We start from the raw sequence: 57,671 nt of genomic DNA, 5'->3' as shown, positions 1-57,671 counted from the left end.
GTTCATCTGGATGGCGACACGCTCCGGCAGGCGCTCGATCGGCAGCTTTGTCTTCGCGAACGTGTCCAGGATGTCGCGCAGCGAACAGGCGACCAGGAAGTATTCCTGGACGAGCCGCAGCTCCTTGCCTGCGTGATTGTCGTCCGCCGGATAAAGCACCTTGGACACCGTCTCGGATGCGATCTTCTCTTCGACCGCGCGCACGTAGTCGCCGCTGTTGAAGATACGCATGTCGAAGGTGTCCGACGCGCGGGCCGCATAGAGCCGCAGCGCGTTGACGGTATGGCCGCCGTAGCCGGGCACGAGCATGTCGTGCGGCACGCCCGCGATCATCTTCCAGTCGAGCCACATCGGATTGTATTGGCCGCCCACGTCGCGCTCGTGCTCGATGCGGCCATACAGCGGAACGTAACGGGTTTCGTCCGCACGTTCGATCAGCCACGGCGATGATTCGCTGTGCCAGAGATCCGGGCGTTCCGTCTGTTCGAGATTGTCGATCTGTTGCCGGAACAGGCCGTATTCGTACTTGATGCCGCGGCCGTATCCCGCGAAACCGAGTGATGCCAGCGACTCGACGAAGCACGCGGCAAGCCGTCCAAGGCCGCCGTTGCCGAGCGCCGCGTCAGATTCCGCCGCCAGCACGGTACCCATTTCGATATCGAGACTTTCCAGCGCGGCGCGCGCTGCCTGCTCGAGGCCAAGCGCGATCAGGTTGCTCGCGAGCGACTGACCCATCAGGAATTCCATCGACAGGTAATACACGCGTTTGCTGCGGCTTGCGTCGTAGCGGGTTTCCGTGTCGAGCCAGCGATCGACCAGCCGCCTGCGTACCGCGAGCGCGAGCGCGTGAAACAGCTCGCCCGGCGACGCCTGCGCCGGCGTCTTGCTGATGCCGTAGCGAAGTTCGGCCAGCATGTCGTCACGCAATGCGTCCGCTTCGGACCGGCCGACGGGCCGCTGGTTGTCGCGCATGGTTGCTCTCCCGCCGCGATCGGCGCCGATGTCGTCTGACGGCCCGCACGAACGCGCATCGCGGCGCGGTTTCGCGGCATTCGGGCCCGTTCGTGAAGGTGTCCCGCCGACTCCGAAAAAGCGAAAGGAGCGGACTGGAATTTCCAATGAATTACTACATAATTCCCGTACAAGATTAGGCAATCGGTCGTACGTAAGTCAAACCGGAATTCACGCCGATTTAACCGTAACCGGATTCGATCGCATGCATGGCGGCAAATTGGCCCGCCACTGGAAGACGCGACATGACGAGTGCCTCGTTTCAGGAACTGGCTGCCGGAAAACCGTACCCGCTCGGCGCGAACTGGGACGGGCTCGGAACGAATTTCGCCGTGTTTTCGATGCATGCGAGCGCCATCGACCTGTGCCTGTTCGATCCGGCGGGGCGCAAGGAAGTGGCGCGATTGCGGCTGCCGGAATGCACGCATCACGTGTGGCACGGCTACCTTCCGGAAGCGCATCCGGGGCTGCTGTACGGCTTTCGCGCGCACGGGCCGTACGATCCGCGCAACGGCCATTGCTTCAATCCGCACAAGCTGCTGCTGGATCCGTACGCGAAGCGCCTGCACGGCGCCGTTCGCTGGACCGACGCGCTGTACGCGTACCGGATCGGTTCGCTGCGCGGCGAGCCGGCACTCGACCGGCGCGACAGCGCGCCCGCGATGCCGAAGGCGGTCGTGACCGACGACGCGTTCAACTGGGGTGACGACAGGCGTCCCGACGTGCCGTGGCACCGGACGGTGATCTACGAGACCCACGTCCGAGGCTTCAGCCAGCTGCGGGACGACATCCATCCGTCGGCGCGCGGCACGTTCGCCGCGCTCGCGGCGCCGCGAACGATCGACCATCTGCACAGGCTCGGCGTCACGACGATCGAGTTGCTGCCCGTCCAGGCGTTCGTGCAAGACCGCGCGCTCGTCGAACGCGGGCTCGTCAACTATTGGGGCTACAGCCCGCTCGCGTACTTCGCGCCGGAACCGCGCTATCTCGGCAGCGGCGGCCCGGACGAAATCCGGCGCGCGGTCAGGCGGCTGCATCGGGCCGGCATCGAGGTCGTGCTCGACGTCGTCTACAACCATACGGGCGAGGCCGACGGTCTGGGGCCTTCGCTGTCGTTTCGCGGCCTGGACAACGCGAGCTACTACGTGATGACCGAGGGCGGCGAGCGCCGCCATGTCGACGACACCGGATGCGGCAATACGCTGAACCTCGCGCATCCGAGAGTCGCGCAGCTCGTGCTCGATTCGCTGCGCTATTGGGCCGAGTCGTTTCACGTCGACGGCTTTCGTTTCGATCTCGGCACCACGCTGGGACGCGAGGCACGCCGCTTCGACCGCGGCGCGGGCTTTTTCGACGCGTTGCAGCAGGACCCGGTGCTCAACCGCCTGAAGCTGATTACCGAGCCGTGGGACCTGGGGCCGGACGGTTATCAGCTCGGCAATCATCCCGCGATCTTCGCCGAGTGGAACGACCGCTATCGCGACAGCGTGCGGCGATTCTGGCGCGGCGATGCGGGCGAACGGCCGGAGTTCGCACGCCGCCTGTGCGGCTCGGCCGACATCTTCGACCGCGACGGGCGGCGTCCGTGGGCTTCGATCCAGTTCGTCGCAGCGCACGACGGATTCACGCTGCACGACCTGACGAGCTACGCACACAAGCACAACGACGTGAACGGCGAAGGCAACCGCGACGGCGCCGACGCCAATTGCAGCGCCAACTGGGGCGCGGAGGGGCCGACCGACGATCCGTACGTCGACGGCCAGCGCGAGCGCGTGCGGCGCGCGATGCTCGCGACGCTGTATCTGTCGAACGGAACCCCGATGCTGCTGTCCGGAGACGAATGGGGCAACAGCCAGTTCGGCAACAACAACGCGTATTGCCAGGACAACGCACTGTCGTGGCTCGACTGGTCCGCGTGCGAGACGCGGCGCGGCGCGACCATGCTGCACTTCTGCGCGCGCCTCGCGCGGCTCAGGCGAGGCTACCGCGTCTTTCAGCATCCTTATTTCCCGCATGGACGCAACGAATGGCTGCCGGGCGTGCTGGACGTCGACTGGTTCGACGCGCACGGCCGGCCGATGTCGACGTCGGCCTGGGAGGACGGACGAGGCGGCACGCTCGCCGTGCGGCGCGCCGCACCCGCGTGGCCCGATCGCCGGCACGGCGCGGGCGCGGGGCCGGTCGTGGACGTCGCATTGCTGCTGATCAACGGCGGCCGGGACGACACGGTGTTCACGCTGCCGCCGCCGGTGCTCGATTGGCGCGTGATGCTCGACTCCGCGCACCCTGACCTGCCGGAGCGCGACGTGGCCGGCGAGGCCGGCATCGCGGTTAGCGCGCACGGCATGGTCGTGCTGCTCAGCTCGGCCATCCCGGCCGCCGCGCGTTGAACGCGGTGTGGTCGCGGCGTTCACCAGCTGTGCGACCAGGAGATCGAGATGCTGCCGGCCCGGAAGGTTCCGGTGCCGGGCGCGCGCGAGCGCCACGGAAACCGGTTTCCCGAGTAGTTGTTGTACTGGATCGAGATCGTGTCGGAATGCCAGTCGAAATAGCCGAACCCGTACACGAAATCGGGATCCCACGGTTGCTGCTGCGACGGGCGAAGATAGTGGTATGCGGTGAATGTCGCGTACAGCCCGTTCGGCAGCGTATATCGGCAGCCGAGCCCGACGTTCGTCTTGTTCGCTCGCGTTGCGCTCTGCACATCGGTATAGCGCGGCACCAGCGTGAACGACGCCGAGCACATCAGGTCGTCGCCCATGCCGGTCAGGAAGACCGGCTTCAGCCAGTCCGGCAGCGGGAACTTGTAGGCGAGCGTAATGCCCCCTTGCTCGAGGCGGCTGTGCGCGACGCCATTGCCGGCCGCGAAGCGGTTGCCCGTGTAGTTGCCGTAGACCAGGCTGAGCGTGTAAGGATGCCAGTCGTCGTAGCCGAACGAATAGGTGAAGTCCGGATCCCAGCTTTGCTGAAAACCCGGCCGCAGATAGCGATAGGCGGTGAACGTCGCGAACCAGTACGACATCGGGTTGTAGCGAATGCCGAGCTGCATCGTCGACGCGTTCGCCCGGTCGCCTTGCGCACCGGCGCCGACGCGGCTTTTCTGGCTTGGCTGCAGCGCCTGCGTGATCCCCGCGTTGATCGACAGTCCCGACAGCCAGCTGTTCGGACCGTCGGCCCGGTTCGGCGACACGAGTTCGTGCCACGGCGTCGAGAACGAATTCGACAGGCCGTCGAGCACTTCGTCCCGCGTCGTTTGCGCGGACGCGCCGTCGATCGACAGTCCCGCATAGATCAGCGCGCCGAGCCATGCGCGGGCAGGGCAGCCGAACGGCGGTGCGATGGATCTTGCTGCGGCGAAAAGGCAGGCGACACGGCAGCGAATCCGCCTCTGAAATGAAAGACGCGCGACGAACGAGAGGTAGCTCAACAATGCGTGTCACCGTTTGCATGGCGGCTGGCAACGCAACGCCATCCGTGTAACCGAGGCGGGTTGAGTCTAGTCGAGCCGCCGGTAATCGGCCGCACAATTCGACGACGATTTCCGATCCGGACAGCAATTTGGCGTTTCGCTGTCTTGCGAAGGCCGATTGCTTCACCTTAAATTGACGCAGAATGAATTAAGCATTTTTGAATCGGCGTGGAGCGAATTCGTCAAATGTCGAAATCCAGGATTTTCCGCATGTGAGAGGCCGGACGGCACACCGCTTCAATCGCGGTATCCGGTGCCTCAACACGATAAGCAGGGCTGTCGAATGCGCGTTGTCGATGACGGCGCGCGGCGTACCTGACGAACGAACGGCGGCTTGCCCGACGGGGTGGCAATCCGGAATTTCAGCGGAGCGAACGATGCTTGCCGAATTCGACCGCATCACGTGCTTGCCCGATCGGCGTCACGCGGAGTATGCACGCGCGTACGCGCCGACGAGCCACACGTTCGCGATCGTGCTGGCCGGCGGGCGCGGCACGCGGCTGAAGCAGCTCACCGAGAGACGGGCGAAGCCGGCGATGTTTTTTGGCGGCCGGTTCCGTATCATCGATTTCACGTTGTCCAATTGCGTCAATTCCGGCATCCGCCGGATCGGCGTCGTCACGCAATACAACACGCATTCGCTGCTGCGGCACGTGCAGGGAAGCCTCGGCTTCCTGCGCGCCGATCGGGATTCCAGGGTTGACGTGATGCCGGCGCCCGGGCACCTGCACGAGGAGCCGATCTATCGCGGCACGGCCGATGCCATCTACCGGAATCTGCAGCGCATTCGAGAAGCCGGTCCGGCGTACGTGCTGGTGCTGGCAGGCGACCACGTATACCGGATGGATTACGCCGTGATGCTGCGCGACCACGTCGACGGGCGCGCGTCGTGCACGATCGGCTGCGTGCGGGTGCCGCGCCGCGACGCGGGCGGATACGGCGTGATGGCGATCGACGATCGCCGCAACGTGACCGCGTTCGCGGAAAAACCTGCGCAACCGGCGGCCGTGCCGGACGATGCCGCGTCGTCGCTCGTCAGCATGGGCATCTATGTGTTCGACGCCGACTATCTCTACCGCCTGCTGACGGACGATGCCGCCAATCAGGCGTCGAGCCACGACTTCGGGCACGACGTGATACCGCGCGTCGTCGCGGAAGGGCGCGCGCGCGCCCATCCATTCTCGATGTCCTGCATCGACGACGCGCCGGGCACGGAGAACTACTGGCGCGACGTCGGCACGGTCGACGCGTTCTGGGCCGCGAATCTGGAGCTGGCGTCGGGCAAGAGCGGATTCGACGTCGACAGCGCGCGCTGGCCGATCTGGACGCGCCGCCTGTCATTGCCACCCGCACAATTTCTCCGCGGACGGGGCGGCGAGCGCGGTGACATCGTCGACACGATCGTGTCGGACGGATCGATCGTGTCGGCGTCGAGCGTCACGCGTTCGCTGCTGTTTCCCGGCGTACGGGTCGGCGTGTCGTGCCGGCTCGACGAGGCCGTGCTGCTGCCGGACACGCGGGTCGGACGCGGCTGCCGGCTGACGAAGGTCGTCGTCGACCGCGGCTGCATGCTGCCGGACGGCCTCGTGATCGGCGAGGATCCGGCACTCGATGCGCAGCGGTTCGAACGCACGCCGGACGGCGTAGTGGTGGTCACGCGCGCGATGCTGGGACGCCTTCCATCGTGATGGCGGCAGGCATCGATCGGAAAGCCGGCGTGCGGACAATTCAAAGACAGGAAACCGTATCGATGAGCGCCACGAATGCCACGAATGCGAAAGCGGATTGATCATCGTCGCGATTGCGGCGCGGATTCGATGCGCGCGACACCTTTCCGATTAACCATCGACAAACGGCACGCCGAACTGGCGAGCGCACCAAGAGCTTCGTCTTCATTTCGATCATGGCCATGCCACCCGTTCTCATCGTCGACGATTCCGCCAGTTACAGGCTGTTGCTGCGCAGTACGCTCGGCAAGCTCGGCTTCGAGATCGTCGAGGCCGCGGACGGCCGGCTCGCGCTGCAGCTGCTGCGCGAGCGACGCGATATCGCGATGGTGGTGTGCGACTGGGACATGCCCGAACTCGACGGCCCCGGCCTCTGTCGTGCGATCCGCGAAGAGGCGCTCGGCAGATATATCTACATGATCCTGCTGACCGCGCGCGACGGCTCGGATGCGCTGATCGACGGCATGGAGGCAGGCGCCGACGATTTCCTCACGAAGCCGGTCGACATCAGCGAGCTGCGCGTCCGGCTGCGCGCGGGCTTGCGCGTGATCGACCTCGAAGCGGCGCTCGAGGAGCGCAACCGGCATCTCGACACCGCGTACAGCCAGATGCGCGCCGATCTGCAGGCTGCCGCCGCAGTGCAGACGTCGATGCTGCCGTCGCCGCGGCTGCGCATCGACGGCGTCGCATGCGAATGGCTGTTCGCGCCGTCCGCGTATCTGTCCGGGGACATGCTGAACGTCAAGGCGGTCGACGATGCGCACGTGATGTTCTATGCGATTGACGTGGCGGGGCACGGCGTGCAGGCCGCGATGCAGTCGGTCATCGTGAATCGTCTGCTGGCGCGCGAGGGGGAAGCGCGCGGCGCCAGCGCGCAACTGTCGCCGGCGTCGGTCGTCGACATGATGAACCGGCTGTTTCTCGAGGAAGCGGTGGACGCGTCCTACTTCACGATGGTGTACGGCGTCCTCGATACGCGCACGGGCGCGGGCCGATTGACGCAAGCCGGTCACACACATCCGTTGCTCGTCACCGCGAACGGCGAGGCTTTCCGGCTCGGCGACGGCGGATTTCCGGTCGGACTGCTCGCAGGGTGCGAGTACGAGACCGTGCCGTTCACGCTGCGCGCTCGCGATCGCCTGTTCCTGTACTCGGACGGCGTCACCGAATGCGCGCGGCCGGACGGCGAACTGTTCGGCGACGAGCGGCTGCGGACCTTCCTGTCCGCGCGCGCGCAACGGCCGTTGCGGGAGACGCTGGACGCATTGAAATCCGAGTTGCTGGCGTGGCGCGGCACGGCACCGGGCACGTTCGACGACGACGTGTCGGTCCTCGCGCTGGAACGCCGGCCCGACTGACCGATTCATTTCTGCCGTCGAAAGACTGGAGACTGGAGGAATTCATGTTGACCGAAACGAGCGATTCCGGCGATATCAAGGTCGTCAAGGTGCTGCCGCAGCGCTTCGATGCGTCGGTGGCGCCGCAGATCCGCGACGAGCTCGTGTCGCTCGCGCGGCTGGGCGTCGCGAAGGTCGTGCTCGATCTGCAGTGCGTGAAGTTCGTCGACAGCAGCGGGCTCGGCGCGATGGTGTCCGGATTCAAGGCGCTGGGCGGCAAGGGCGACATCGTGCTGTGCGGCGTTGCGGACGGCGTGCGGAGCATGCTTCAACTGACGCGCATGGATCGCGTGTTCGCCGTCGTGCCCGACACCGAGGCGGCGTGCGCACGGCTGCAGGCCTGATCCGCCGGCCGGTGCGATGCACCGCGCGCCGCGGGGACGTCCGATGAAAGGCCGGCCTGACCGGCCGGTGCCGCATGTGCGTGCGCGCTTTGCAGCACGCATCGACGCGCTCGCCGACATCGGCGACTGGGTGCGCGCGGCGTGCGAGTGCTGCGGCGAATCGCGCGCGTGGCTCGATGCGTTCGAGCTCGCGGCGATCGAGGCGTCGTCGAACGTCATCCGGCACGGCTGTGCCGCGATGCCGGACGCCCCGCCGCCCGCCGCGAGGCCGCTGCTCGCGCTGACGCTGCACCGCGGGCGGCGCGCACTGTCGCTCGATATCTTCGATGCGGGCGCCGCGGCGCCGCCGGGCGTCTTCGACGCGCCGCGGAGCCTGCCGTCGTTCGATCCGGACGACGCCGACACATGGCCGGAAAGGGGGATGGGCCTCGGCATCATGCACGCGTCGGTCGATGCCGTCGAATATCGCAGGCGGCTCGGCGTCAATCGCCTGCGGCTCGTCAAGCGCCGAGGCTAGACGATGACGCGAGTCGCGACGCTGGCCGCCACGACCTGTCTGCTCGCATGGCAATGCGCGGCGCTCGCATTGCCGCTGCCGGTTGCGCGCGACGGCGACGGCGCAGTGTCGCTCGCCGGGCAGTGGCGAATCCTCGATGCGGACGGCGCGCCGGCGGATGCGTGGCGCGCGGATGTCGACGATCGCGGCTGGAGGGCGTTGCGCGTTCCGGCGAACTGGTACGCGGCGGGCCTCGATCACCAGGGCGCGCTGTGGTATCGCACGACGTTCATGGTGGCGCCTCGCGGCGGCGACCGGATGGCGTCGCTCGAGTTCGACGGCGTCGATTACGAGGCAGACGTGTGGCTCAACGATCGCTATCTCGGCCATCACGAGGGCTATTTCGCGCCGTTCGCGTTCGACGTCACGGATGCGCTACGCGACGGCGAAAACCACCTGGCGGTGCTCGTGCGCAGCCCGTTCGAACCGCCGGGCGGCGCGTGGTCGCTGCACAAGCGGCTCGTCAAGGGCGTGCTGAACGATCACGACACGCGGCCGGGCGGCGCGTGGTCCGCGCGCGGACAGGACGCGAACTCGGGCGGCATCTGGGCGCCGGTTCGTCTGCGGGAGAGTCGAGCGGCCGCGATCGACGCGCTGAAGGTCGACGCGCGGCCCGGCGACGGCACGCATGCGACGCTCGACGTCGAGGTTCGGGCGCGCGCGCTGCGCGACACCGCCGCGACGCTGCGCGTGCGAGTCGTGCCCGCCAATTTCGACGGACGGGGCTACGTGTTCGAACGGCCGGTCGCGCTGGCGGCCGGCGCGAATCGCGTGTCGATTCGCGGCGAACTGGACGACGTCGCGCTGTGGTGGCCGGCGGAATACGGCTTCCCGGCGCTCTACCGGGTGGTCGTCACGCTCGCCGACGAGCACGGCACGATGGACGTCGCGCAACGCCGCACGGGCGTGCGCGCGATCCGGTTCGACGCCGCGCAGTCGTGCTGGACGATCAACGGCAGGCGCATGTTTCTGCGCGGCACGAACTATATCGGCAGCCCGTGGCTGTCGCAGATGGACGTGGCGGCCTATGCACGCGATCTCGACCTGATGCGTGGCGCGCACGTCAATGCGGTCCGCGTGCATGCGCACGTCGCGGGGCAGCCGCTCTACGACGTAGCCGACGAAAAGGGCATGCTGATCTGGCAGGACTTTCCGCTGCAGTGGGGCTATGACGACTCGGCACCGTTCGCCGCGAATGCGGCGGATCAGGCCCGCGACATGGTGGCGATGCTCGGGCATCATCCGTCGATCGTCGCGTGGTCGGGCCAGAACGAACCGCCGTGGGATGCCGACTGGATGAAATATCGCTATCCCGACTGGGATCCCGGCCAGAACCGCCTGCTGTCCGCGATGGTCGGCGCCGCGTTGCGCGAGGACACGACCCGCCATGCGGACGACGCGTCGCTGACCGGCCAGCACTTCTGGCTCGGATGGTATTGGGGCAAGTGGACCGACGCGATTCCGACCATGAACGAGCCGAACATCACCGAGTTCGGTGCACAGGCGCTGCCCGATCTCGCCACGCTGCGGCATATCGTGAGCCCCGGCAATCTGTGGCCGGCGAGCGAGGCGGAGACCGACTCCGCGTGGTCGGAATGGGCGTACCACGATTTTCAGCGGCGCGAGACGTTCGACATAGCGGGCGTGAAGCGCGGCCGTGATATCGGCGCGTTCGTCGCGAACTCGCAGCGCTATCAGGCGAGGCTGGTGCAACGGATCGCGGAGACGCTGCGGCGTCAGCGTTATCAGCCGGTCGCGTCGATCTTCCAGTTCATGTTCGTCGAGGGATGGCCGTCGATCAACTGGGGCGTCGTCGACTACCTCCGTCACCCGAAGCGCGGTTATGCCGCGTTGGCGAGCGCGTACCAGCCGGTGCTGCCGTCGATCGCATGGACGCGCGATACGTATGCGCCTGGCGAAACGTTCGACGGCACGCTGTGGGCGATCAACGATACGTGGACGTCGTATCCGGACACCGTCGTCGAATGGCAGGTCGCGACGGGCGGCACGACGGTCGCCTCGGGCCGCATGGTATTCGACATGGCGGCCGACAGCGGCCGTCCGGTGACGCCGGTGCGCGTGCCGCGGCTCGCCGCCGGCGCGTACGCGCTCGAGGCGACGATTCGCGATGCGCAAGGGCGCGTGCTCGGCACCAATCGCTTCGATTTCGACGTGCGGACGCTGCCATGAGATCCGCTCATCGCTACCGGCGCGCAATGCTGGCGCTTGGCTCGACGACACTGTTCGCGTGCGCGGCCGGCGCGCGCGGCGAAGCGCCGCGATCGCCCGCTCCGTCCGACGGCTTCGCGGTCAATCAGGCCGGTTACGTGCCCGCGTTCGCGCATGTCGCGGCCGTGATCGGGCTCGCGCCCGACGCGCCGGTCCGTCTTGAAGACGCCGACGGGCGCGTGCTGCGCGCGTGGCCGCCTGCGCCGGGGCGGCGCGACCCGGACAGCGGGCTGCGTGTGACGCTGCTCGAACTGCCGCCGCTGCCCGCCGGCCGCTACCGCCTGGCCGTGCAACGGATGCCGGCGGCCGTGTTCGCGGTGGAGCCCGACGTGCTCGGCCGCGTGCAGCGTGCGTTGCTGCGCGCGTTCTATCTGCAGCGCTGCGGCGTCGCGCTCGACGATCCCGAGACGGGGCTCGCGCATCCGGCCGACCATCTGGCGGACGGCGTGCTCGCGCACGACGACACGGCCGGTTCGCAAGCGGGGCATCGCGTCGACGCGACGGGCGGCTGGCACGATGCCGGCGATTTCGGCAAGTACGTGGCCACGACGGCCGTGACGGCCGCGCGTCTGGTCTCGTTGTATCTGGACGCGCCGCAGCGCTTCACGGACGGGCAGACCGGCATTCCCGAAAGCGGCAACGGCGTGCCCGACATCCTGGACGAGGCGCGTGTCGGGCTCGACTGGATGCTCGCGATGCAGCGCGCGGACGGCGCACTGTACCGCAAGCTCTCCGGCGCCGACTGGCCGGGCCCGATGTCGCCCGAACGCGACACGCAAACGCGCTACGTGTACGGCGTGTCGAGCGCCGATACCGCGAAGGCCGCCGCGGCATTCGCGCTGGCGTCGCGCGCGTGGGCGCATGTCGACGCCGCCGTTGCCGCGCGCTACCTGGCCGCGGCGACGCGCGCGTGGGCGTGGCTGCGGACGGTGCATGCGCGGCAGTTCGTCGATGCCCGTCCCGGCGACGACAGCGGGTCCGGTCCGTACATGTGGTCGGCGGTCGATCGGGAGCCGAGCCTGCTGACCGACGTCGACGACCGTATCTGGGCGGCCGCCGAGCTGTGGCTCGCGACGGGCGAGCGCCCGTATCTCGACTACGTCGAGCGCCACCCCGAGTGGACCGGCCGTCTCGCGATCTTCGAATGGAAGAATCCGGCATCGCTCGGCCTGCTGCATCTGCTCGACGCGCGTGGCGACCGCGCGATTCCCGTGGCGCTTCGTGCGCGCCTGTCGCGCGCGCTCCGGCAGGCGGCCGACGAAGCGTACCGCAGCACGCGCGAGAGCGGCTTCCGGCTCGCCAATCGCCGCTTGGTCTGGGGCTCCAACAAGATGGATGCGGAGCAGGGCATCCTGCTCGCGGAGGCGGCGCGTCACGGCGGCGATCGGCGATACCTGCGCGCGGCGGTCGAGCAGCTCGACTTCCTGCTCGGCGTCAATCCGTTCGGCATGGCCTTCGTGAGCGGCATCGGCGGCCGATCGGTGCAGCATCCCGCGCACCTGTTCGGGCGAGCGGCCGGCCAGACGATACCCGGCCTGTTCGTCGGCGGCCCGAACGATGCTGCGCAGGATCAGGTCGCGCCGCGCGGCCGGCGCCTTCTGAGTTATCTCGACGACGACCGCGCCTATTCGGTCAATGAATTCGCGATCGACTACAACGCGTCGCTGCTGGGGCTGATCGGCGCCCTGCAGCGCAACGGTGTGGGCGTCGCCACGGAGTAGCGAACATGGCCTTTTATTTCGATGCGTTCGAGCATCGCACGCCGCCCGAGCCACTGCCGCATTCCACGGCGATCGAATCCGTCTGGCAGTTCTTCGCGGTGCTTGCGCTCGTGTTCGGCGCGAACTATCTGGTGTGGCGCTGGACGGCATCGCTGAACCACGACGCGTTGTGGTTCGCGGTGCCGCTCGTGATTGCCGAGACGCTGTCCTACGTCGGACTCGCGCTGTTCGTGTTCAACCTCTGGCGGGTCGACGACTATCCGCGGCGCCCGCCGCCGCAATGGCTGTCCGAATGCATCGAAACGCCGTCCGACGACACGCGCCGACCGCCGAAGGTCGATCTCTTCATCGCGACGTACAACGAGGATGTCGAACTGGTGCGGCGGTCGATCCGCGCGGCGTGCGCCGTCACGTATCCGCATCCGGTCGACTATCGCGTGCACGTGCTCGACGACGGCCGGCGCGCCGAGATGCGCGCCGTGACGGAAGAGGAAGGCGCGCACTACATTTCGCGCGACAACAACGTCGGCTTCAAGGCCGGCAACCTGCGCAACGCGATGGAGCGGACCGACGGCGACTTCATCGTGATCTGCGATGCGGACACGCGCGTGTTCCCGACGATCCTCGACCATACGCTCGGCTACTTCCGCGATCCGAAGGTCGCATGGGTGCAGACGCCGCAGTGGTTTTTCGACCTGCCCGAGGGTGAGACGCTCGATGCATGGGCGGGGCGCCGTCTCGGCGCGGCGGCGCGTGTGCTCGCCCGCGGCGTGCAGCGGCTCGTCGGTCCGATCCGGATCGGCGCCGATCCGTTCGTCAGCGATCCGCAGATGTTCTACGACGTGATCCAGCGCCGCCGCAACCGCGCCAACGCGGCCTTCTGCTGCGGCGCCGCGTCGATTCACCGGCGCGAAGCGGTGATGGAGGCCGCGCTGCGCGCTTATGGCCTCGCGGTCGATCGCGAAGCGACGCAACTCGCCAGCGAAGTCGCGGATCCGGCGCTGCGCGCCGATCTCGACGCTGAACTGCGCCGCCAGGCGGCGACGCATTCGGAGATGACGCCCTACAAGTTCCATGTGTCGGAGGACATCTACACGTCGATCGTCCTGCACTCGGACCGGCCGCGCGGCTGGAAGTCCGTGCTGCATCCGCGCGTCGAATCGAAGATGCTGTCGCCGCAGGATCTGCTGACGTGGACGATCCAGCGCTACAAGTACGCGGGCGGCACCCTCGACATCGCACTGCACGACAACCCGCTGCTGCGCCCGGGGCTGACGGGCGCACAGAAGCTGATGTACCTGAGCACGTTCTGGTCGTATTTCGGCAGCGTGTGGAACCTGATGTTCCTGATCGCGCCGATCGTCTACCTGCTGACGAACATCTCGCCGGTCCGGACCTTCACCGGCCCGTTCTACTGGCATTTCCTGCCGTTCATCATCTGCACCGAACTCGCGTTCATGTTCGGCGCATGGGGGATTCCGGGGTGGGCCGCCAAGTCGTCGTATCTCGCGTTCTTTCCGGTGAGCCTGCGTGCGTTGCGCGCGGTGCTGAGCGGCGAAACGATCAAGTTTCCGGTGACGCCCAAGGATCGTCAGGAAGGCAATTTCGTGCGTCTCGTGATCCCGCAGATCGCGGTCGCGGCCCTCACGGCGTTCGCGCTCGCATGGGCGGCGCTTCGCTGGGCGTCGGGTGCGAACGTGGATCCAGCTGCGATCGTCGTCAATCTGCTCTGGGGCGGCAACAACATCCTCGCGATGATGCCCGTCGTTTTCGCCGCGTTCTGGCGGCCGCCCGAAGAAGCGCCTGACGAAACGCATGGCGCGCACGCACGGCACCAGGCCGGCGGGCAAGCCGCGCACGCCGCGCACGAATCGTCCCGAACCTGAGGAGACAGCCGATGAGCTTCAAGGAGAACCTCGTCCGCGCACGCAGCCATATCGTGCTGATCGTCGCGATCCTCGTGTCGTTCGCGGGGGTGGTGGCGATCGAGCGCAACAGCCCCGCGGTCACGCCGGCGGCGGCCGCGGCGTCGCCGATGCCGGTCGAACGGAGCGCCGATTCACCGGCGCTGCCGGGGCCGCGCCCGCTGACCGACGACGAGCGCGCGTGGGCACGCATCGCGTGGAAGTACTTCGTCGCCAATACGCAGGCGTCCACGGGGCTCGTCAATTCTGTCGACGGCTTTCCGTCGTCGACGATGTGGGATACGGCGTCGTACCTGCTCGCGATGATCTCGGCCGAACGGCTCGGGCTGATCGGCACCGACGAATTCGACCGGCGGATGTCGGCAGCCCTCGATGCGCTCGCGCGCATGCCGCTGTTCAACGGCCAGTTGCCGAACAAGTCGTACGACACGCGCTCGCTCGACATGGTCGACTACACGAACCGGAAAACGGAAGGCGGGATCGGCTGGTCGGCGATCGACATCGGCCGTCTCGAAGTGCCGTTCAACATCCTGGTCTGGCGGTATCCGCGCTTCACGGCGGCGGTGGACAAGGTCACGCGGCGCTGGGCGATGCCGGCGCTCGCGCGCAACGGCGAGCTAATCGGCGCGGCGCGCACGGCCGACAAGGTGGTGTTGCAGCAGGAGGGGCGCCTCGGATACGAGCAGTACGCGGCGCGCACGCTGCTGCTGTCGGGCGTCGATTGCGCGCAGGCGGCGACGTGGTCGACCCACCTCGGATTCGTCGACATCTACGACGTTCCGGTGCCGACCGATACGCGCACCCCCGCCAGATATGGCGCACAGAACTACGTGCTGAGCGAGCCCTACATGCTGCAGGGGCTGGAGTTCGGCCTCGACGGCGCGGCACACGAATTCGCGTGGCGGCTGCTGAAGGTGCAACGCGCGCGCTATGTCGCGACCGGGCAGATCACGGCCGTCACCGAGGATCATCTCGATCGCGCGCCTTACTTCGCGTACAACACGGTCTACTCCGGCGGCAAGGCGTGGGCGACGGTCACCGATACCGGCGCCGACGCGTCGGCGTCGCGGTCGGTGTCGACCAAGGCGGCGTTCGCGTGGCATGCACTGTTCCGCGACGACTATACGGGCAAGCTGGTCGCGTTCGTGCGCGCGGCCAACCAGCCGGACAAGGGCTGGTACGCCGGCATCTACGAAAAGACCGGGCAGTCGAACGCTGCCCTCAATGCGAACACGAACGGCGTGATACTCGAAAGTCTCGCGTACATCGAACGTGGTCCGCTGCTTCGCTTCTGAACAGGTACGAGGAGAGGGTATGGGGAAGCTGTTGTGCCGCATCGGGTCGATCATCGTGCTGCTCGCGTGCGCAGCCTGCGCACGCCCCGACGGCGAGGCAGGGCAGCGGGCTGGCGCGATTGCGGCCGCGTCGTATGCGCCGCGAAGCGGCCCGCTCGATGCGCGCGAAATGCAGATGGCGCGTCAGGCGTGGGTGTATTTCCGGAACAACTACCAGCCGGCGACCGGCTTCGTGAACGCGGGCGACGGCTATCCGTCGACGACGATGTGGGACACCGCGTCGTATCTCGGCGCGCTCGTCGCCGCGCGCGATCTCGGGCTGATCGACAAGCGCGAGTTCGACGACCGTCTCGGCACGTTGCTGCGCACGCTCAATTCGCTGGACCTCTTTCGCGGCGAACTGCCGAACAAGGCGTACAACACGCAGACCGCGCAGATGGTCAATTACGCGAACCAGACGGGTGAAATCGGCTATTCCGCGGTGGATCTCGGCCGGCTGCTCATCTGGCTGAAGATCGTCGCGGAGCGTTATCCGGAGCATGCGAATGCGATTGATCACGTCGTCGCGCGATGGAACTTCACGCATGTCGTCGATGCGTGCGGCACGCTGTACGGCGCGATGCTGGGGCCGGACAAGCAGGTCCAGTACGTGCAGGAAGGCCGCCTCGGCTACGAGGAGTACGCGGCAAGCGGCTTTCAGCTATGGGGATTCTCGACCTGCCTTGCATCGCGCCCGGAACCCTATTCGCTGATGCCGATCTACTGCGTCGACGTTCCGTTCGATTCGCGCGACCCGCGCGACCTGGCGCAGCACAACTACGTGGTCAGCGAATCGTATGTCCTCTACGGTCTCGAACTCGGGTGGGCGCGCGCGGCCGACCGCGCGGCCGGCACGCAGGCCGGCCTGTCCCGCGACACGTGGGTCGCGAATTTCGCGCAGCGCATCTACCAGGCGCAGGAGAATCGCTTTCTCGCGACCGGTATCCTGACGGCGAGGAGCGAGCATCAGCTCGACAGCGATCCGTACTTCGTCTACGACACGATCTATTCGGACGGCTACGCGTGGAACACGATCACCGACAAGGGGACGTACGTGCCGCAATTCGCGGCGGTCTCGACGAAGGCGGCCGTCGGCATGTGGGCGCTGTGGAACTCGCCCTATACCGACCGGCTCGCCGACGCCGTGTGGGGGCAATACCAGCCGGACAAGGGCTACTACGAAGGCCTGCTCGAAAACGGCAAGGGGCCGATCAAGACGTTCACCGCGAACAACAACGGCATCATGCTGGAGGCGCTGATGTTCAAGGCGAGCGGGCGCCTGCTGCGTTTCAATGGCGACGCGCCGCAGCCGGGCGGCCGGCAGCCGAGCCTGTGGGAACGCACGCTGACCGACCGGTTCGATCTGGATAACGCCATCAAGAGTCGCCCGCGGGTCGTGACCCGCGGGCAAGCCGGCTGCGGCGCCGAGACGGCGCCGTTCGGTGTTTCCGCCTGTTCGCAATCCTGCCAATGCTCAACATGCCAAGACGACGCTCCGTTCGTATTGCCGGCCTTCTCGCAATGTCGCTGACGCTCGTGTGCAGCGGCTGCGGCATCGTCGTGAGAACCGCGGCCGACGGCTACGGGAAACTGAGTGCCGGCGCGCTGACCAACCCGGGACGCATCGGTCCGCTGTCGGACGCCGAGCAGGCCTGGGCGCGCGCGGCCTGGCGCTACGTGACGAACAACACCAGCGCATCGACGGGGCTCGTCAATTCGGTGGACCGCTACCCGGCGACCACGTTGTGGCAAATCGGCGATTATCTCGCCGCGCTCGTCGCCGCGCGCGAACTCAAGCTGATCGACCGCAACGAGTTCGATCGCCGTCTTTCCGACGTGCTGCGCTTCCTCGGCCAGATGCCGCTGTTGCCGGACGGGCTGCCGAACCGCATCTACAACACGCAGTCGGGCGCCATGTCGAACTATGCGAATCAGCCCGGCGCGGTCGGCACGTCGGCGGTCGACGTCGGGCGCCTGCTGGTCTGGCTGCACGCGATCGGCGCCCGCTACCCGGAGTACGGCGAATACGTCGACCGGGCCGTGCTGCGCTGGAACGTGTGCGCGCTGGTCGGCGCCGACGGCTCGCTCCACGCGACGCGCATGGACGGGCAACGCACCGTCCGCGCGATGGAGATCCGGCCCGGCTACGGCGAATATGCGAGCACCGGCTTTCGCCTGTGGGGCATTCGCGCGGTCGACGCCTATGCGGTGCCGCTCGCGCAGGCGTATGCGGACGGCGTGCAGATCTACTTCGATGCGCGCGACCCGCGGCAGACCGGTTCGGCCAACGCGCTCGTCAGCGCGCCGTGGCTGCTGTCCGGCATCGAGTTCGGCTGGCGCTTCGCGAACGGCGACGGCGCGGCGCGTCCGGCCGGGCAGCCGGACATCGAGGCACAGGCCGACGCGGTGTACCGCGCACAGGAAGCGCGCTGGCGCAAGGACGGCATTCTGACGGCCCGCACCGACCACCAGATCGACCGGCCGCCGTACTTCGTGTACGACGCGATCTTCGGCAACGGCTATGCATGGAACACGATCGGCGATGACGGCCGCGCGTATCCGGAGCTCGCGCTCGTCGCGACGCGGGCCGCGTTCGGCATGTGGGTGCTGTGGGACACGGCCTACACGACGCGCCTGATGCGGGCCGTCGACACGCTCCACGACGCGGAGCGCGGCTGGTTCGAGGGGCGTTACGAGGCGACCGGTGCGTACGACCGCACGCTGACGCTGTCGACCAACGCAGCGGTGCTGGAGGCGCTCCTTTACAAGTCCAGCGGCCGGCTCGTGCCGGCGACGCGGCGCACGGGCTATTTCTCGGCGCGGATGCAGGACGTGTTCGCGGGCGCGCCGGCCTGTCTGCCCGTCGCCAACGCCGTCCAGGCCGGTCCGCAATGAGCGCGGCCGCCCGTTTCGCGCGTGCGTGGGCCGCGCTCGCGCTGCTCGCGTCGGCGCTGCTGATCTTCCCGGCGGCGCGCGCGCAATCGACCGCCGAATACGCGCCGCTCGCGCCCGGCTGGGCGGCCTATCAGGACGGGCGCTTCGCCGAGGCCGCGCAGCGATGGGGACGGACGTCGGCCGATGACGAAACGCGCCCGGATACGCTGCCGCAGGCAGCGTTCGCGGCCGTGCTGACCGCGTTCGCGCGCGAGCGCGCCGGCGACGCGCGGGCGGCCGATTCGTGGGCCCGCGCGATGCGTCTGTACGCGCGCGCCGGCGACAGCTGGCCGCGTTACCGCGACGCGCTCGCCACCGAGGTGGCGCGCATTCGATCGGCCGGCGACGCGATGGCGGCGCCAGGCGCGCCGGCGGCCGTGCCGCCGTTTCTGCGCATGATCGCCGCGCTCGACGATCGAGATCGGCTGCTGTCTTACGACGGCCCGCGCGCTGCGGCCGCCGGGCCCGCGCCGGCGCGCGAATCCGTCGGCATCGGCATGGGCTATCTTGGCGCGGCAAACGCGGGCGAACGGACCGGGCCCGCAGGGTCGGTCTATTCGAATCTCGCGGCGGCCGTCGCCGGACCCGAGGTCGCTGTGCGCGTGCCGGGACTGCCGGCCGCGGCGCCGTCGGTTGCCGCCGGCAGTCCGTCCATAACGTTGCGCGGCGACGGCGAAGCGGCGTTCTATCGCGCGGCGCTGCATGCCGACAGGGAGGATGACGCGCTCGCGGCATCGACCTGCGAGGCCGGGCCGGCGTCGTTGCCCGCCGGCGAATGGCAGGCGGCCGCGGCCGATGCGTGGTCGTATGTCGTCGCGAACCGGCAGGCCGGGACGGGCCTCGTCAACGGGAAGCACGGCTACCCGTACATCACGACGTCGGACATCGCGGGAACGCTCGCCGCACTGATCGCGGCGAATCAGCTCGGGCTCGCTTCCGCGTTGCAGACCGAAGCATGGTTGCGGCAGGTGCTCGCGACGTTGCGCGACCTGCCGCGCTACGGCGGCGAGTTGCCCGCGCGCCAGTACGACGCGCGCACCGGCAGCCTCGTCGATCTGGACAACAACGCGTCGCTGACGGGCAGCGGCTACAACCTGTACGAGATCGCGCGCGTGCTGGTGTGGCTGCAGATCGCCGCCGCGTGCTATCCGGATTTGCGTGCCGACGCGCTCGCGGCGCGCGACGACTGGAAATTCGCGCGCGCGACGTCGCTCGGCCGGCTCCACAGCGTGCTGGCACTCGGCGGCATCGAACAGATCTATGTCGACGAGCCGCTCGGCTACAAGGAATACGCGGCGGCCGCGCTGACACTGGCGGGCTTGCCGATTCCGGGCGCGTTCTCGTATGCGGAGGCGCGCGAGCGGACGCTCGAGAACGGCCCCGTCTGGTACGACGCGCAACCGGCGTCGTTGCCGACGAGCGACCCGTTCATCCTCGGCACGATCGAGCTGGGCGGTATCGATGGCTGTTTCCGCACGATTGCCCGTATGATGTACGAAGCGCAGGGGAGGCACGCCGCGCGGCTCGGCAGGCCCGTCGCGCTCGGCGCCGAGGTGATCGACCGTCCGCCGTGGTTTTCGTTTTCGACGGTCTATGCCGGCGACACCGCATGGAAGGCCGCGAGCTACGACATGCAAGCCGACGCGACGTTGCGCGTGTTCAGCGCGAAGGCCGCGTTCGGCTGGGCCGCGATTTTTCCGGACCGCTATGCGAAGGCGCTGCTGGCGGGCGCGATGCGTTTCGCGCGGGCCGGCGGCGTCAGCGTCGGGGCGTACGAGAGCAACGGGATGGTCGACGCGACGAGCCTGGACACCAATGCACAGGTTCTCGAGGCCGCATGGTATGTCGCGCGCGGCAGACGCAGCTTTCTCCCGCCGGTGCAGGCCGGCCCGGCGGACTGTCCGGCGCCGTCCCGGGAAGGCCCGAAGTGATGCGGGGTGTATTCAGGAGGATGCCGTGACGAACTACGAAGAAATTTTCCAGGAAAGCTATCGCCGGCTGACGGGGGACGACAACGGCGAACGCTTTTTCGACCGCTTCTACGCCATCTTCCTGGGCGCGTCGGACAGCATTCGCGCGAAGTTTGCGCACACCGAAATGGCGCGTCAGAAGCAGATGATGCGCAAGTCGTTCTTCCACATGCTGAATCTCTACCATACGAAGGTGACGTCCGATTACCTCGAACGCATCGCAACGGAGCATGGCCCGGCACGGCTCGCGATTCCCGAGCACATGTTCAATGCATGGCGGGCGGCGATTCTCGATACGGTGCGGGAACTGGACGCCCGCCACTACGACGCGAAGGTCGAGATCGCATGGGCGATGACGATTGCGCCGGGCCTCGAATTCATGCGCCAGATGTCGGCGCACGATGGGGCCGCCGACACCTCACTTGAGCCACCGGCGGCCGGGGCCGTAGCGGGCGAGCAGCCATAGCGCCGCGATCGCGGCCGCGTGGATCGCGGTGCCTTCGATCCACCGCGGCGGGCGCAGGCCGAACGGCACGATCTGGCTGGCGATCAGCACGAGAACGACGTGCACGACGAAGCAGTACAGCGACGCCTTGCCGACCGGAACCAGGACGGGCCCGACGACCGGGCCGATACGCGGCCATTGGCTGCGCAGCAGCGCGTGCAGTGCCACCAGCAGACAGAAATCGTCGATCAGGCGCAACGGGCCGAGCTCGTTCTTCTGCGCGTAGCCGAGGTACAGCGATTCGATCGCACCGTGCGGCAGCAGATGCAGCTTGGCCCATGCGGGCGTAAACGGATCGAGATGCGCCTGCGCGATGACGAGCATCACGATGGCGCCCGTTGCGCAGAACGCATACAGCAGGAACCGTCTGGCGCCGTGCGCGAGCAGCAGTTGCGTCTCGCTGGAAAACCAGCCGGCGAACATGCCCGCGACGAACGGGAACTGCCACGCCGCCAGCGGAAATGCGTTCTCGAATTGCATGTCCGACCAGCGGAACGGCACGAGCAGGTGCCAGACGTACAGTGCGAAGCTGGCCGCGAGCGCCAGCAATGCGGACGGCAGCCGGCGGAACGCGGCCAGCAGCGGCGGCACGAGGAAGATCATCAGCATCGCGTACAGGCCGAGCACCTGCGCCTGATGCGGGCCGCCGCGCAACAGCAGAACGGCGTTGAACCAGTCCTCCACGCGCGCGTCCGCGGCCGGGTAGAGCGGATAGACGGTTGCGGTCGCCTCGTCGACGAAACGCGTGAGCGGGGCGGTGTTCACGAAGCCGAGAGGCTGCAGCGCGATCGGAACGAGGATCAGCACGACGTTGACGAGATAGAGCTTCGTGCCTCTCGATACCGATTTCCACGCGGTGGTGGTCCAGCCTAGCTGTGCGATGCGCGAGCGGCCGATCTTGCCGAGCACGAACCCCGACAGGATCACGAACCATTCGGCGGCCGTCACGAAGCCGAGCCGTTCCCACGCGAGCAGGCTCAGCGCGGAGAAGTATTCGATGTGCACGATCGTCATGAAGACGATCGCGATGCCTCTGAGGCAGTCGATCACGTCATCCCGTTCGGTCTGGGCGTAGGCGAGCGACGTCGTGCGTGTGTACAGCGCGTTCAGCGAACTCATCAGGCGGCTCCCAGGACGTCCGTGCGCAACTCGTCCACCAGGCCGGCGAACAGCTGCATCGATTCGCGGGCCCTCGCCAGGGCCGCCTGCTGGTGGCCTTCGCGGGCGGCGCGCTCGAGCGCGCCCGTCGCGTCCGAGAGCGGTCCGCTCGCGAACGTGCCGGCGTCTCCCTTCAGCTTGTGCGCGATGCGGGCCAGCCGCTCCAGATCCGGAACGGCGAGCGCGCCGTCGAGTTCCGCGTGTTTCTGCTGGGCTTCGTCGACCAGCAGTTGCGCCAGTTCGCGAAACAGGTGCTCGTCGCCGCCGAGGCGGGCGAGCGCCCGGCCGCGATCGAACAGCGGCGAGCGCTCGGGCGCGCCCGGCGCGGCCGGGCCGCGTTCGGGCGGCATGGCCCCCGCCGCCGGCGACGCGGCCGGCTTTGCGGTCGATCGGGCGGCGCGGCCGTCCTGCGGCGGCCGTGTCACGACCCGCTCGATTTCCCGTATCAGCGCGTCCGTTTCGATCGGTTTCGACACGTAGCCGTCCATGCCCGCCGCGAGGCACTTCTCGCGGTCGCCCTGCATCGCGTGCGCCGTCATCGCGACAACCGGCAAATGGGGTTTCGCGGAACGGCGCTCGCGGTCGCGAAGTTCGCTGGTCGCTTCGAGCCCGTCCATGACCGGCATCTGAATATCCATCAGCACGACGTCGAACGCGTGCCGGTCGATCCATTCAAGCGCTTCGCGGCCGTTCGACGCGAGGCACACGTCATGGCCGAGCTTCTCGAGCAGCCGGAGCGCGAGCCGCTGGTTGACCGGATTGTCTTCGGCGAGCAGCACCGCATATCGGCGCGGCGGCGCCGGCTTCTCCATCGTGTCGCTGCTCGCGACGGCAATGGCGCTGGCGGCGGGCGACGGCGCCGACGCGAAGAACGATTCGCCGAGCACCTTCACCAGCAGGTTGAAGATCTCCGACTGGTCGACCGGCTTGGTCACGAAGCCCGCGATGCCGGCCTGGCGAAGCGTCGCAGCGTCCAGGCGGCTGGACAGCGAGCTGACGACAATGACCGCCGTGTCGCGCAATGCCGGATCGGCGGCGATCTCGAGCGCGAGCGAATAGTCGTCGCAGTCGGGAAGCTGACCGTCGACGAGCGCGACCGTGTAGGGCTCGCGCAGCTTTGCCTGCCGATACAGCGCCTCCATCGCGCCTGGCGTGTCGCCGACGCAGGTCGGCCGCGTGCCGAAATTGCTCAGCATGTCGTGCATCAGGCGCAAATTCGTCTGGTTGTCGTCGACCACGAGAATGCGTGCGCCGTTCAGCGCGTGCGGCAATGTGGGGTGCGGCAGCGCCGGGCCGCGCCCCGGCGCGAACGGCAGCGTGAACGTGAATTCGCTGCCGCTGCCCGGTTTGCTTCGCACCTCCAGACGCCCGCCCATCATCGCGACGAGCCGGGCCGAAATGGTCAGGCCGAGCCCCGTGCCGCCGTAGCGGCGCGTGGTCGAGCTGTCGGCCTGCGAAAAGGCGTCGAAGATCCGGCCGAGATGGGCCGCCGCGATGCCGATGCCCGTATCGGAGACGGCGAAGCGCAACGACACGCGCGACGACGCGAGCGCGACGACGTGGATCGATACCGTGACCTCGCCCGACGCAGTGAACTTGAGCGCGTTGCCGACGAGATTCGTGAGCACCTGGCGCACGCGCCCGGCGTCGCCGACGAGGGAATCCGGCACATCGAGCCCGATGTCGCTCAGGATCTCGACGCGGGCCTTGTCGGCCTTGAACGTCGTCGTGCGCAGCATCTCGGTGATCATCGCGCGCAGGCTGAAGTCCACCGGATCGAGCAGCATCTTGCCGGCCTCGATCTTCGAGAAATCCAGGATGTCGTTGATGATCGTCAGCAGCGATTGCGCGGACGACAGCACCATCGTCAGATATTCGTGCTGCTCCTCGGTCAGGCGCGTATCGAGACAAAGCCGCGCCATGCCGATGATGCCGTTCATCGGCGTGCGGATTTCGTGGCTCATGTTCGCGAGGAACGACGATTTCGCCGCGTTGGCCGCGTCGGCCTGTTCTTTCGCGCTGCGCAGGTCGTGTTCGAGCGTGTATTGCGCGGTGATGTCGCGGTGGGTTCCCGTCACGCGCACCGCGCCGTCATTCGTGTCGTGCTCGACGAGCGCGCTTGCCTGGACGTGGCGGATCTCGCCATTGGGGCGGACGATCCGGAACGAGCCGATGGCGGCGGGGCGGTGGCGGACGATGTCCGCCAGCGCGTCCGACGTCGTCGCACGGTCGTCGGGGTGCAGCAGCGCGAGCCATGCGTCGTAGGTCAGCGTGTCGCCGTCGAGCGCGTCCGGACAGCCGTAGATCTCGGCCATGCGTGCATTCCAGCGGACCGTGCCGCGCGCGACGTCCCACGTCCAGATGCCCAGCTCGGCGGCCTGGGCCGCGAGCAGCACCTGGTCGCGCGCCACCGCGAGCTCCCGCTCCGTGGCCTTGCGTTCCGTGATGTCGACCGCGATGGCGAGATAGCCGATCGATTCGCCGGCTTCGTCGCGCATCGCGGTCACGACGATCGACACCGGCACGCGCGATCCGTCCTTGCGGACGTAGGTCCATTCGTGCGCCTCGGCGCCGTCGCGTTCGGGCTTGAGCGTGAAGACGCGAAACCCCGTTACGGGCTGATCGTATTCGGCACTCAACACCGATTCGCGAGCCGCGATCTCGCCAGCGTCGTGCAGCGCGAGCGACGTCAGGTGGCCGACGGCTTCGTCGGCGCGATACCCGAGCAGGCGCTCGGCGCCGTGGTTGAACAGGTTGATCGTGCCGTCGCGATCGGTCGCGATGATCGATACCTCGGACGCGGAGCGCAGCACGCTCTCGAACAGCATGTTGAGCCGGCGCAGCTCGGACGTGCGCCGCTCGACCTGATCCTCGAGGCTGACGTTGAGCTCGACGATGCGCGCTTCGGCCGCCTTTTGATTGGACACGTCGCGCACCGTGTTCGACGCGCCGATGACGTGGCCGTCCCGCGCGAATATCGGCGAGACGGTGATCGACACGTCGAGCGACGCGCCGTCCTTGCACCGGCGCCGCGTGACGATCGCCGGCACGCGCTGCCCGCGGGCGACCGACGCGAGGATTTCGCGCTGCTCGTCGAGCAGCGCATCGGGCACGATCAGGTCGGCAATCGGCTTGCCGATTGCTTCGCCGGCGTCGTAGCCGAACAGCGTCGCGGCGCCGCGATTCCAGCTGGTGACGATGCCGTCCAGCGTCTGCCCGACGATGCCGTCCGCCGATCCTTCGACGATCGCCGCGAGCTTCGCGCGGGCGGCGTCCATCTGCCGCCGGCGCTGCGCGCCGTAGGTCACCATATACGCGATGGCCGCCAGCAGCGCGCTGATGACGGCGCCCACCAGCATCACGATGCCCGGTGACGGCTGATGCAGCTTGAGGACGAACTGCGGCGACGCGGTGTACGCGAACCGCCACGTGCGTCCGTGGACGTCTCGGTCGATCGACAGCGAGAGCGGCGGGTCGGCGGTCAGCGGCCCGGCCCGCAGCGTGTAGAACGTGATCTCGCGCCCGGGCGTCGTGACGTCGTCGAGCCGCATGTGCAGATCCCTGTCGCGACCATCGAGGCCCGCGAGCACGCGCGACATGACGAGCGGCGCGTAGGTCCAGCCGAACGCCGCCGCCTCGCGCTCGGCGACGGTCGGCGGCAGCGCGGCGGTGCGATAGACGGGCAGCAGGAACAGGAACGACTGACGGCCGACGGGCGCCATCTGCGTGAGCTCGATCGGGCTCGTCAGCGTGGCCTTGCCGCTGCGCATCGCGGCGATCGCCGCCTGGCGCCGGTCATCGTCCGACGCGATGTCGCGCCCGATGGCGACTTGGTTGTCGCTTTCCGGCTCGACGTACAGGACGACGTCCCGTTCGCCGTCGTGCGGCATGAACTGGTGAATCGCGAAACCGACGCCGACGTCGCCCTTCGCGCGCGCAACGAACGCCGGCTCGTCCGCCTGCGGCACGCGGCGGATGAAGCCGAAGCCGATCGCGCCGGGAAATTCCGTCGGGAGATCGCGCGTCAGCATGTAGCGCTTGAATGCGTCGCGCGAGATGCCGTTCTCGCCGGCGGCGATCACCGCGCCGCGCGCGCCGCGCAGGCCGTATTCGTATTGCCCGATGCGCTCGACGATGTCGTCGGTCGCCACGCTCGCGGCGGCTTGCAGCGCGGCCTGCGCGTCCCGTCCGTTGAACTCGCGAACGACGTAGCCGGTGGCGGTGCTACCGATCAGACCGATCGCGAGAACGAACGCGGCCAGGGTTCTGGCGCGGGACGGGCTCGGCGTGTGGTCCAATTTCCCCCCTTGTCGACGGCGATCGATTGAACAAACAATCGGACACGAGTCCGGTGGCGCTTCGATTGCCGGCCCGAACAGGCGGGGCGCGTCCGGCAATGTCCGGATCGGGAACGGTTCGCTGCAACTACCCGCAGGCAACCATATTAAGTGGCATTGCGCAAATACGGGGCGCCGGAATATATGCGAAATCGGCCATGAGGGGCATGCCGCCGATCGTGGCCATTCCGTTTTTTTATCAACTCCCGGCTTCATTTCATTCCCTGCAGAAGCCGGTAATGGCCACCGAAAGCCACATGGGCGATTGCCGGCAATGGAGACTTTGATTCGGGAACGCGGGCCCTATACACTGATTGCGCGACGACGCGCCGTCCGGCAGGACGCGGCGCCCGTCGCTTGCGGGGGATCGCCAGAAGGCGCCTGACACTGGCGACGGCATGCCGGCACACGCGTGCTGCCGGCTCCAACTGGAGCGGATCGGATGTCCGATACATGGTGGCGGGGCGGCGTCATATACCAGATCTACCCGCGCAGCTTCGCGGACAGCAACGGCGACGGCATCGGCGATCTGCCCGGCATGATTGGTCGGCTCGACTACATTCGCTCGCTGGGCGTCGACGCGATCTGGATATCGCCGTTCTTCAGGTCGCCGATGAAGGACTTCGGCTACGACGTGTCCGACTATCGCGACGTCGATCCGCAGTTCGGCACGCTCGCCGATTTCGACCGGCTCGTCGCCGACGCGCACGCACTCGGTCTGAAAGTCATGATCGACCAGGTGCTCAGCCACACGTCGGATCAGCACGCGTGGTTTGTCGAGAGCCGTTCGGATCGCGACAATCCGCGTGCGGACTGGTATGTCTGGGCGAACGCGCGCGCGGACGGCACGCCGCCGACGAACTGGCTGTCCGTGTTCGGCGGGTCGGCATGGCAGTGGGATACCCGGCGGCGGCAGTATTACCTGCACAATTTCCTCGCGAGCCAGCCGGATCTCAACTTCCATCATCCCGACGTTCAGCGCCAGTTGCTTGAAGAAGTGCGGTTCTGGCTCGACCGAGGCGTGGATGGCCTGAGATTCGACGCGTGCAACTTCCATTTCCACGACCGGCGATTGCGCAACAACCCGCCCGCCGTCGCCACGTCGGCATTCCTGGCGTCGGTCGACAACCCGTACGCGATGCAGCGCCACCGCTACGACAAGACACAGCGGCAAAACCTCGATTTCCTGAAACGGCTCAGGCATGAACTGGATGCCCATCGCTCGGTCGGTCTCGGCGAGATCGGCGACGACGACGCGCTAGCCACGATGGCGCAATACACCGCTGACGGAGACAAGTTGCACATGGCGTACAGCTTCGATCTGCTGACGCCCGAGTTCTCGGCGGCCCATGTGCGCCGCACGGTCGAGCGCATGGAGTCGAAGCTGGCCGAACATGGCGGAAAAGGCTGGGTATGCTGGTCGGCGGGCAACCACGATGTGCAGCGCGTTGTTTCCCGCTGGGGCAACGGCGCCGCAGGGCCCGGCTTCGCGAAGCTGGTCCTCGCGCTGGTCGCGACGCTGCGCGGCAGCGTCTGCATCTACCAAGGGGAAGAACTCGGCCTGACGCAGGCGGAGATTCCATACGAGCAGCTGCGCGATCCGGCCGGCATCGAGTTCTGGCCGCGCGACAAGGGGCGCGACGGCTGTCGCACACCGTTGCCGTGGCGGGCGGACGAGCCGTTCTGCGGCTTCTCTTCGGGCGAGACCTGGCTGCCGATTCCGGCCGAACACGTGTCGAAGGCGGTCGACTTGCAGGATCGCGACTCCGCATCGACGCTCGGCTTTTTCCGGTATTTCCTCGCATGGCGCCAGCGTCAGCGGCCGCTGCTCGACGGCAGCATCCGCTTCCTCGAAGCGCCGGAGCCGATCCTGGCATTCGAGCGTGCGTCGGACGCCGACCGTCGCCTGCTCGTGTTCAATCTCGGTGCCGACCCGCAGCGCTGGGCGTTGCCTGACGACTTGATCGCCCATCCGTCCGATGGCCACGGTCTCGTCGGGGCGACGCTGACGGGACGCCATCTGATGCTGGCGCCGTACACCGCGTGGATCGGCCACGTTGCCCATGCGTGACACGCGAGCTGACCGGCCGGGCGACGTGGCGCGCGTAGACGACGTGCCGGGCGCCCTCTGCGGCGACGTCAGGTGGCCGGAACGGGACGGGCATCCGGCCATGCCCGACCGGCAGATGATGGCCGAGCTGCTCGCGGGCCACCTCGCCGATCCGTTCTCGATTCTGGGGATGCATGAAAGTACCGGCGGGCTGGTTGTCCGTGCGCTGCTTCCCGGCGCTGTCGCGGTCGCCGTCGTCGAGCGCGCCAGCGGGCGCGTGGCAGCAGCGCTCGATCATGTCGAAGGAGGGCTGTTCGCGGGTGTCGTCGCCGGCTGCGTGTCGCGATTCGCGTATCGGCTCCACGTCGAGTGGCCTTGCGACACGCAGGTCATCGACGACGCGTACCGGTTGCCGGTGGCGCTCGGCGAACTCGACGCGTGGCTGCTGGCGGAAGGCACGCATCTGCGGCCGTATGAGACACTCGGCGCGCATCCCGCGGTGCTCGACGGCGTCGAAGGCGTCAGATTTTCGGTGTGGGCGCCGAATGCCCGTCGCGTATCGGTGATCGGCAGCTTCAATCGCTGGGACGGGCGGCGGCACATGATGCGCCTGCTTCCGGCGTGTGGCGTGTGGGCGCTATTCGTGCCGCACGCAACGAAAGGCGATCTCTACAAGTTCGAGATCAAGACGCGCGACGGCGATCTGCTGTTCAAGGCGGATCCTTACGCATTCCGCGCGGAGATGCGGCCCGGCACGGCGTCGGTCGTGCAGGGCCTGCCGCCCGTGAGCCGTCCCGAACGCATTCGGGCCCATGCGAACGCGCCGACCGCGCCGATGAGCATCTACGAAGTGCACCTCGGGTCGTGGCGACACGTGCCGACCGCCGCCGGGCCCTGGCCGACGTATCGCGAGCTCGCCGGGACGCTGATTCCGTATGCGAAGGAGCTGGGCTTCACGCATGTCGAGCTACTGCCCGTCAGCGAACATCCGTTCGACGGTTCGTGGGGTTACCAGCCGACCGCGCTTTACGCGCCGACTTCGCGCTTCGGGACGCCGGACGATTTCCGATACCTGGTCGAAGCGGCGCACGCGCAGGGCATCGGCGTACTGCTGGACTGGGTGCCAGGGCATTTTCCGGGCGATCCGCACGGCCTCGCGCGATTCGACGGCACCTGCTTGTACGAATATGCGGACCCGCGAGAAGGCGTGCATCGCGACTGGCATACGCTGATATACGACTATAACCGGCCCGGAGTAGTGAACTTCCTCACCGGCAACGCGCTTTACTGGATCGAACGGTTCGGTGTCGACGGGCTGCGTGTCGATGCCGTTGCCTCGATGCTGTACAGGGACTACAGCCGTCCGGCGCACGACTGGATTCCCAATCGCTTCGGCGGACGCGAGAACCTCGAGGCAATCGCCTTCCTGCGGCACATGAACCGGACGATCCGAACGCAACGCGCTGAAGCCGTCACGATTGCGGAGGAATCGACCAGTTTCCCGGGCGTATCGAAGCCCGTCGAAGCTGGCGGACTGGGCTTTCACTACAAATGGAACATGGGCTGGATGAACGATACGCTCCGCTACATGCGCGAAGACCCGATCCATCGCAAGCATCATCACGACACGATCACGTTCGGCCTGCTGTATGCGTTCGACGAACGCTTTGTGCTGCCGTTGTCGCACGACGAGGTGGTGCACGGCAAGGGATCGATGCTGTCGCGCATGCCCGGCGACGAATGGCAACGCTTTGCCGGCCTGCGCGCGTATTACGGATTCATGTGGGGGTATCCAGGCGCCAAGCTCCTGTTCATGGGCAACGAATTCGCGCAGCCACGCGAATGGAGCGCGGATGCATGCCTCGACTGGGACCTGCTCGCGCACCCGTTGCATCGCGGCGTGCACTGCCTGGTGCGGGACCTGAACGCGGCCATGCGCCGGCATGCGGCGCTCCATCAGGCCGATTTCGATCCGCGCGGTTTCGCATGGATCGAGGTCGATGATTGCGACAACGCGCTGTTTTCATTCATGCGCATTGCGGACGACGGCCGCTTCGTCGTCGTGCTGTGCAATTTCACGCCGGTGCCGCGCAACGGCTATCGGATCGGCGTGCCCCGGCCAGGCGCGTATCGCGAGATTGTCAACACGGACGATCGGCAATACGGCGGCAGCGGCGTCGTCAACGGCGTGATGCAAACCGACGCGATCCCGTCGCACGGTTACGCGGCATCGCTGGCCATCACGGTGCCGCCCCTCGCGACCGTCATGCTGGCATCCGACGACCCGTGTCCGCATTCCGGCGGGGGGCCGGCCTGAAACGCGGCTGCGTTCGCGTTGCGCATTCGAACGATCGTTGACGGAGAGGGATGTCCATGCGTGTGCTCCATGTTTGCGCCGAAGTCTATCCGCTGCTCAAGACAGGCGGCCTCGCCGACGTGACGGCGGCGCTTCCCGCCGCGCTCGCGGCGCTGGGATGCGATACGCGATTGCTCGTTCCCGGCTTTCCGTCGATCCGCGACGGCATCACCGGTACAACCCGGATCGCGACATTGGGCGGCCGGTTCGGCGCCGACGCGGCCGCGCTGTACCGCGGCAAGCTCCCCGACAGCGAGGTCGTCGCCTATTTCATTGACGCGCCGGCGCTGTATGACCGGCCAGGCGGACCGTACGGCGATCCGCGCGAATCGCCGTATCCCGACAATCATCGCCGCTTCGCGTTGCTCGGATGGGTCGCCGCGCGCCTCGCGCGCGAGCTCGATCCGTCCTGGCGTCCGCACGTCGTGCATGGTCACGACTGGCATGCCGGCCTCGCGCCGGCCTATCTGCGGGCCGATGAACGGGAGACGGGCACGGTCGCCGCGCGCAGCGTCTTCACGATCCACAATCTCGCGTATCAAGGCGTGTTTCCGGCCCACCAGTTTCACGAGACGGGGTTGCCGCCGGCGTTCTTCGATATCGACGGCGTCGAATTCTTCGGCCAGTACTCGTTTCTCAAGGCCGGCCTCTACTATTCGGACAAGATCACGACCGTCAGCCCGACGTATGCACAGGAGATCCAGCATGCCGAGCAGGGTTGCGGCCTGAACGGCCTGCTGCGTCGGCGCGCCGGCGACTTGCACGGCATCCTGAACGGCGTCGACGAAGCGATCTGGAACCCGGCGTCGGACCGTCACCTCGCCGAGCGCTACAACGAGACGTCGCTTGCCGGCAAGTCGGGCTGCAAGACCGCATTGCAGCGCGCGACAGGACTGGATGTGCGGCGGGACGCGCTTCTCTTCGGCGTGGTCAGTCGGCTCGCCGAGCAGAAGGGATTGCATCTCGTCCTGAAGATGCTTCCGGATATCGTCAGAAGAGGGGGGCAATTCGCACTGCTTGGCAGCGGCGACACCGGACTCGAGCAAGCATTCACGCGTGCGGCCGAGGAACACCCGGGCGCTGTCGCAGTCGTCATAGGCTATGACGAATCCATGTCACATCGTCTGATCGCAGGCAGTGATGTGATCATGGTGCCGTCCCGCTTCGAACCTTGCGGATTGACACAGTTGTTCGGCCTCAGGTACGGCACGCTTCCGCTCGTCCGGCGGGTAGGCGGATTGTTCGACACGGTCGTCGACTGTTCGCTCGAAAACCTTGCGGACGGCTCTGCGACGGGATTTGCGTTCGATGCTTTTGATGAACTGGCGCTCGGTGCTGCCGTACGCCGAGCCTTTGCCCTTTATGAACGCAAGGAGGAATGGGAGCGGGTACAACGATGCGCGATGCAAGCGCGATTCGGTTGGAACAGTTCAGCAACGAAGTTGATGTCCGTCTACCGCCAACTCGCAAGCACGGCGCCACGTCATCGAACGGAGCAGGTGGCATAGATCATGACTGGTCTACCAGGGAACTCGCCGGGGACAGGCGTTCTTGATATCCGTTGCGCTCGCAACCGGGTTTCGGGACGCGTCAGGAGCGAACTGCCGACGGCCTTGTGTAGTCGGGCACGGCGCCTGCCGATAAACGGAAGACGAAGCGCGTCCGACGGTTTTGCTGGACACGCGAACAGGTTGTGACATGTTCATCCGCCCGCCCAGCTCGCCCGCCCAGCTCGCCACGGCATACCAATGCTTAACCCATCGCAACGAAACCTTGGCGAGTTGGCAGCATCACGAAGACGGGTATCGTGTTCATCGCGCCATCTGCGACATCGTCGCCGATGGCCTGACTTCCCGTCTCGAGAAACAACCTCGTGACGCTTCACATCTGCCGAAAGAAGGGCACCGACCCTAATCCAACCAGCCAAGCAGTTAGCCTGATCTTCGCCAGCAGGTAGGTCGTTGCAAATGCTAGCGGCACAACCATGATCAGCTTCAATATCACCGTGACGATCGGTGCTGTCGACCAGCCCATGGTGTGCTGGATCAAATCAAAGCAGTCGATAAATATCGGATGGATTAGGTAGATTCCAAAAGTATATTTGGCGATTCTCGCGTAAAGAGGAGACCAGATCTGATGCTGAGATCCTAGAAATGCCGTGAGAATCAGAACCGGTGACAGAAAATGGGCATAAAATCCGGCGCCGGTTCGCACTGGCCACTGTGCCGCCGCGACCGCGTCAGTGGCGTAAACCAGCTTGGCCATATAAGCGACAGCGAGCAGTAACAACGATAGCCAAAGAAAATGTTTGCTCTCATCAAACGAAAGCTTGCGTTTCCAGATGCCGAATACGGCGAATCCTGCAATTCCATAGCCGCTGTAGCAGATGATCTTTACCATACGAACCAGGTAATCACGGTAGAGCGGATCGGTGACGTGCCCCCACAACCAGCCCTGCACGTAGTCCATCACCTGCAGGGTGCCAATGATCGATAATCCGACAACCGGATAGCGGATCGCTGCCTGAATTGCGGGATATAGCAAAACCAGGAAGAACATCGTCGGAAGGTAGTGCAAATGGTATTGAGCGGAGCCGAGTAGCAGGTAGCCAATCCACGACTGCCACTGCGCGATCTGCTCCATGATCGCGGCCCGGTAGCCGAATGACTCAGCCTTGAGCAAGCGGAAGAATGCATAAAACACGGTCCATGCGACAAATGGGATCAGAAGCCGTTTCGCCTGCTCGCGGACCAAGTCAACGTATGCAACATGCCGACGATCGATCTTGAACGCGATCAGGAACATCGAGAACAGAAAAAATAATTCCGAACCGGACAGTTCGCCAGTAATCCGTACGATAGCCGGTCCGACTCGTTCAGAGGCCAGGGCATCCGGAAACAATTGTCCGTCAGGACTCGCACTGACGTGTATCATCACCACACCGAGGGTGGCAAACACCCGGCATGCGTCGAGCCAGTGTATCCGTGCCGAACCGGAAGACATGCTGCTTTGCGTCGGTATCTGCGGGATTTGCTGAAGCATTCCATCCTCCGTTTAGGCTACTCGCCACTGCCCGATGGCAGGAGACTATGAAAACGATGATGAAGTTATTAAAAAGGTAAGATTGATTGTCCAGTGCAAACCCGACGCATGGGCCGGCGCGGTCGCACATGCAACGATCTGAGTTAAATTCAGCGATAGCGCGGTGCGGGGTGGCACGGCCGATCGGGGGCTTTGGGTGCGATTGCTCTGGGGATGGCCAGGGGGCGAATGTATTAAATATGGATAAAATCCGGTGTTCGGTCACGCATCATGGCTAGTTCCCAGAGGCGCCGCCCGCTACTTACACTGCTTCGATTGTGTTGCATCGTCCGGTTGAATCCGCAGTCTGCAACGGTCCTTTGTTGAATTGCGAGTTGGGCGTTCATGAGTGCCGATCTCGGTGATCTCGTTGCCGATCTGGTTGATCACATTCACCGAAATCCGCAACGGGCTTCTTTTGATCGATCGTAAGTAGCCGGCGAATGCCCCGAAAAGTTTGTCGCGCAATACTTGAGTTGATCGACATGATTGTTGTCTCCAAGATCCGCGCTGAGTCGATCTTACCGAGCACAGATACAGTGTCGCCGCCAATTGCTAGTCGTGATTCGCCATGGCGACAGGCGCGGACGTGCTGCTGCCACCGGAGCCGCAGATTAGTTCATTTTTTCGATCAGATTCGCGCCGCAGGCGCGCGACCTCCATGATCAGCCGTCTGATTTCATCGAACGAGCATGTTCGTAGAATGGCCGATCAATACTGGTCCAGTAATGGGGGCGCTTATCCCGAAGTCATCACGGAATCGCCGTTGCGCGTGGTGCGGACCTGCCGTAACGTTACGTGTGACAGCCGACCGTTGCGTTCCAACTTGATTCAAGAGGAACTCGTGACTAAGAGCGACTAACACAACTGGACACGATGCTCGCTAGTCCGTACTTTTGCGTGCATGGCAAGAAGAAAGATCAGCAACGAATTGTGGGCGGTGCTCCAACCGCTGATTCCGGAGTTCGAGCATTCGCCCAAAGACTTCACTCGCCTGCCTGCATCCGTGTGTTTGGCTCCCGGTAAACTTCGGCAAGGCGGGGTTTATCGCCGCCAGCGCCGAGAGGTCAATGTTTGCGATGCATCCACCCCAAGTGATGGGAGTCCAGCCACTGAACGACTTCCATACTTGAATGTTCGCTCTGGTAACGGCGCGCCAACGCGACTGCAACCACCGCGACCACCGCAAGACCAACCACCCAACCAATCATCGACTGAGTCATGACAGCCTCCTTGTGAATGTGGAATGCAGCCATGACTGAATTCTAGGCGTCTTGGCGGAAGGATTCACAAGTCCTGCGCCACGCCGCGCGGACGAGCCGCCTGCACATGCACGATCCTGGGGAAGGTACGCTCGACCTCCACCTGATCGGTCGCGCCCCATATCCAAGGATCTGGGGCGCAGGCCTTAGCTGTGACTGATGAGGTGAACAGGTTTCGGTCGGGATGTCGTGCAGATTTGATCGACGGCACTCACCGCTCGGTTCCAACGGAATGCGCGAACGCGGGCAAGCGATGCTTCCAAGGACAACTTTTCTGAGAATTTCCGTGCCCAAGGACACCTTTTCTGAGACTGTGAGCATGTGATCGTCTCAAAAAAGATGTCCAAGCCATTGATTTATATAGGGTGCCAAAGACATCTTTTCTGAGAGCCCACACCCGGACTATTTCCTGGGTCAGGGTCGGTATCCAAGCTCATTCGATATCGTCCAGCTTTACCCCGGTGTTGTTCTTCCATGTCAGCACGGCGCAACTCGCGGCTACGGCCACCACGATAAGATAGACATTGAATAGCTGCCCCCTGTTGATGGAATACAGCCATGCATTCAAATATGAGGCGGTGCCGCCGAAGAATGCGACCGCAAGTGAAATGAAGAAGCCGAAGAGACGGGTGCGGTAGCGTGTCGGCACTTGTTCCGAAATGGCTGCAGGCTTGCTCCCGGTGATAAATGCAACGAGCACGAGCCCGACCGATTGCGTGACAAGCAACGTCCACGGCTCGCTGGAAATCAAGCTCCAGAGCGGAAAGATGGTGATCGAGATGCCGAGTAGCGAGATGAGCGTTGTAACCTTGCGTCCTGTGAAATCGGAAAGGCGTCCAATGAGCGGAAGCGCGATCAGATAGATCACCTGGGCAATGCAACTCATTGCGAACGCGCGGTGCGGATCCATGTGCTTGACACTGATTGCATAGATGGCCGCGGATGTTACCCACGTATAGTAGGTAAGCGTCGAACCAGCCTCATACACGAACAGCTTCAAGCCTTCACGCACGACCTTGGCCCGTGGCCACGGCTTATGACGGGCGTTGGTCGAAGCGTCGACGCTGATGCTCTCCACCATATTGCGGCGCAGCCATAGCGCGAATATCGCGAGAAACCCGCCTGACGCGAACGGCACCCGCCATCCCCAGTCCTGCATGGCGTCCGGTGAAAGGAACGCCGTGAGAGACGCAAGAAAAAAAGTGGCAAGCAGCGAGCCGGCGCCGACCGAAATGAACACGGCACTCGACCACAAACCACGCTGCGCCGGAGGAGCGATTTCGGCAACGTAGGCGTAGGACGCAGTTGTTTCGCCGCCGTGCGCCGCACCCTGCACGAGTCGCGCTACCAGCAATGCAGCCGAGGCCCAACTGCCGATTGCGTCATATGGCGGGATGATCGCGATCAGAAGGCTCGCGAACGCCATGAGGAGCATCGTACTCAAGAGTACCGAGCGGCGCCCGATCCGGTTGGCGATCGCGCCGAATACGATGCCACCCAACGGGCGGGCGAAGAAGCCTGCAGCGAATACGGCCAGCGTACCGAGCAGCGACGATGTCTTGTTCGTATTATCGAACAGCGCGCCAGCAATATAGACCGATGCGACCGTGTAGACCGTCCAGTCGAACCATTCGAGTAAATTGCCGAGGCTGGACGCGATCAAGGATCGCCGATGAGATGAAGGTTGCGACGCGGCACGTCGCGACGACGAGGAGAGATGAGAAAGGTAAGTCATGAAGTCTCCAATTTATTGTCGCGGGAAATGTTTTCGCGCCCGGTTCGCGCTGCCTGTGGGCTCAGGCAGTAGCGTGGTCGATGGCTTCCATTGCCGCGACGATGTCCGCGATGCCGAGCGTGCGCTCGAAATTTGCCGAGTAGGGTGCTTGTAACGTGAAGCGAGCGACGGTCTCGTAGTGCTCGCGAGTGACGACGCCAGAACCCAGGTCGCACAAGCGGACCGGCAGACCAATGCGTGCGTAGAGGCCGATCATGTCGCGCATGAAGTCCGGTGCTCGACGTTCGAGATGTAGTTGAACGAGCAGCGCGTACGCGACCTGCAAGCCGTGTGGTGCCCGCGCCGACGTTTCGAGCCGGGACAGGCCACGCGTCATCGAGTGTGCGATCGATAGCCCCGCGCTTTCGAAGCCCAGGCCGCTCATCAGAATGACGGCTTCGACGAGCCGGTCGAATACCGGAGCAGTGCGGCCGTGCTTGAGCTCGGCCAGCGCCGTCTCCGCGTGGGCCCGAATGATCGAAAAGCACTCGCGCGCGAGTACGTACGCAGAGTAGGACGGCCTGGCGCCGAACATGTTTTTGCCGTCGCTGCGCAGGCACTGCTCTGCTTCGAAGTATTTGCTGATCGCATCACCGATGCCGGCAAGCAGAAAATGTGTCGGGGCCTGCGCGATCAACGTTGTGTCAACCAACACGTACGTGGCGCTGCGCGGCAAGTGCCTGACCGCCGCGAGTTGATGATCCTCGTCGTAAACCACATAGTTTTTGGAAGTTGGGGAGTCGTTCGATGCAACGGTGGGCACTGTGATCAACGCGCAATGTGCAGCATCGACGAGCGCCTTTCCAGCGTCGAGCGTTTTGCCGCCACCGATCGCAACAACGACTTCGTGGTCGAACGATTGCGCGGCCTGCTCGAGCTCGCGAACCTTTCGATCCGTGAGTTCACCGCTGAACGCCAGCCAGCGTACGTCGATGTCGTGCGCGGCGCACGAGGCCGCGATTCGCGATCCGAACTGTTCTTTCACGAAGCTGTCGCAAAGGATCAGCGCACGATCCGAGCATTCGCGAATGTATTGGCCGATATCGTCAAGGATTCCGTCGCCCTGAATGTATCGACCAGGAGAGCCAAAAATAAGTGCGGTCATGATTTCGAGTGCCGGTTGGATGGAATTCGGTACGGAGTCTTAAACAGACGAATCTCATCAGATGCATCAGTGATTAGGGTGTAGTAAGCGTGCCGGAATCGCCGATCGGTTTGCTTGCAAGGACCGCGCATTTGGGCTGCGAGCTCGCTGAGACGTTGGGCGACAAGGACGCCAGCCTCAGCCTTGCGGATTCACGTTCGTGAGCAGGAATTCGACAAAGTGATCGAGTTGCGACGTAACCATGTGTTCGCCACGGTGAGTGCGAGCGCCACGCGCTTCAGCTTCTACCAGAAACCGCGTGACCGCGGGCTGCATGACCACCTCGGCGACGACCATTTCAGGCGTCAGCTTCGACGTGTCGCACGGCAGCACGTCGTCAGGTTTCAGCCCTAGCGACGTTGCGTTGATCACGATGTCGTGATTGCCCGGCTCATCGCTGCCGGCTTTTACCTCGCAGTTCGGCACCGCCTTTCCGACGAGTGCCGCCAGGTCGCGTGCTTTTTCTCGACTGCGGTTGGCGATCGTCAGCCGTGCAATGCCCTCGCGCGCCAGTGCCAACGCAAGGGCAGTCGCCGCTCCACCTGCGCCAAGCAAAAGCACGCGCTTGCCCGCGAGCGCGATGCCCTCGCGCAGCATGCCGGCGACAAAACCGGAACCGTCATACATTCGCCCCGTATAACTGCCGCTCGCGTTGCGGCGGACCGCGTTCACGACGCCGAGCAACGATGCGTCGCCATCGAGCTCCTCACACAGTTCTGCCGCCGCCTGCTTGTGCGGAATAGTGAGCACGACACCGGCCAGATTGGCGACGTGCCGCAGTCCGTCCCATGCCTGCGTCAGGTGCTCGGGACGCACGGCCCACGGAACCATGATCGCGTTGATGTTCTTCCTGGCGCAATGGGCATTGAACAGTGTGGGCGTCCGGACGTGAGCGGCCGGCCACGCCATCAAGACGATAACCCGTGTTTCTCCATTGACCGTGGGCGAGGAGGGGAGAGTGGTCAGCACATGCGTCTCCGTGTTGTTAGAAGATATATGATGCATCATTATGGGCCGAAGCGGCAAGGTCAATTTGCGGAGTGCGATTGATGATTACCCGTAATGCCACGCACACACAGTGACAACAAGAGGGCGGTGTGTGCATCGATCATTGCATCACGATGATATATGATGCATCATGCGTGAAACGAAGCGGGATGCTGGATCTTGCCGCGCTCGTCTCGTTCCTTTTAGATTCCAACAGGAGACTCTATGTCGACAGCATTGCAGGAGAGCGATCATGCGCTTTCCAAGGAGACGCTCGCACAGCTGCGCGAAAAGGCGCAATTCGTCCGCCTCGAGACAATTCGTCTGATAGAAATCGCGAAGACGGGACACTACACGTCGGTGTTTTCCGCAGCCGAAATCTTTGCTGCGCTTTACTACGACGTAATGTCCCTGCGTGCCGGCAACCCGCGCTGGAAGAACCGCGACCGGTTCACGATGGGTAAGGGGCACGCGGCCGTCGGTCTCTTTCCCATTCTTGCGGACTACGGGTTCATCGACCGAGAGACGCTCGATGGCTACACCCGTCTCGGCAATCCGCTCGGCGATCATCCGGATATGACCAAGGTTCCCGGAATCGATTTCAGCTCGGGGTCGATCGGTCACGCGCTATCGAACGGTGCCGGCATGGCCAAGGCGGCGCAGATGGCGGGCAGCCCGTTCAAGGTGTTCACGTTGCTGGGTGACGGAGAAATGCAGGAGGGGCAGGTATGGGAGGCCGCGATGTTCGCAGCGCATCACCGCCTCTCGAACCTCGTCGCGATCGTCGATCGCAACGGCTATCAACTCGACGGAAAGGTCGACGACGTCATCGGCATCGAATCGCTTGCAGACAAGTGGCGCGCTTTCGGCTGGGAGACGCATGAAGTGGACGGCCACGATCTGACCGCGCTCGTGCCGCTGCTGCGTCGCGTGAAGGCCGATACGGCGCGCAACAAGCCGGCCTGCATCATCGCGAAGACGGTCAAGGGCAAGGGCGTGTCGTACATGGAAACCGAGCCGGGCTGGCATCTCGGCTATCTCGCACCCGATGACGCGCAACGTGCGATCGAAGAAATCAAGGGCAAGGTGATCTGAGCATGTCTACTCCGCAAAATCCCGATTCGTGGCAGTACCGCGCCCTCAACGCGCGCAATCCTGGGCTCGACTATCTTTCCGATGCACTTATCGGCCTTGCGCGCGAAGGTCATCCTGTCGTCGCCGGCTCTGCCGATCTCCAGTATTCGAACGGCTTGAACAAGTTTGCCGGCGAATTCCCGGAGCGTTACGTGCAATTCGGTATCTCTGAACAGAACATGGTTTCCGCAGCCGCCGGCATGGCGACCACCGGCGTCATGCCGTTCGTCGCGACCTTCGCCTCGTTTCTCGGCCTGCTGTGCTGCGAGCAGATCCGCATGGACGTCGCGTACTGCAGGCTGCCGGTGCGACTCGTCGGTCACCATACCGGCATCTCGCTCGGCTTCTATGGCACCTCGCACCATGCGACGGAAGACATCTCGACGATGCGCGCGATTGCGAACCTGACCGTCATTTCGCCGGCCGATGGCGCGCAGCTCGCTGCCGCGATCCGCGCGTCGGCCACGTGGCCCGACCCGATCTACTTCCGCATCGGTCGCGGGCGTGATCCGAAAGTCTATGACGACGGTGTCGAGTTCACGATCGGTAAGGCCATCGTTCATTCGGTGGGGCGCGACGTCACGATCATCGGCTGCGGATTGCCGGTCGCCGGCGCGCTCGAAGCGGCCGACAATCTGGCGCGCGAAGGCATTTCGGCCGGCGTGATCGACATGCCGACCATCAAGCCGCTCGACCGCGATGCCATTATCGCGGCGGCGCGACAGTCGAAGGTGCTCGTCACGGTCGAGGAGCACAATGTGATCGGCGGGCTGGGCGCGGCCGTGGCCGAGGTGCTGGCCGACGAAGGGCTCGGCGTGCGGCTCGTGCGGCACGGGATTTACGACGAGTACAGCCTCATCGCACCGCCGACGCATCTGTATGCGCACTACGAACTCGATGGTCCCGGTATCACCCGCGTCGCGCGCGTCGCGCTCGCGAAGGCAACCTGACGCGCCAGCCGCCTGCGCAACGGCACTCCGTATCGCGGGCGGCGCCTGGCAATCGACTTTTTTGCGGTACGTGAAGGGTGGCAGCGACACGCTGGCTCGCGAAGCGAGCGCCCGACATCGGGGCGCGGCGCCGCACTTCGCGCCTGTTCCGATAAACGGGAGTAACGATGTTGAATGACGATGGCTGGCGCGGCGCGGAGCTGCGCGATACGGATCTGTTGCGGGACGCGTGTCCGATCGGTAGCGAGTGGGTCGCGGCCGACGACGGCACGACCATTGACGTGTTCAATCCGGCAACCGGTGCGTTGCTCGGCACGGTCCCTCGAATGGGCGCGGCCGAGACACGCCGGGCGATCGATGCGGCTGCACAGGCGCTGCCGCATTGGCGTGCGAAAACGGCGAAGGAACGCGCCGCGTTGCTGCGCAGATGGTATGAGCTGATGCTCGAACATCGCGACGATCTGGCGAAAATAATGACGCTGGAACAGGGTAAGCCGCTGAACGAGAGTCGCGGTGAAATCGACTATGCGGCGTCGTTCGTCCAGTGGTTTGCCGAAGAGGGCAAACGCGTTTATGGCGACACGATCCCGGCGCCGGCAGGGGACAAACGGATCGTCGTGTTGAAGCAACCCATCGGCGTATGCGCAGCCATTGCCCCATGGAACTTCCCGGCCGCGATGCTCACGCGCAAACTCGCGCCGGCGCTGGCCGCCGGTTGCACGATGGTGCTCAAGCCCGCGAGTCAAACTCCGTTCAGCGCGTTGGCGCTGTGCGTGCTTGCGGCACGTGCCGGCATTCCGCACGGAGTGGTTTCGTGCGTGACGGGCGACGCGAAGCAGATTGGCATCGAACTCACGTCGAATCCGCTCGTGCGGAAGCTGTCCTTTACCGGTTCGACGGAAATTGGCAAGCAACTGCTTGCCCAGTGTGCCGTGACGGTCAAGAAGACGTCGATGGAACTGGGTGGCAATGCACCATTCATTGTATTCGACGATGCCGACGTCGACGCGGCAGTACGCGGCGCGATCGCATCGAAATATCGCAACGCCGGCCAAACCTGCGTGTGTGCGAACCGCCTGCTCGTGCAGGACGGTATTTACAACCGCTTTGTGGCGCGACTCGCGGAGGCCGTCGGCAAGCTGCTGGTCGGCAACGGCATGGACGAACGCGTCACGATCGGGCCGCTGATCGATGCCGCCGCCGTCTCGAAGGTCGATGAGCTTGTGCAGGACGCGCTGGCGAAGGGTGCGCGCATCGTGGCGGGCGGCAAGCGCGCGGAGCAGGGTACGAACTTCTTCGAACCGACGATCCTGGCCGACGCCACGCGCGACATGCGCATCTTCGACGAGGAGACGTTCGGCCCGGTTGCGCCGATCTTCCGGTTCAAGACGGAATCGGAAGCCATCGCGCTCGCGAACGATACGCCTTTCGGGCTTGCTTCGTATTTCTACGGGCGCGATATCGCGAGGGTATGGCGTGTCGCGGAGGCGCTCGAATACGGGATGGTCGGCATCAACGACGGTATCGTGTCAACCGAAGTCGCGCCGTTCGGCGGCGTCAAGGAAAGCGGCCTCGGCAGAGAAGGATCGCGTTATGGCCTCGACGACTATCTCGAGATCAAGTACCTGTGCTTCGGCGGCATCGCCTGATCGCCGGACGTGCGGAAAATGAAATGGCCGCCGTGGGCGGCCATTTCGGCTGATCGGCTTTGAACGCCTCATCGAATCGGCCTAGAAGCCGGACACATACCCTCCATCAACGGGCAGCGTCACGCCGGTCACGAAAGCCGCGGCGGGCGACGCGAGAAACACCGCCGCGCCCGCGAGATCCCCTGCTTCGCCCCAGCGACCGAGAGCGGAACGCGACACGATCTTGCGCGACAACTCTTCCGATTCCCAGAATATCCGCGTCATGTCGGTTCTGTGGTAACCCGGAGCGATCGCATTCACGCGCACTCCGCGCGGCCCGTATTCATGGGCCAGCGAGCGAGTCAGACCGACCACGCCGGTCTTGCTGGCGCAGTAGGCCGGTACGTCGGCGTCGGCGAGGTAGCTAAGCATGGACGCGATATTGACGATCGAGCCGCGCGATCGTTCGAGGAGCGGGCGCGCGGCCTGCGACACGCGCATTACGCTACGTAGATTGACGTCGAGTACATCGCTGAACACATCGTCCGCGTATTCGTCGCGCGGGCGAGCTACGCCAGCCGCATTGACGAGCACATCAAGGTGTCCGAGGCTACCGAAGAATGCGTCGATTTCGCCGTGACTGCGCACGTCCAGCGCGGCAAAACGCAAGCCGGTCAGCGACGCCTCGTTGCGTAGCGCGTCGAGCTTCCTTGCGGACGAGCCCGTGGCGATGGTATGCGCGCCGAGTCGGTGGAACGCACGCGCGATGGCAAGCCCGATGCCGCTCGTCGCGCCGGAAACGAGCACGTGCCTTCCTGCAAAAAGATTGTCGCGAAAACTGTCGGTGTCAAAGCTCATGAAGTGAATCTCCTGTGAAAGCGCGCGGCGTGCGGACCAGTGCAGTGCACGCCCTTGCATCGCATGCGGAACAAAGCGAAACGAATCAGTTGCTCGAGCCTTGGGCCCGAATTTCCGGAATCGACCGGACGGGCGGAATCGTGTACCTGTAGAAGAGGTTCGCCGGATTCGGATCGATCTTCTGGTCGACGTTGCCTTGCGTGATGATTGCCGGCGGGAAACCGGAGCCCATGGGCAGATTGTTCGCATCGACGCGCCGCGTGAACGCGTTGTGGATGAATTCGATGGCAGCCACACCGGTCTGCTCGCCGGAGTTTTCGCCGGACACGAGGATGTTGCCCTTCTTGATCTGGTCGAGCTCTCCACGGTAACCGCCGGCTGCATCGGCGATGCGTATCTTCCCCTGCTTGCCCATGTTTCGTACGGCGCGCAATGCGCCGAGCCCCATGAAGTCGTTCTCGGAGAGGATGAAATTCAGTTTGGTACCGTGCGCGGAAAGGATATCTTCAGTGGCAGCGAGGCTGCCTTCCTCGGTCCACTTGCCTACGCCCAGCGCGAGCACGTTGAATTTGATGTCCGGAGCACTCAGCTTGCCGGTTTTCTTCAAGGTCTGGAACAGTTCGAAGCCGCGCAACATGGCGTCCTCTCGGGTTGCGCTTGGGGTGCGGTCGCGCATGCGCTGATCGACGATGCCCGCGATCAGTCCGTTGATGCGGCTTTCCGACGTCGAGTTTCCGAGTACACCGATGACGACGGCCGCGTCGATCGGCGTGTCTTTGCCCGCCGCCTTCGCCACGTACTGGCCTACCTCGAAACCGCTCGCATAGGGGTTACCAAGTAGTGTGGTGAGCACTCGGGCGCTCGCGTCCGGCGTGGTGCCGACGGTGACGACCGGGATGCCGGCATCGACGGCGCGATTGATGCATGCAGACACGCCCAGCGTATCGGTCGGATCGACCACAATGACGTCCATTTTGCGCGTGACAAAGTTGTCGATCTGCGCGCATTGGCGCTGCAGGTCGCCGTCGGCCACCTGCACGTCGATCGAGTAACCGTATTTCGCCGCACTCTGTCGCGCCCCTTTGACGAGCTCGACGAACCACGGATTGCCCAGCGTGATGTCGGTCCATCCTATTTTTAACTGGTTCGGATTGGCTGGCTGCTTCGGCCACGCCTTGTGGGTCGCCGTTCGATCGGGCAGGGCTGGATCCACCACACCGGACAGTGCCGTATTCGGCAGCAGCGTGTAGATTTTGGCCTTGGCCTGGCTGTGGACAGGGGCGGTGATGCCGAACGCCAGCATGGTGGCAACGGCGAGCGCTCTGCGAGCAACCTTCATTTCAGTCTCCTTAATAATATTGTTTGACGAAAGAAAAAGGGGCAGCGAGAGGGCCGCGTGGCGGCCCGGTGAACGGGGAAGGGGTTTAGCTTTGGCCGATGCGTTGAACCAGCACGGCAAGAACGATGATCGCGCCTTTGATGATCTGTTGCGGATATACAGGCACGCTCATGAGATTCATCACATTGCCGATTAGCCCCAGCACGAGCACGCCGATCACGGTGTTGAGAACCGAGCCCTTCCCGCCGGAGAGCAACGCGCCACCGATCACGCACGTGGCGATGCCGTCGAGTTCCAGGCCGATTCCAGTGATCGGTGTGCCAACACCTGTGCGTGCCGTGAAAACGATGCCGGCGACGGCGCTCAGTGCACCGGAAATCACGTAGACGCAGAACTTGTAACCGCGCTCGGAAATACCTGCCAGCCGCACGGCGGTTTCATTGCTGCCCGTCGCGACGACCATACGTCCAAATGTGGTGTAGATCATCAAGAAGTGGAACAGCAGCGCGACGACCACGCCGAGTACGACCGGCCACGGCACGTTGATCCAGGGGGCGCTTCCGCTGCCGAATTCATTGAGCCATTCAGCCGCCGGCAGATCGAGCGGCAGCATTGTCGGCTGGCCGTTCGACATCATGTATGTGATTCCGCGTGCGATGGTCATCATGGCAAGCGTCACGATGAATGGCGCGAGCCCGAAGGCGGTCACCAGTACCCCGTTGAACGCTCCGAAGAGCGCACCGAGCATCACGGCCAGCGCGACCGCGAGGAGGAGCCCGGGCGTGCCGCCGAACGGCATCGACGGGACCAGCATGGCGACCAGCAGGCCGCCGGCTGCTGCAATCGACCCCACCGACAGGTCGATGCCGCCCGTATTGATCACGAGTAACATGCCGAGGCTGACGAACAACAGGGGTGTCAATTGCCGGAGCAGGTTATAGAGGTTTTCCTGGCTCAGAAACGCGGGTGACATGACGCTCGATACAACGAACAGCACGATCAGCATGATCAACGCGTTATGGCGCACCAGGCCGCGGAGGAGCGGGACATCGGTGCGCTGCGTTTGCATGATTCCTTCCATTACTTGACTCCCATGGCCAGCGATATCAGCGACTTTTCGTTGATGGCGGGGCCGCTGAGTTCGCCCGCAATACGGCCTGCACGCATGACGAGCACGCGGTCGCACAGACCGATGATCTCCGGCATATCGGAGGAGACCACGATGAGGGCGACGCCGGCGCGTGCAAGATCGTTGATGACGTGATAGATCTCGATCTTGGCGCCGATATCGACGCCCCGCGTCGGCTCGTCAAGGATCAATACTCGGCAGCCGTTCGAGAGCCACTTCATCAGCGCGACTTTCTGCTGATTGCCGCCCGAGAGCGTCGATACGTCGACCTCGGTGTCGCGCGCCTTCACCCGCAGCTGTTTGATCAGTTCACGCGTACGCACGCGCTCGGCGCGATGATCGAGAATGCAGAGCAGGCGCGCGAGCGTGTTGCGCGGTGTCATCATCGCGTTTGCGCGGATCGGCATGTTCAGGAGCACGCCTTGCTGTTTGCGGTCCTCGGGGAGCATTCCGATACCGCTTTCGATGCCGTGGCGGGGGCGCTTCAGCTTTGCGATCGGACGACCGTCGACCCGTATTTGGCCGCTGCTCCTGCGGTCCGCGCCGAAGATCGCGCGCATCGTCTCCGTTCGGCCTGCGCCGACGAGGCCGCTGAAGCCCAGCACCTCACCCGCGCGCACGTGAAACGAGACGTCGCGCACGCGTTCGCCTGCGCATAGGCCGCTTATTTCCAGCCGCGTATCGCCGATGCACGTGTCGCGCTTCGGAAAGAGATCCTGCAGCTCGCGGCCCACCATCAGCTGAACGAGACGGCTTTCGTCGATGTCGGCAATGCGTACCGTGCTAACGAAGGCGCCGTCCTTGAGCACGGTGGCGCTGTCGCATAGCCGGAAGATTTCTTCCAGTCGGTGCGAGATGTAAATGATGCATACGCCATCGCGTTTCAGCCGTTCGATCAGGGCGAACAGGCGCGCGGTTTCGCGCGCCGTCAGCACCGCGGTCGGTTCGTCGAATACGAGAACGCGCGACGTACGCGAAAGCGCCTTGCAGATCTCGACGATCTGCTGCTCGGCGACCGACAACGTTGATACGGGGCGCGACACGTCCAGTTCACCGAAGCCGAGCGCAGCAAGTTGTTCGCGGGCGCGCGCCTTCAGTTTCGCCCAGCGGATGATCGACGTGCCTGCACCGAGGTCGTGGAGAAAGATGTTCTCCGCGACTGAAAGATGCTTTGCGAGCGAGAATTCCTGATGAATGACGGAGATCCCGTGTGCCTGTGCGGCGTGCGGGCTGTCGATCGCAAGTTGGCGACCATCCAGCAGGATCTCTCCTTCGTCAGGCGTGTGCGCACCCGCCAGTATTTTCATGAGCGTCGATTTGCCCGCTCCGTTTTCGCCCATCAGCGCGTGCACCTGACCGCCGTGCGCCTCCAGGCTGACGTTGCGTAGCGCCTGTACGCCGCCGAAGTGCTTGCTGATGTTGCGCATGACCAGATGGTTGCTCATCGTCTCCTCTGTGATCCTGTTTGCGTTCGGCGAGGCCCATCACGGCTTCAAAGCGAACGAACGTTCTTGTGCTGAATTTTCTATACATGATGCATCATATATCCGTGACCGGCCGACTTAGATGGGTATTTGCCCTAAGTGGCGAAGCCTACCGGCGGGATGGTTGTTGTTCTATGATGATGCATCATATATTATCGTTAGGCGGGTTGTAGCGATATGTCGTTCAACGAGGCTGCGCCCGTTCAATAAACACCAGAACCAGACACTGGAGACACCCTTGACATACGACTACATCGTGATCGGAGGCGGTTCGGCGGGCAGCGCTGTGACCGGCCGACTGATCGAGGCCGGCGCGAACGTTTTGTTGTTGGAGGCGGGGCCGCGCGACAGGAATCCACTTGTGCACATTCCCGCGGGTTTCACGAGACTGCTGTCGACGGATCTGCTGTATCACTACGAAACCGAGCCGCAAACAGGGCTCGACGCCCGGCCGCGCATCGTGCCGCAAGGCCGGGTGTTGGGCGGCGGCAGCTCCGTGAACGCGCTCATCTATATCCGCGGGCAACAGGAGGACTACGACGAATGGGCTCGTCTGGGCAACTGCGGATGGTCTTACGACGAGGTGTTGCCGTACTTCAAGCGCGCAGAGGACAACGAGCGACTCAACGACCGGTATCACGGCGTTGGCGGGCCGCTTGGCGTTTCCGATCTCACGCAGCGATGTGAGTTGTCGACGGCGTTCGTGCGTGCCGCGCAGCAGGCCGGCATTCCTTTTACGCACGACTTCAACGGCGCGCGACAGAACGGCGTAGGCTTCAATCAGATCACGACACGCGATAAGAGGCGGTGCAGCGCAGCCGTGGCTTATCTGCGTAAAGCCGAGGCGAGCGGACGTTTGACCATCCGTACCGGCGTGCGCGTGGACCGAATTTTGATCGAGGCGGGGCGCGCGGTCGGTGTGGAATACGTCAGCAACGGCGAGGTCGTTCGCGAGAAGGGCTGCAAGGAGGTGATCCTGTCGGCAGGCGCCGTACAGTCGCCCCGCCTGCTGTTGCTTTCGGGAATCGGTGCGACGGACGAACTTGCACGGCATGGCATCGAGACCGTGCAGGATCTGCCGGGTGTCGGCGCGAACCTGCAGGATCATATCGAGTTTCCGGCGGTGTCCTACTGCACCGGAAATTACGGCTATTACGGCCAGGACAGCTTCGCCAATACGCTGAAGAACGGGTTGCAATATTTGCTGTTCAAGAGCGGCCCCGTCACATCGAACGTGACCGAAGCCTGCGCGTTCGTCAATGTCGATGCGCCGGAAGAGCGTCCCAACATCCAGATGCACTTCGTGCCGATCGTGTTTCTCGACCTGGATCAGGACCACGTGAAGTCGGCCGGCGCGACGATTAATCCGTGCGTGCTACGTCCGCAAAGCCGCGGCGAGATTCGCCTGCGGAGCGCGGATCCGGGCGCCGCGCCGTGGATCGATCCGAAGTACTTCCAGCACGCCGAGGACCGCCGCCTCGCTGTAGCCGGCCTGAAAAAGGCGCGCGAGATTCTCGCGCAACCGGCTTTGCGCACTTATACGAGCGAGGAGGCGCTGCCGGGCGCGAGCGTCGCAACCGACGCCTCGCTGATGGACTACATCCGCAAGCGCGCGAAAACCGTCTATCACCCGGTCGGCACGTGCAGGATGGGCGTGGACGGGCACGCAGTGGTTGATCCGGAATTGCGCGTGCGCGGCATCGACGGATTGCGCGTGATCGATGCCTCGGTCATGCCGAACCTCGTCTCGGGCAATACGAACGCCGCTTCCATCATGATCGGCGAGAAGGGCGCGGACTACGCGCTCGGCAAGACGGCCCTCAACAGCGCAGCACTCGACACGGTGGTGTAGCGATGTCGGACGATAGCGTGATGATCGGCACGAACCACACGACGGATACGATGGGCGCCTGGACCTGGCAGATCGCCGGCGCGCCTTCTGCGCTCGCCTGGCGGCGGGCCGCGCGGCCCGTGCCGGGGCCTGGAGAAGTACTCGTGCGAAACCGCGCCGCAGGGCTGAATCCTGTTGACTGGAAGTTCATCGGTTGGGGGGCGCCGGCATGGCGGCCGGGCCACATACCCGGCGTTGACGGGGCGGGAGAGGTGGTCTCGGTAGGCGCGGGCATACAACAGGAATGGCTCGGCGTGCGCGTGACCTACCACCAGTCGCTCGCGCGCGACGGGAGTTTTGCGGAGTACACCGTGGTGCCGGCACGGGCACTGTTGCGCTTACCGCCGGGCCTGAGCTTTGCCGAGGCCGCGGCGTTGCCTTGCCCAATGCTGACTGCGTGGCAAGCCATGCAAAAAGTGCCGCACCGGGCCGGGGGCGAGGCACTGATAACGGGTGCCGGTGGCGCGGTCGGCACGCTGTTGGTTCAGCTCGCCGTGCGGGCGCGCTGGAGCGTGTCGGTCATATGCAACTCACGCCATTTCGAGCGCATGGCGCGTCTTGGCGCTTCGACGTGTCTGTTGCCGGACATCGGAAGCAGTGCCTTTTCATCGCGTCGGCCGTTCGACGCCGTGTTTGACACGGTGAGCGGTCAGCATGCCGCCCGACTTGCCCGCTTCATCACCGTGAACGGCCATCTCGTCTGCATTCAGGACCGTCTGGAGGCATCGCCGGTCGCGCCGTTCACGACGGCGATCTCGTTGCACGAAGTGGCCCTCAATGCACTGCACACACACGGGTCGGCCGCGCATTGGCGCACCCTGGTCGACGCGGGAGAGCGTCTGCTCACAGACGTGCTGCATCGTGCACTGGCGCCGCTGCCGATCGAGCCGATGTCGCTGTCGCGCTTGCCCGAGGCACTGGAATCGTTGAAATCCCATACCGGGCACGGCCGGCCCGTCGCCGTATTCGACTAAGCCCAGTGCGCGTGCCGCAAGCTCCGACATCGGCGCCGCCTGTTGTGGCGATGGAGCGTGATGTATCATGCATGAAAACATTTTCCGTCCCGTTATCAGAATGAAGCCACTCGCCCGTGTCGAAAAGAGCAATCTCTCGTCACGCATCTACGAAGAGATCCGCTCCCGATTAATGAACGGTCAGTACGCGCCTGGCGACCGGTTGCGTATCAACGACCTTGCCGAAAAACTTGGCACGAGCATCACGCCGGTGCGCGAGGCGATTTTCCGCCTGGTCAGCGAACAGGCCCTGGAAATGACCGCGGCGACCTCGATCGTGGTGCCGGTGCTCGATGCCGATACCGTTGCGGAGATTCAGCTCATGCGGCGCCTGCTTGAGGGTGCGGCGGCGGAACAGGCGGCGCAGCGCATTACCCCAAAGGAAATCCGCCACCTGAGCCTGACACACGACGAATTCATCGAGGCAGTTGCCGCGAGCCCTTCAGAGGCCGCGGAGCGCAATCGTGACTTCCATTTCGAATTGATGGCGGCAGCCAGGATGCCCACGCTCAGCGCGACCGTGGAAACCATGTGGGTCCGGATGGGGCCGCTGCTGCACACGTTTCATTCGCATCTGCCGCGGCGCGAGATATCGAATCGTTCGCATCCTCACTATCGCGTGCTGGCCGCGCTGCGCAAGGGGGATCCCGAAGGGGCATCGCAAGCGATCCAGGAAGATATCGAATGGGGCCAGCGCGTGCTGCTTGAATGGATGGCAGAGCGGGAGCGTGGCGAAGTCGCGGCTTCGTAACCAGCCGACACGCGATTCGATTGCAATGCCGCCCACGCGGGTAGTACATGCACGCGGCGGCATAGCGCCGCCGCCCATTGTTACTGCTCCGTCACGCGATGCTGAATCCGCCGTCGATCGGAAGGACGACCCCCGTGATGTACTCCGCATCGGCCGAGCAAAGGAATTTCACGCCCTTGGCGACATCCGCAGGCTGCCCCCAGCGCCCGAGCGGCAGACGCGCGCGAATTGAACCGCTGCGCTCGGGGTTGTTCAGCGCTCCGGCAGAGAGTCGCGTTTCGATCCAGCCCGGCGCCACTGCATTGACGCGCACCCCGCGATCCGCGAACGCAGCGGCGTGCGCGCGCGTCAAGCCAACGACACCGGCCTTGCTTGCCGTATAGGCAGGATTACGGGCCGAGCCGAAAAAGCTCCACATCGATGCGATGTTGACGACGCAGCCGCGCACCGCGGAAAGCTTGTCGAGCGCGACTTCGGTCGTGAGCTGGCAGGCGTTCAGATTGACGTCGACCACTTTTCTAAAACCCGCTGAATCGAACTCCGCGCGATCGTGGAGGATGATTCCGGCGGCATTGACGAGCACGTGAAGCTGCGCCAGATCGCCGAACGCATCGCGGACTTCAGCGGCTGACGTCACGTCGACTCGCCGGAACTCGATCGCCGGATCTAGATCCTCGTCCACGTCCTTTCCGACGGACACGGGGCGCAGACCCGCGCGCAAGAACTCCTCGGCGATCGCACGGCCGATACCGGTGCCGCCACCCGTTACTACAGCAACTTTCGTCATGGACTTTCCTCCTGTGAAATTGAGATATATGATGCATCATATTCCCGGATGCGGGCGCGCACAAGCGTACGGACCGATCACGGCAGAGGAGGAGAAAAGTCACGGGCATCTTTGGATGTGATGCAGCAAATGTGATGACGGTAAGACTGAACCACGTTCTTAATTCAACAACTGGAGACTCAAATGACCAATGCGAAGCGGTTCTACATTGCGGGCAACTGGCAAGCGCCTGAATCGAGCGCGCATATCGAAGTGGAAAACCCGGCGGACGAATCGATCATCGAGACGATTGCCGCAGCTTCCGCGTCCGACGTCGATCGCGCGGTAGCCGCCGCAAAAGCTGCGTTCGGCGAATTTTCACGAACCGCCGTCGAACAGCGGGAGCGGTGGCTCGTCAAACTGCTGTCGATCTACAATCGTCGCTACGACGAGATGGCGCGCGTCATCTCGCTCGAGATGGGTGCGCCGATCGATTTCGCTGTAGCGGCTCAGGCCCGAACCGGGCAAGGGCACATTGAAGCTGGGATCAACGCCCTGCGGACGTTTCGCTTCCAGCAGGCAGTCTCCGGCGGGACAGTAGTTCGTGAGCCTGTTGGCGTGTGTGCATTGATTACGCCGTGGAACTGGCCCATCAACCAGATTGCGTGCAAGGTGGTGCCCGCCCTTGCAACCGGGTGCACGATGGTGCTCAAGCCGAGCGAGGTCACGCCGCTGAGCGCGCTGCTGTGGGCCGAAATGATCGAAGAACTCGATTTGCCGCCTGGCGTGTTCAACATGATCAACGGCGACGGTGCGACTGCGGGCGCGGCGCTTGTGGCGCATCCTGACGTCGACATGATTTCGTTTACGGGTTCGACCCGCGCGGGCAGCGCGATCGGCGCGGTGGGTGCGCAAATGATCAAACGGGTAACCCAGGAACTGGGCGGCAAATCGCCGAACATCATTCTCGAAGGCGCGGATCTGCGTCCGGCCGTCGAGAGAGGCGTGCGTCATTGCATGGCTAATAGCGGACAGTCTTGCAACGCCCCGACACGCATGCTCGTGCCCGAGAGCGAATACGCGGCGGCTGTCGAAATCGCTCGTGAGGTGACCAACAGCATTCAGGTCGGTCGTCCTGAGCAGCACGGCAGCCATATCGGCCCTGTTGCATCGCACGCTCAGTTCGAAAAGGTCCGCGCTCTCATCCGGGCGGGGATCGATGAAGGCGCTACGCTCGTCGCCGGCGGGCCGGATGCGCCGGCTGGTCTCGAGCGCGGCTACTATGTCAAACCGACGGTGTTCGCCGATGTGCATAACGATATGCGTATCGCGCGTGAGGAAATCTTCGGCCCCGTTTTGACGATGATCCCGTATCGGAGTCTCGACGAAGCCATCTCCATTGCGAATGACACGCCGTACGGACTTGCGGCCTATCTGCAGGGCGATGCGGAATTGGCACGATCCGTAGCAAGCGAACTGCGTGCCGGTATGGTGAGTCTCAACGGCGCCGATCAGTCTTTCGATGCGCCGTTTGGCGGCTATAAGCAGTCGGGGAACGGGCGCGAGTGGGGGGCGTTCGGTTTCGAGGATTACCTGGAAACGAAGGTCATCAACGCGGTCGGATGAAATGCCAGGTCGATGCTCGTGAACGTGTGAGGACGAGGTTCAGCCAGCCTGGCTATATTGAGATTCGTGGAGCTCCGGAGCGATATCGATGATGCCGGGCGTCCGCATGCAGAGATGCCCGCGCACATCCGGACAGTTAGGTAGACGATGCCGGCTGGATTTGAACCGTATGGATTTCCTGGACGGTGGCGAGCGTAGTGTCCGGCCTTTCATGAGCCTTCGGTCGTAGGCCGAAGGCAGTATTGCCGGGTGAATTCGCACGGCGTGTGATCCGCGAGCGCCATGTGAGGTCGGACTCGTTGTAGTCATTTCTGAGATGAGCGGTATGCAGTCGTCTCAGAAGCGTTGTCCAACCGCCTGATTTTTCGAGGGGCTCAAAGACAACTTTTCTGCGAGCCCACAGCTGTTGTTGTCTCGGAGAAAAGATGTCCGCGGTCTCAATGAGTTATCTTTGAATATAAGTCCATGATTTCAAGATGACAAAGCGTTTCAGAGCAAGCCATGTCGACGGAGCCACCACGCATTGAATAATCAACGAGGGTCTCCCAGGTACTCGGATGTGGATGAATTCACGAGACGGGACGCATATTTTTGCCCACATCCAGCCGTATCTCTTCCTGGCGACATGTACCCTTGCCCATCCAAAACTGGTGAACTGAAATGATTTTCTATGCAAAAAGCAAGGATGGCATCGCGGACTTTCTGAGGTACTTCCCGTCGCATCCGGCTGCGGCGCTATGGATTCGATACGGCGTCGTGACCGACGACTTCTGTCAAGATCTTCGCGCGAAAGGGGGCAACGTGACGGTCTTCACTGCACCGGAATCGCTGCCGGACATTGAACAAGACGCTTGTAATATCGATACGATCGCAATGCATCATCCGGGCGCGTCTATTTGGGTTGAGGCAATACCATCTGATGGATAGCAGCGGTTTCGTCGGCTAACTCCTCAACCAAACTCCCGCGACGTCGTCGGCAGTGCCCCGAGTAGTTCGGCTCTGTCGACGCGCTTGCTCGCGATCAGATGCCGTACCTTTCCCCCTGTTTGCCAAACGCCGTAGACGGCGAACATCGCGGCGCCGAGCGCTTCCTTCCGAAATTTCTCCAGCAGACCGGGCGAGAGGATCACGTTGACCTGCCCCGTCTCATCTTCGAGCGTCATGAACAGCACGCCGTTGGCCGTTCCCGGCCACTGCCGTACCGTGACCAATCCGCACGCGCGCGAGAGCGGTCCGCTGCGCAACGTCGCCGGTTGCCGGCCGACTGCAGGCGATCGAGCGCGAGGCGGTCGCGCAGCAGCGCCGGCGGATGCCTGCCGAGCGTGAAGCCCATCGCACGATAGTCGGTCGCGATCTCTTTGCCCTCTGATGCTTGAGGCAATGCCGGCACGGCGTCATCGCGCGCGGTGCCGCGCAGCCGATCTCGATCAGGCACCGCAGCCGCGTCGAGCCAAAGTGACCCTGAACCAGCATGAGTCCCGGTCGGAAGCGGAAATAGAAAAATCGAAACGACAATCGCGCACGCGCGATATGCGGCGTCGCACGCGACGAGCCCGCTGACGCACTTTGCGGCGCGACGGCCGAGGCCCATATGCAGGAATTCGAACAGGCTCAGTCCAAATTCGCATTCTGTTTGTGATGGGAATTACGGCTGAATAAGTTCGCGACATACCGCGCTTTTCGCCACGATCGGCGAATCGCAATCAGGATGGGTGCGCTTGAATCCGCACCCTGGTCCTCCGGTACCGGTGGTCCCGGTCGCCTCGCGATCGGGATGAATCCAATCACATCCGCGCACGAGGATACCGTCATGGCATCGATTCCCGAACCGTCGACAACGGGCGAAACCGACAAACGCAGCTGGCTCGAATCGCACGAAGCCGGCTACCACAAGACCCTCGGCAATCGACAGGTGCAGATGATCGCGATCGGCGGGGCGATCGGCACCGGTTTGTTCCTCGGCGCGGGCGGCCGTCTGCAGGCCGCCGGACCGGCGCTCGCGATCGTCTATCTGGTGTGCGGCGCGTTCTCGTTCCTGATCCTGCGCGCGCTCGGCGAACTCGTGATGCATCGCCCCAGCAGCGGCAGCTTCGTGTCGTACGCGCGAGAATTCCTCGGCGAGAAGGCTTCGTTCGTCGCGGGCTGGATGTACTTCCTGAACTGGGCGATGACCGGCATCGTCGACATCACCGCCGTCGCGCTGTACATGCATTACTGGGCGCCGTTCGCGGCCGTGCCGCAGTGGATCTTCGCGCTCGTCGCGCTCTGCATCGTCGCGACGATGAACCTGATCGGCGTGAAGTGGTTCGCCGAGATGGAGTTCTGGTTCGCGCTGATCAAGGTCGCCGCGATCGTGCTGTTTCTCGCGATCGGCTCGGTGATCCTCGGCACGGGCGTGCCGGTCGCCGGCCATGACACCGGCATGCATCTGATCACCGACAACGGCGGCTTCTTTCCGCACGGACTGATGCCGGCGCTGGTGCTGGTGCAGGGCGTGGTGTTCGCGTTCGCGGGCGTCGAGCTGGTCGGCACGGCCGCCGGCGAATGCAAGGACGCGCGCAAGGTGCTGCCGCGCGCGATCAACAACGTGATCTGGCGCATCGCGATCTTCTATGTCGCGTCGGTGGTTCTGCTGGTCTGCCTGCTGCCATGGAGCGCGTACAAGGCGGGCCAGAGCCCGTTCGTCACGTTCTTCGGCGCGCTCGGCGTGCCGGGCATCGGCTCGGTGATGAACCTGGTGGTGCTGACGGCGGCGCTGTCGAGCCTCAACTCGGGCCTGTATTCGACCGGACGCGTGTTGCGTTCGCTGTCGATGGGCGGCTCGGCCCCGGCGTTCCTCGGCCGAATGAGCGCGCAATCCGTGCCGTACGCGGGCATTCTGGTGACGGTCGCGATCTACGTGGTCGGCGTGCTGCTCAATTATCTCGTGCCGTCGAGCGTGTTCGAGATCGTGCTGAATATCGCGTCGCTCGGCATCATCAGCACGTGGGGCTTCATCGTCGTGTGCCAGATGAAGTTCCGCGCCGCGGTCAGGCGCGGCGAGGTGGAAGACGTGCCGTTCAGGATGCCGGGCGCCCCCGTCACATCGTGGCTCACGCTGCTGTTCCTGCTCGGCGTGCTGGTGCTGATGGCATTCGACTACCCGAACGGGACGTGGACGATCGCGTCGATCCCGCTGGTCGCACTGCTGCTCGTAGCCGGCTGGAAGTGGTTGAGCAGCCGCGCGCGCCGTGGGTTGCTCAAGCCGACGATTCCGTCGGTCACGCTGACACAGCAAGTGCTCGAGAAGGGCGACAACTAAGCCGACGCGCAATCGGGGGACGGCCTGCGGCCCGAAGCAGGCCGCCTCGCAGAAAAAGAGAAAATTCAATGGCATCGTTTGACGAAATGCTTGCAGGCGATCAGGTTCGCCCGCCCTACTCGCGAGTCAAGGCATGGCTCGACACGCAGAACCCTGCAAGCCTCGCCCAGAAGGCCCACGACGCGGAAGGCGTGTTCCGCAGGACTGGCATCACGTTCGCCGTGTACGGCGACGCGCAGGCCGCCGAGCGCCTGATTCCGTTCGACATCGTGCCGCGCATCATCTCGGGCGCGGAATGGAGCCGGCTGTCGCTCGGCATCGAGCAGCGCGTGATGGCGCTCAACGCGTTCCTCGACGACATCTATCACCGCCAGGAAATCGTGCGCGCCGGCATCGTGCCGAAGCATCTGATCGCGCACAACGAGGCGTTCATCCCGGAGATGATCGATTTCCGGCCGCCCGGGAACGTTTACACGCACATCATCGGCGTCGACATCGTGCGCACCGCCGAGAACCAGTTCTACGTGCTG

Annotated in this window: 41 protein-coding genes and 1 pseudogene (1 of these 42 running past the window's edge); 26 read left to right on the top strand and 16 right to left on the bottom strand. The window is 64.5% G+C overall.

Annotation, left to right across the window (positions count from 1 at the left end):
* On the bottom strand, positions 1-1,155 hold the start of the coding sequence (locus U4Y91_RS34410; RefSeq protein WP_321808814.1) for a glycogen/starch/alpha-glucan phosphorylase. Its footprint begins 1,497 nt before the window's first position; only the first 1,155 of its 2,652 coding nucleotides appear in the window; it begins with the start codon at positions 1,153-1,155; the stop codon falls past the left edge of the window.
* Between the two features lie 101 nt (positions 1,156-1,256).
* Here U4Y91_RS34410 and glgX point away from each other — a divergent pair, with 101 nt between their 5' ends.
* Complete coding sequence (glgX, locus tag U4Y91_RS34405; RefSeq protein ID WP_321808813.1) at positions 1,257-3,401, top strand: glycogen debranching protein GlgX; 2,145 nt, start codon at positions 1,257-1,259, stop codon at positions 3,399-3,401.
* Between the two features lie 20 nt (positions 3,402-3,421).
* Here glgX and U4Y91_RS34400 read toward each other — a convergent pair whose 3' ends face one another.
* Positions 3,422-4,441 carry a hypothetical protein gene (locus tag U4Y91_RS34400; RefSeq protein WP_321808812.1) on the bottom strand — a complete coding sequence of 340 codons (1,020 nt, stop codon included), beginning with the start codon at positions 4,439-4,441 and terminating at the stop codon, positions 3,422-3,424.
* Between the two features lie 416 nt (positions 4,442-4,857).
* On the opposite strand from U4Y91_RS34400, the gene glgC reads away from it, so the two are divergent.
* Complete coding sequence (gene glgC, locus U4Y91_RS34395; protein WP_321808811.1) at positions 4,858-6,168, top strand: glucose-1-phosphate adenylyltransferase; 1,311 nt, start codon at positions 4,858-4,860, stop codon at positions 6,166-6,168.
* 40 nt (positions 6,169-6,208) lie between these two features.
* On the opposite strand, the gene U4Y91_RS34390 is transcribed toward glgC, so the two are convergent.
* Positions 6,209-6,391 (bottom strand): hypothetical protein, encoded by a 183-nt coding sequence (locus tag U4Y91_RS34390; RefSeq protein ID WP_321808810.1) that lies wholly within the window; start codon positions 6,389-6,391, stop codon positions 6,209-6,211.
* Here U4Y91_RS34390 and U4Y91_RS34385 point away from each other — a divergent pair.
* Genes U4Y91_RS34385 through U4Y91_RS34335 form a run of 11 tightly spaced genes read left to right on the top strand, consistent with a single transcriptional unit; the run spans position 6,390 to position 21,083 of the window.
* Complete coding sequence (locus U4Y91_RS34385; protein WP_321808809.1) at positions 6,390-7,565, top strand: PP2C family protein-serine/threonine phosphatase; 1,176 nt, start codon at positions 6,390-6,392, stop codon at positions 7,563-7,565. The genes U4Y91_RS34390 and U4Y91_RS34385 overlap by 2 nt on opposite strands.
* Before the next feature lie 44 nt (positions 7,566-7,609).
* Positions 7,610-7,948 (top strand): STAS domain-containing protein, encoded by a 339-nt coding sequence (locus tag U4Y91_RS34380; protein WP_321808808.1) that lies wholly within the window; start codon positions 7,610-7,612, stop codon positions 7,946-7,948.
* Between the two features lie 43 nt (positions 7,949-7,991).
* The gene (locus U4Y91_RS34375; protein ID WP_321808807.1) at positions 7,992-8,465 is read left to right on the top strand and encodes an ATP-binding protein; all 474 of its coding nucleotides are present in this window, start codon (positions 7,992-7,994) and stop codon (positions 8,463-8,465) included.
* A gap of 3 nt (positions 8,466-8,468) precedes the next feature.
* Positions 8,469-10,694 (top strand): glycoside hydrolase family 2 protein, encoded by a 2,226-nt coding sequence (locus tag U4Y91_RS34370; protein ID WP_321808806.1) that lies wholly within the window; start codon positions 8,469-8,471, stop codon positions 10,692-10,694.
* A complete protein-coding gene (locus U4Y91_RS34365) occupies positions 10,691-12,454 on the top strand; it encodes a glycoside hydrolase family 9 protein (RefSeq protein ID WP_321808805.1) in 1,764 nt (587 codons plus the stop codon). The genes U4Y91_RS34370 and U4Y91_RS34365 overlap by 4 nt, the downstream gene beginning before the upstream one ends.
* A 5-nt stretch (positions 12,455-12,459) precedes the next feature.
* Positions 12,460-14,340, top strand: coding sequence for a cellulose synthase catalytic subunit (locus U4Y91_RS34360; RefSeq protein ID WP_321808804.1), 1,881 nt, complete (start codon positions 12,460-12,462; stop codon positions 14,338-14,340).
* An 11-nt stretch (positions 14,341-14,351) separates the two neighbouring features.
* The gene (locus tag U4Y91_RS34355; protein ID WP_321808803.1) at positions 14,352-15,674 is read left to right on the top strand and encodes a DUF3131 domain-containing protein; all 1,323 of its coding nucleotides are present in this window, start codon (positions 14,352-14,354) and stop codon (positions 15,672-15,674) included.
* Between the two features lie 19 nt (positions 15,675-15,693).
* On the top strand, positions 15,694-17,244 hold the full coding sequence (locus tag U4Y91_RS34350; protein ID WP_321808802.1) for a DUF3131 domain-containing protein: 1,551 nt from the start codon (positions 15,694-15,696) through the stop codon (positions 17,242-17,244).
* Complete coding sequence (locus tag U4Y91_RS34345) at positions 17,235-18,608, top strand: DUF3131 domain-containing protein (RefSeq protein WP_321808801.1); 1,374 nt, start codon at positions 17,235-17,237, stop codon at positions 18,606-18,608. The genes U4Y91_RS34350 and U4Y91_RS34345 overlap by 10 nt, the downstream gene beginning before the upstream one ends.
* On the top strand, positions 18,605-20,578 hold the full coding sequence (locus tag U4Y91_RS34340; protein ID WP_321808800.1) for a DUF3131 domain-containing protein: 1,974 nt from the start codon (positions 18,605-18,607) through the stop codon (positions 20,576-20,578). Before U4Y91_RS34345 ends, U4Y91_RS34340 begins: the two co-directional genes overlap by 4 nt.
* Positions 20,579-20,603: 25 nt before the next feature.
* Positions 20,604-21,083 carry a hypothetical protein gene (locus tag U4Y91_RS34335; protein ID WP_321808799.1) on the top strand — a complete coding sequence of 160 codons (480 nt, stop codon included), beginning with the start codon at positions 20,604-20,606 and terminating at the stop codon, positions 21,081-21,083.
* On the opposite strand, the gene opgC is transcribed toward U4Y91_RS34335, so the two are convergent.
* Positions 21,036-22,241 carry an OpgC domain-containing protein gene (gene opgC, locus U4Y91_RS34330; RefSeq protein WP_321808798.1) on the bottom strand — a complete coding sequence of 402 codons (1,206 nt, stop codon included), beginning with the start codon at positions 22,239-22,241 and terminating at the stop codon, positions 21,036-21,038. The two genes, U4Y91_RS34335 and opgC, sit on opposite strands and share 48 nt — an antisense overlap.
* Entirely contained in the window at positions 22,241-26,833 is a 4,593-nt protein-coding gene (locus tag U4Y91_RS34325) for a PAS domain S-box protein (RefSeq protein ID WP_321808797.1), read from the bottom strand. The genes opgC and U4Y91_RS34325 overlap by 1 nt, the downstream gene beginning before the upstream one ends.
* Before the next feature lie 226 nt (positions 26,834-27,059).
* Here U4Y91_RS34325 and U4Y91_RS34320 point away from each other — a divergent pair, with 226 nt between their 5' ends.
* The 3 genes from U4Y91_RS34320 (at position 27,060) to glgA (ending at position 32,531) form a co-directional block, all read left to right on the top strand.
* A complete protein-coding gene (locus U4Y91_RS34320) occupies positions 27,060-28,688 on the top strand; it encodes an alpha-glucosidase (protein WP_321808796.1) in 1,629 nt (542 codons plus the stop codon).
* 100 nt (positions 28,689-28,788) lie between these two features.
* Positions 28,789-30,984 (top strand): 1,4-alpha-glucan branching protein GlgB, encoded by a 2,196-nt coding sequence (gene glgB, locus U4Y91_RS34315; RefSeq protein WP_321808795.1) that lies wholly within the window; start codon positions 28,789-28,791, stop codon positions 30,982-30,984.
* Positions 30,985-31,034: 50 nt separating this feature from the next.
* Positions 31,035-32,531 (top strand): glycogen synthase GlgA, encoded by a 1,497-nt coding sequence (glgA, locus tag U4Y91_RS34310; protein ID WP_321808794.1) that lies wholly within the window; start codon positions 31,035-31,037, stop codon positions 32,529-32,531.
* A 373-nt stretch (positions 32,532-32,904) separates the two neighbouring features.
* Here glgA and U4Y91_RS34305 read toward each other — a convergent pair whose 3' ends face one another.
* The 5 genes from U4Y91_RS34305 to U4Y91_RS34285 form a co-directional block, all read right to left on the bottom strand.
* Entirely contained in the window at positions 32,905-34,065 is a 1,161-nt protein-coding gene (locus tag U4Y91_RS34305; RefSeq protein WP_321808793.1) for an acyltransferase, read from the bottom strand.
* 1,106 nt (positions 34,066-35,171) lie between these two features.
* Entirely contained in the window at positions 35,172-35,327 is a 156-nt protein-coding gene (locus tag U4Y91_RS34300; RefSeq protein ID WP_175804046.1) for a hypothetical protein, read from the bottom strand.
* Positions 35,328-35,799: 472 nt separating this feature from the next.
* Positions 35,800-37,101, bottom strand: coding sequence for an MFS transporter (locus U4Y91_RS34295; protein WP_321808792.1), 1,302 nt, complete (start codon positions 37,099-37,101; stop codon positions 35,800-35,802).
* A 61-nt stretch (positions 37,102-37,162) separates the two neighbouring features.
* On the bottom strand, positions 37,163-38,245 hold the full coding sequence (locus tag U4Y91_RS34290) for a glycerol dehydrogenase (RefSeq protein ID WP_321808791.1): 1,083 nt from the start codon (positions 38,243-38,245) through the stop codon (positions 37,163-37,165).
* A 177-nt stretch (positions 38,246-38,422) separates the two neighbouring features.
* Positions 38,423-39,253, bottom strand: coding sequence for a shikimate dehydrogenase (locus tag U4Y91_RS34285; RefSeq protein WP_321808790.1), 831 nt, complete (start codon positions 39,251-39,253; stop codon positions 38,423-38,425).
* Between the two features lie 243 nt (positions 39,254-39,496).
* Here U4Y91_RS34285 and U4Y91_RS34280 point away from each other — a divergent pair, with 243 nt between their 5' ends.
* The 3 genes from U4Y91_RS34280 to gabD all read left to right on the top strand — a co-directional run bounded on the left by U4Y91_RS34280 (position 39,497) and on the right by gabD (position 43,004).
* The gene (locus U4Y91_RS34280; RefSeq protein WP_321808789.1) at positions 39,497-40,366 is read left to right on the top strand and encodes a transketolase; all 870 of its coding nucleotides are present in this window, start codon (positions 39,497-39,499) and stop codon (positions 40,364-40,366) included.
* A gap of 2 nt (positions 40,367-40,368) precedes the next feature.
* Complete coding sequence (locus U4Y91_RS34275) at positions 40,369-41,355, top strand: transketolase family protein (protein ID WP_321808788.1); 987 nt, start codon at positions 40,369-40,371, stop codon at positions 41,353-41,355.
* Between the two features lie 167 nt (positions 41,356-41,522).
* Positions 41,523-43,004 carry an NADP-dependent succinate-semialdehyde dehydrogenase gene (gene gabD / locus U4Y91_RS34270; protein WP_321808787.1) on the top strand — a complete coding sequence of 494 codons (1,482 nt, stop codon included), beginning with the start codon at positions 41,523-41,525 and terminating at the stop codon, positions 43,002-43,004.
* An 81-nt stretch (positions 43,005-43,085) separates the two neighbouring features.
* Here the strand turns inward: gabD and U4Y91_RS34265 are convergent, their stop codons facing one another.
* From U4Y91_RS34265 to U4Y91_RS34250, 4 genes are all read right to left on the bottom strand, one after another.
* Entirely contained in the window at positions 43,086-43,841 is a 756-nt protein-coding gene (locus U4Y91_RS34265; RefSeq protein ID WP_321808786.1) for an SDR family NAD(P)-dependent oxidoreductase, read from the bottom strand.
* Between the two features lie 85 nt (positions 43,842-43,926).
* Positions 43,927-45,180 carry a sugar ABC transporter substrate-binding protein gene (locus U4Y91_RS34260; protein ID WP_321808785.1) on the bottom strand — a complete coding sequence of 418 codons (1,254 nt, stop codon included), beginning with the start codon at positions 45,178-45,180 and terminating at the stop codon, positions 43,927-43,929.
* A gap of 85 nt (positions 45,181-45,265) precedes the next feature.
* Positions 45,266-46,261 carry an ABC transporter permease gene (locus U4Y91_RS34255; protein ID WP_321808784.1) on the bottom strand — a complete coding sequence of 332 codons (996 nt, stop codon included), beginning with the start codon at positions 46,259-46,261 and terminating at the stop codon, positions 45,266-45,268.
* Positions 46,261-47,754, bottom strand: coding sequence for a sugar ABC transporter ATP-binding protein (locus U4Y91_RS34250; RefSeq protein ID WP_321808783.1), 1,494 nt, complete (start codon positions 47,752-47,754; stop codon positions 46,261-46,263). Before U4Y91_RS34250 ends, U4Y91_RS34255 begins: the two co-directional genes overlap by 1 nt.
* 277 nt (positions 47,755-48,031) lie before the next feature.
* Here U4Y91_RS34250 and U4Y91_RS34245 point away from each other — a divergent pair, with 277 nt between their 5' ends.
* The 3 genes from U4Y91_RS34245 to U4Y91_RS34235 all read left to right on the top strand — a co-directional run bounded on the left by U4Y91_RS34245 (position 48,032) and on the right by U4Y91_RS34235 (position 51,448).
* Positions 48,032-49,645 carry a GMC family oxidoreductase gene (locus tag U4Y91_RS34245; protein ID WP_321808782.1) on the top strand — a complete coding sequence of 538 codons (1,614 nt, stop codon included), beginning with the start codon at positions 48,032-48,034 and terminating at the stop codon, positions 49,643-49,645.
* Positions 49,646-49,665: 20 nt separating this feature from the next.
* The gene (locus tag U4Y91_RS34240; RefSeq protein ID WP_321808781.1) at positions 49,666-50,658 is read left to right on the top strand and encodes a zinc-binding dehydrogenase; all 993 of its coding nucleotides are present in this window, start codon (positions 49,666-49,668) and stop codon (positions 50,656-50,658) included.
* 67 nt (positions 50,659-50,725) lie between these two features.
* Complete coding sequence (locus tag U4Y91_RS34235; RefSeq protein ID WP_321808780.1) at positions 50,726-51,448, top strand: GntR family transcriptional regulator; 723 nt, start codon at positions 50,726-50,728, stop codon at positions 51,446-51,448.
* A 91-nt stretch (positions 51,449-51,539) separates the two neighbouring features.
* Here the strand turns inward: U4Y91_RS34235 and U4Y91_RS34230 are convergent, their stop codons facing one another.
* On the bottom strand, positions 51,540-52,235 hold the full coding sequence (locus tag U4Y91_RS34230) for an SDR family oxidoreductase (protein ID WP_321808779.1): 696 nt from the start codon (positions 52,233-52,235) through the stop codon (positions 51,540-51,542).
* Between the two features lie 183 nt (positions 52,236-52,418).
* Here U4Y91_RS34230 and U4Y91_RS34225 point away from each other — a divergent pair, with 183 nt between their 5' ends.
* Both U4Y91_RS34225 and U4Y91_RS34220 read left to right on the top strand, forming a co-directional pair.
* Positions 52,419-53,840 (top strand): aldehyde dehydrogenase family protein, encoded by a 1,422-nt coding sequence (locus U4Y91_RS34225; RefSeq protein ID WP_321808778.1) that lies wholly within the window; start codon positions 52,419-52,421, stop codon positions 53,838-53,840.
* Between the two features lie 660 nt (positions 53,841-54,500).
* Positions 54,501-54,767, top strand: a complete 267-nt coding sequence (locus U4Y91_RS34220) for a hypothetical protein (protein ID WP_321808777.1) — start codon at positions 54,501-54,503, stop codon at positions 54,765-54,767.
* A gap of 23 nt (positions 54,768-54,790) precedes the next feature.
* On the opposite strand, the pseudogene U4Y91_RS34215 reads toward U4Y91_RS34220, so the two are convergent.
* Positions 54,791-55,299 (bottom strand): annotated as a pseudogene (locus U4Y91_RS34215) (error-prone DNA polymerase); the annotation flags it as partial.
* 351 nt (positions 55,300-55,650) lie between these two features.
* On the opposite strand from U4Y91_RS34215, the gene ansP reads away from it, so the two are divergent.
* Both ansP and U4Y91_RS34205 read left to right on the top strand, forming a co-directional pair.
* A complete protein-coding gene (ansP, locus tag U4Y91_RS34210; protein WP_321808776.1) occupies positions 55,651-57,141 on the top strand; it encodes an L-asparagine permease in 1,491 nt (496 codons plus the stop codon).
* A gap of 68 nt (positions 57,142-57,209) precedes the next feature.
* Positions 57,210-57,671: circularly permuted type 2 ATP-grasp protein (locus U4Y91_RS34205; protein WP_321808775.1), on the top strand; the 462-nt coding region annotated here is incomplete at its 3' end.

This window comes from Burkholderia sp. BCC1993 (assembly GCF_905339865.1).
Lineage (GTDB): Bacteria > Pseudomonadota > Gammaproteobacteria > Burkholderiales > Burkholderiaceae > Burkholderia.
Note: the sequence above shows the minus strand (reverse complement) of the source record. Positions and strands in the feature narration are given on the sequence as shown.

What these genes read in the sequence shown, in the direction of transcription:
- glgX (WP_321808813.1), top strand. Translation starts at nt 1,257, where the DNA reads ATGACGAGTGCCTCGTTTCAGGAACTGGCTGCCGGAAAACCGTACCCG.
- glgC (WP_321808811.1), top strand. Translation starts at nt 4,858, where the DNA reads ATGCTTGCCGAATTCGACCGCATCACGTGCTTGCCCGATCGGCGTCAC.
- U4Y91_RS34385 (WP_321808809.1), top strand. Translation starts at nt 6,390, where the DNA reads ATGCCACCCGTTCTCATCGTCGACGATTCCGCCAGTTACAGGCTGTTG.
- U4Y91_RS34390 (WP_321808810.1), bottom strand. Translation starts at nt 6,391, where the DNA reads ATGGCCATGATCGAAATGAAGACGAAGCTCTTGGTGCGCTCGCCAGTT.
- U4Y91_RS34380 (WP_321808808.1), top strand. Translation starts at nt 7,610, where the DNA reads ATGTTGACCGAAACGAGCGATTCCGGCGATATCAAGGTCGTCAAGGTG.
- U4Y91_RS34375 (WP_321808807.1), top strand. Translation starts at nt 7,992, where the DNA reads ATGAAAGGCCGGCCTGACCGGCCGGTGCCGCATGTGCGTGCGCGCTTT.
- U4Y91_RS34370 (WP_321808806.1), top strand. Translation starts at nt 8,469, where the DNA reads ATGACGCGAGTCGCGACGCTGGCCGCCACGACCTGTCTGCTCGCATGG.
- U4Y91_RS34365 (WP_321808805.1), top strand. Translation starts at nt 10,691, where the DNA reads ATGAGATCCGCTCATCGCTACCGGCGCGCAATGCTGGCGCTTGGCTCG.
- U4Y91_RS34360 (WP_321808804.1), top strand. Translation starts at nt 12,460, where the DNA reads ATGGCCTTTTATTTCGATGCGTTCGAGCATCGCACGCCGCCCGAGCCA.
- U4Y91_RS34355 (WP_321808803.1), top strand. Translation starts at nt 14,352, where the DNA reads ATGAGCTTCAAGGAGAACCTCGTCCGCGCACGCAGCCATATCGTGCTG.
- U4Y91_RS34350 (WP_321808802.1), top strand. Translation starts at nt 15,694, where the DNA reads ATGGGGAAGCTGTTGTGCCGCATCGGGTCGATCATCGTGCTGCTCGCG.
- U4Y91_RS34345 (WP_321808801.1), top strand. Translation starts at nt 17,235, where the DNA reads ATGTCGCTGACGCTCGTGTGCAGCGGCTGCGGCATCGTCGTGAGAACC.
- U4Y91_RS34340 (WP_321808800.1), top strand. Translation starts at nt 18,605, where the DNA reads ATGAGCGCGGCCGCCCGTTTCGCGCGTGCGTGGGCCGCGCTCGCGCTG.
- opgC (WP_321808798.1), bottom strand. Translation starts at nt 22,241, where the DNA reads ATGAGTTCGCTGAACGCGCTGTACACACGCACGACGTCGCTCGCCTAC.
- U4Y91_RS34325 (WP_321808797.1), bottom strand. Translation starts at nt 26,833, where the DNA reads ATGAAGCCGGGAGTTGATAAAAAAACGGAATGGCCACGATCGGCGGCA.
- U4Y91_RS34320 (WP_321808796.1), top strand. Translation starts at nt 27,060, where the DNA reads ATGTCCGATACATGGTGGCGGGGCGGCGTCATATACCAGATCTACCCG.
- glgB (WP_321808795.1), top strand. Translation starts at nt 28,789, where the DNA reads ATGCCCGACCGGCAGATGATGGCCGAGCTGCTCGCGGGCCACCTCGCC.
- glgA (WP_321808794.1), top strand. Translation starts at nt 31,035, where the DNA reads ATGTCCATGCGTGTGCTCCATGTTTGCGCCGAAGTCTATCCGCTGCTC.
- U4Y91_RS34305 (WP_321808793.1), bottom strand. Translation starts at nt 34,065, where the DNA reads ATGCTTCAGCAAATCCCGCAGATACCGACGCAAAGCAGCATGTCTTCC.
- U4Y91_RS34300 (WP_175804046.1), bottom strand. Translation starts at nt 35,327, where the DNA reads ATGACTCAGTCGATGATTGGTTGGGTGGTTGGTCTTGCGGTGGTCGCG.
- U4Y91_RS34295 (WP_321808792.1), bottom strand. Translation starts at nt 37,101, where the DNA reads ATGACTTACCTTTCTCATCTCTCCTCGTCGTCGCGACGTGCCGCGTCG.
- U4Y91_RS34290 (WP_321808791.1), bottom strand. Translation starts at nt 38,245, where the DNA reads ATGACCGCACTTATTTTTGGCTCTCCTGGTCGATACATTCAGGGCGAC.
- U4Y91_RS34280 (WP_321808789.1), top strand. Translation starts at nt 39,497, where the DNA reads ATGTCGACAGCATTGCAGGAGAGCGATCATGCGCTTTCCAAGGAGACG.
- U4Y91_RS34275 (WP_321808788.1), top strand. Translation starts at nt 40,369, where the DNA reads ATGTCTACTCCGCAAAATCCCGATTCGTGGCAGTACCGCGCCCTCAAC.
- gabD (WP_321808787.1), top strand. Translation starts at nt 41,523, where the DNA reads ATGTTGAATGACGATGGCTGGCGCGGCGCGGAGCTGCGCGATACGGAT.
- U4Y91_RS34265 (WP_321808786.1), bottom strand. Translation starts at nt 43,841, where the DNA reads ATGAGCTTTGACACCGACAGTTTTCGCGACAATCTTTTTGCAGGAAGG.
- U4Y91_RS34260 (WP_321808785.1), bottom strand. Translation starts at nt 45,180, where the DNA reads ATGAAGGTTGCTCGCAGAGCGCTCGCCGTTGCCACCATGCTGGCGTTC.
- U4Y91_RS34255 (WP_321808784.1), bottom strand. Translation starts at nt 46,261, where the DNA reads ATGGAAGGAATCATGCAAACGCAGCGCACCGATGTCCCGCTCCTCCGC.
- U4Y91_RS34250 (WP_321808783.1), bottom strand. Translation starts at nt 47,754, where the DNA reads ATGAGCAACCATCTGGTCATGCGCAACATCAGCAAGCACTTCGGCGGC.
- U4Y91_RS34240 (WP_321808781.1), top strand. Translation starts at nt 49,666, where the DNA reads ATGATCGGCACGAACCACACGACGGATACGATGGGCGCCTGGACCTGG.
- U4Y91_RS34235 (WP_321808780.1), top strand. Translation starts at nt 50,726, where the DNA reads ATGCATGAAAACATTTTCCGTCCCGTTATCAGAATGAAGCCACTCGCC.
- U4Y91_RS34230 (WP_321808779.1), bottom strand. Translation starts at nt 52,235, where the DNA reads ATGACGAAAGTTGCTGTAGTAACGGGTGGCGGCACCGGTATCGGCCGT.
- U4Y91_RS34225 (WP_321808778.1), top strand. Translation starts at nt 52,419, where the DNA reads ATGACCAATGCGAAGCGGTTCTACATTGCGGGCAACTGGCAAGCGCCT.
- U4Y91_RS34220 (WP_321808777.1), top strand. Translation starts at nt 54,501, where the DNA reads ATGATTTTCTATGCAAAAAGCAAGGATGGCATCGCGGACTTTCTGAGG.
- ansP (WP_321808776.1), top strand. Translation starts at nt 55,651, where the DNA reads ATGGCATCGATTCCCGAACCGTCGACAACGGGCGAAACCGACAAACGC.